Below are 57,083 nucleotides of genomic sequence, written 5' to 3'. Positions count from 1 at the left end.
GGCGATGCGGCCGGTCAGGCCCATCAGCATGACGGCTGCAGCGCCGATGAGGGCGCCGCCTGCGAGCGCCGTAACCGCCGTATACTCCGTGATCATATCGTCCCTTGATTCCCTCGTTGGGCGCATGTTGCAATCGGCTATCATGTGCATTATTGCATATATACGAACTTGAAGAAGTAACAATGATGACAACACAGGCCAGGCGCAAAACCCGCGAGACCATGGTGGCGGCGCTCGACGACAAGGCGGAGGAGGCGGCCGGCCTGCTCGCTGCCATGGCGAATTCGAAGCGCCTCATGGTGCTCTGCAACCTCATCGACGGCGAGCGCGCAGTCGGCGATCTCGCCGAGCAGGTCGGGTTGCGACAGGCGGCGCTGTCGCAGCATCTCGCCAAGATGCGCGCGCTCGATCTCGTCGCCACCCGGCGCGATGGCCAGACCATCTACTATCGGCTGGCGAGCCGCGAGGTCCGCGAGATCCTGCAGACGCTGTATCGGCTGTATTGCGCCTGATCAGCGCGCCTGCTGCCACAGGCGCGTGAGTGGGCCACCCGCGCCGAGCACGGGATCGGTCGCGGGCATCGGCACCTCCGGGATCGTCTTCAATGCGCGCGCGCGGTTTTCCGGCGTCGGCCGCGTGACCTGCATCTTCGGTCCGGGCGGATAGGCGCCGACGATGCAGAAATCGCTGCTGGCAGCGATGCATTGATGCCCAGTGCCGGCCGGCAGGATGGCGACGTCGCCGGGCCTGAGCTCCAGCTCCTGGCCCTGATCGCCGCCGAAGCGGACCCGCGCCGTTCCGCCGGCGACACCCAGCGCCTCATGCACGGTCGCATGATAGTGCACATAGTCGTAGACGCCGTTGCGCCACATGTCGCCCCAGCCATTGGCGGCGAACACGCCCTCGATGTCGGCCGCCGGATCGGCGCCGTCCAGATCGATGACGGCCTTGTAGACCAGGAACGGCATCGGATTATTGGGCACCAGGCCGTCATCCGCGAACACGATGCTGAGCGGTTCGATCGACTTGACGCGGGGCGAGGGGGCGGCAGGCATGGCGACCTCGGAACAAACGGATGGGGCCTCGCCCTATCAACCGGCCCGCGCGGCCGCCGTTCCAGCTCACACCTTGGGCAGTTCGAACACCAGGCAAGTCGTGGTGGCATGCGCCAGCAGGCGTTCTTGCGAATCGACGATGCGTGCCTCGGCGGTCGCGGCGCGGCGTCCGAACGATAGCGTCCTGCCCTCCGTTCTCACGATGCCGGTGGCCTCGGTCATTGCCTTGATGAAGGAGACCTTGAATTCCAGCGTGGTGTAACCGCTGCCCTGCGGGCACATCGTGTGGACGGCGAGCCCCATCGCGGAATCCAGCAGGATCGCGGCGTAGCCGCCATGCACCGAACCGATCGGATTATAATGCCGCAAGGCCGGCACGCTGTGCATGACGACCTGGCCGGGCTCGGCGCTGCAGTCGAACGGCGCGACCGTCTGCATGATCGGCGGCTGCGGCAAAGTCCCGGCAAAGATGCCGCGCACGAAATCGAGCCCGGGCATCGAGGCCAGCGCCGCCAGGGGCACCACGCCGAATTCAGCGCGCGAATCCGTCTCGCTCATATCGTCGATCTCCAATGTATGATGATCATCATATGAATGTGGTGCGAAAAGATCGAGGGCAAAACAGATGCCGGCGATCACAAGATTGCGGACAGAAAAATGCCCGGGACCAGCCCGGGCATTTCGAATCGTGTCCAGCTGCCGACCTCAGGCCGCGCTGCGCTTCTTCTCGCGCATCAGCTCGGCGAAGCGCTGAAACAGATAGTGCGAGTCGCGCGGGCCGGGCGACGCTTCCGGGTGGTACTGCACGGAGAACACCGGCTTGCCCTCGAGCTGGATGCCGCAATTCGAGCCGTCGAACAGCGAGATGTGGGTCTGCGTCGCGCCCGATGGCAGCGTGTCCTGGTCGACCGCGAAGCCATGGTTCATCGAGGTGATCTCGACCTTGCCGGTGGTCTCGTCCTTGACCGGATGATTGGCGCCGTGATGGCCCTGATGCATCTTCTTGGTCTTGGCGCCAACCGCAAGCCCGAGCATCTGATGGCCGAGGCAGATGCCGAAGGTCGGCGTGCCCGACGAAATCACCTGCTGAATGACCGGCACGGCATATTTGCCGGTCGCCGCGGGATCACCCGGTCCGTTCGACAGGAACACGCCGTCCGGCTTCATCGCGAGGATGTCCTCGGCGGGCGTCGTCGCCGGCACTACGGTCACCTTGCAGCCGACGCCGGCGAGCAGGCGCAGGATGTTGCGCTTGATGCCGTAGTCGATCGCGACGACGTTGAATTCCGGATTGGTCTGTTGGCCGAAACCCACGTTCCATACCCAGGGGGTCTCGTCCCAGGTGAAGCGCTGGGCGGAGGTCACCATCGGCACCAGGTCCATGCCCTCCAGGCCCGGCCATTCCCGCGCTTCCTTCTTCAGGGCGTCGAGGTCGAAATTGCCGTCCCTGGCATGCGCGATCACAGCGTTCGGCATGCCCTTGGAGCGGATCAGCGCGGTCAGCGCCCTTGTGTCGATGCCGGACAGCCCGATGATCCCGCGCGCGCGCAGCCACTGGTCGAGATGGCGCGTCGCGCGATAATTTGAGGGGTCGGTGATCGCGGTGCGCAGGATCACCCCGCGCGCGCCCGGCGTCGCCGCCATGTTCACCGTCTCGATATCCTCGTCGTTGGTGCCGACATTGCCGATATGCGGGAAAGTGAAGGTGATGAGCTGGCCGGCATAGGAAGGATCGGTGAGGATCTCCTCGTAGCCGGTCATTGCGGTGTTGAAGCAGACCTCACCCACGGCGTGGCCCTCGGCGCCGAGGCCGTAGCCTTCCAGCACCGTTCCATCGGCGAGCACGAGGAGCGCGGTCGGTTTATGGTCCGGCCAGGCGGCGTCAGTATCGATGTGTGTCATGAGGCCTCTACATAGTGCCCCTGGCGCGCGGCGTCAAAGCGGGAAGCGGCCGATTCACACGCGATATCGGTCAATTTGGCTGGAGTTTCGAGTCATCCGACCGGAACGGATGCGGAACTGTGTTGTTTCGGGTGGGCGAACCGCCTAGACCAGCGCCAATGGATTTGAGAGGGCGAGATCATGCTGCGCGACGACATCAACAATGCGGTCAAGGAGGCGATGAAGGCCAAGGACGAGCGCAAGCTGTCCACCCTTCGCATGGTGAACTCGACCTTGAAGAATGCCGACATCGCGGCGCGCGGCGAAGGCAAGCCGCCCTTGACCGACGCCGACGTGCTCGCCGTGCTGCAGAAGATGATCAAGCAGCGTCAGGAGTCGGTCGAGCTGTATGAAAAGGGCGGCCGCGCCGAACTCGCCGCGGGTGAGCGCGAGGAGATCGCGGTCATCTCGGCCTATCTGCCGAAGCAGATGAGCGACGATGAGGTGAAGTCGGCCATCTCCTCCGCCGTTGCTGAGACCGGCGCCGCCGGCATGAAGGACATGGGCAAGGTGATCGCCGTGCTGAAGGCGAAGTACACGGGACAGATGGATTTTGCCAAGGCGAGCGCACTGGTGAAGGCGGCGCTGTCGGGCTAGGCCGCGCGAAGCGCCGAGCCATCCCCAAATCGTCATGCCCGGGCTTGTCCCGGGCATCCACGTCTTTAAGACTATCATCAAGAGTAAAGACGTGGATGGCCGGGCCGTCGCCGCGCCGGAGGGGCTTCGGCCCCGCAGGCGGGTCTTCGCCCGGCCATGACGGAGAGAACAATGCTCAAGGAAACGTCCGACTACGACCAGCTCACTCGCGACTTCCGCTGGGACATTCCGGCGCAGTTCAACATCGCGGTCGCGACCTGCGATCGCCACGCCGACGGCTCCGCCCGCCTCGCGCTGGTCGTCGTCGAGGAGGACGGCGCCGCCCGGCGCGTCTCATTCGATGAGCTGCGCGATTACTCCTGTCGCTTCGCCAACGTATTGAAGGCCGATGGTCTCGCGCAGGGCGACCGCGTCGCGGTGTTCCTGTCGCAGTCGCTGGAGCTGCCGATCGTCCATCTGGCGGCGTTCCGCGCCGGTCTCGTCTCCGTGCCGCTGTTCACGCTGTTCGGCGAGGACGCGCTGCAATTCCGGCTGCAGAATTCCGGCGCCAAGGTCGTCGTCACCGACGCCACGGGCCTTGCGAAGCTTGCGCGCATTCGCGACCACCTGCCGGAGCTCAAGACGATCTATGTCACTGACGGCGACGGCCTCGGCGCCCGAGCCTTCTGGCCGACGCTGGAGCGCGCCTCGGATCAATTCCCGACTGTCGCCACGTCGAGCGACGACCCTGCCATCATCATCTACACCTCGGGTACGACCGGAAATCCCAAGGGCGCGCTGCACGCCCATCGCGTACTGCTCGGCCACCTGCCCAATGTCGAGATGGTGCACGGCTTCCTGCCGAAGCCCGGCGACGTCATGTGGACGCCGGCGGATTGGGCGTGGATCGGCGGCCTGTTCGACGCGCTGTTTCCCGCATGGTATCACGCGATCCCGGTGATCGGTTATCGCGCCAGGAAATTCGAGCCGCAGGCCGCAATGCAACTGATGGCGGACTACGCCGTCCGCAACGTGTTCCTGCCCCCGACCGCGCTGAAGTTGATGCGCCAGGCCAATGTCAAGCACGAGGGCGTCAAGCTGCGCAGCATCCTCACCGGCGGCGAGTCGCTCGGCGCCGAGCTGCTCGACTGGGTGCGCGCGACCTTCGGCATCGATGCGCACGAGATCTACGGCCAGACCGAATGCAATCTCGTCGTCGGCAACAATGCGAGGCTGTTTCCGATCCGGCCGGGCTCGATGGGCAAGGCGACGCCGGGCTTCCAGGTTCTGATCGTGAACGACAAGGGCGAGGAGCTGCCGCGCGGAGAGAGGGGCATCATCGGCGTGCGCCAGCCCAATCCCTGTACCATGATCGAATACTGGCGCAATCCGGAGGCGACGCAGAAGAAGTTCGCTCGTGACGTGCTGCTGACCGGCGATCTCGGCACCCAGGATGACGACGGCTATTTCTGGTATGCGAGCCGCGAGGACGACGTCATCACGTCGGCCGGCTATCGCATCGGCCCGGCGGAGATCGAGGACACGCTGCTCAAGCACCCGGCAGTCGCGTTGGCGGCCGTCGTCGGCATTCCCGACCCGGTGCGCACCGAGGCCATCAAGGCGTGGATCGTGCTGCGGCCCGGCTTCGTTGCAAATGACACTCTGTCGCGAGACATCCAGGACTTCGTCAAGGTCAAGCTCGCTGCGCATGAATACCCGCGCCACGTTGAATTCACCGACACCCTGCCGATGACGGCGACCGGCAAGGTGCTGAGGCGCGAGTTGCGGGCGCGGGGGTAGGGCGAGCTTGCTGCCGTGCGAGCCCGATGGCGCGGCTTGCGAGGCTCCCCCCGCTCGGTGACGAGCACGAGTCCAACAACATGCGTCGGATGTGGCCGCGCCTGATCCCAGCTCTCGCCCGGTAAGGACGGGGGAGAGGACCTGCGGCGCCGCGCGGCTTCGCATCTCGCCTCACGGGACGCCACGGCTTAGACCCTGTCCGCTGCCTACAAGTTGAAATTGAAATCCTCGCCCTACCGCTGTTAGCATCATCGCCAACAAGAACAGTCAGGAGGGTACGCCGATGACCGCATCCGTCTCGGGACGATCCGATCCCGTGGTGCGCCGCATCACGACGGCCGATATCGCCGAAGCCTTGACGCAAGGCCTCCGTGATTTTCAGGCTCAGCCCATGTTCGGCCTTGCTTTCGGGCTGATCTACGTGCTCGGCGGCATCAGCATCGTGCTGTGCGTCACCGCGTTCGGCATGGTCTACCTGGCCTATCCGCTGGCCGCGGGCTTTGCGCTGATCGGCCCGTTCGTCGCGATCGGTCTCTACGAGGTCAGTCGCCGCCGCGAGCTCGGCCAGCCGATCACCTATGGCGCGATCTGGCGCACGATCACGTCACGCGGCGAGATTGCCTGGATGGCGTTCGTGACGCTATTTTTCTTCATTATCTGGATGTACCAGGTGCGCCTCCTGATCGCGCTGCTGCTCGGGCTCAATGCCTCGTTCTCCAGCATCAAGGAGTTCATGACGGTGGTGCTGACGACCAACGAGGGTCTGCTCTTCCTGGCGATCGGCAATCTCGACGGCGCCGCCCTGTCGCTGGTGCTGTTCTCGCTCACGGTCGTATCGTTTCCGCTGCTGCTGGAGCGCGACGTCGATTTCGTGACGGCGATGATCACCAGCGTGCGCGCGGTCGTGACCAGTCCCGGCCCGATGATCGGCTGGGCCGCCGTCATCACCGTGCTGCTGATCATCTCGGCATTGCCGTACTTCCTGGGGCTGCTGGTCACTGTGCCGGTGCTGGGCCATGCGAGCTGGCATCTGTACCGCCGGATCGTAGCTCCGGCGTAAGGCCAGGACTGCCGCGACGATCGCACGGGTTTGGTTCGAACCGCGGCTCGCCAATGGTCGGCCGGTCCCAATGTCGGAGAAGGATGATGCCGGATAACGTCGCCTTGTTTGCCGCGATCGTCCTATTGCTGCCGATGTTCTATCTGCTGCTGGCCGCGCCGGCGTTCCTGCTGGTGCGGCTCGACATCGTGCCGGTCACCCGGCTCCTGCGCGGCATGTTCGACTCCTACTTCGTGGCGCTTTCGATCGCCGGCGGCATCGGCACACTCGCCGTGCTGGCCGACGGCCGTCCCGTTCTGGGGCTGGGCATTGGCTTGATCGCGGCGTTCGCGCTGGTCTCGCGCCGCTGGTTTCTGCAGCAGATGGACGCGCGCATCCGCGACAGGGATTCCGGCGATACGACGGCCGTGCGCCGGCTGCGGTGGCTGCATTGGGGGGGCATGCTGGGCAATGCGGTCCAGGTCGGCGCCGTCCTCGCCAGCATCCCACAGATCGCCGCGGTGTCGTAGCAGGCCTTGTCGTTTAAGGCACTGCAATCCCCATCGCCTTCAGGGCCGCCAGCATGCGCGTCGGCGGTGTCATCTTCACCGCGAGCGGCTTGCCCGTCTCGAGCACGCTCTTGAGGCTCGACAGGATGGCCGGCCAGCCCTGGCGTCCGCCGGACAGGATGTCGTCGGAGAGCGGCCGCTCGTGCGCTTCAGTCATCGTGAGACGGACGGCGTCGCCGGCCGGTTCGATCTCATAGGTCACGAGCGTGCGGCCCAGTGCCTCGACGAGGCCGGGCCAGTTGACGTCCCACGTGACGATCAGCCGGTGCGGCGGCTCGCAGACGATCACCTGGCTGCTGATGTGTTCGGAGCCGTCCGGCGCGCGCACGATGAAGGCGCCACCCGCCCTCAGCTCGGCTTCAACCGCGAAGCCGAAGAAATATTGCCGGCTGAACTCGGCCGAGGTCAGCGCCTGCCACACCTTCTCAGGGCTGGCGGCGATGTAGATCGTGTAGACGGTGGCGGGCCTGAACTTTGCAAGATCCATCGCTCAGACTCCTTTGCCGAGCGCTGACATCGGGATCGCCAGCGCCGTTCCGGTCTCCAGCAGACTTTTTAGGCCGGACAGGATCGCGGGCCAGCCGTTGGAAACCGCATCGAGCAATCTCCCCGCTCCTTCGAAGCCTTCATGCGTCAGGGTCAGCTTGACGGAGTTGCCGTGCTGTTCGATCGCGAACACGACCTTGGTCGGCTGCTCGTTGCGAAACTCGTCTTTCAGGACGTGCTGGAAAGTGTAGGAGAGCCGGCGTGGCGGATCGAACTCCAGAATCTGGCCGACATCCGTTGTCATCCCGTCGGTCACCAGCGCGAACGGCGAGCCGACGCGCCAGTCGGAATGCAGTTCGGTGCCGAACCAGTAGCGCTTCGCGAATTCGTTTGATGTCAGCGCTTCCCACAATTTCTCGGGCGTCGTCGCGATATACGTGACGTAGACGAATTCGGGCTTACTCATCGCGCTCCTCCAATTGCCGCTTCAACTCGCTGAGCGCGGCGAGCTTGCCGCGCTCGAATTTCTTGATCCAGCGCTCCCCGATGTGATGGATCGGCACCGGATTGAGATAGTGCAGCTTCTCGCGGCCATGCCGGATCGTCGCGACCAGATTGGCCGCTTCCAGAATGGCAAGGTGCTTGGTCACGGCCTGTCGCGTCATCGCGAGGCCGTCGCAGAGCTCGGTCAGGGTTTGCCCGTTCCGCGCGTGGAGCCTGTCGAGCAGGGCGCGTCGTGAGCCGTCCGCAAGCGCCTTGAAGACATCATCCATGTGAGAAAGAATAGGCAACCAATCGGTTGCATGTCAAGAGCGCTGCGGTGTGGATCGCGCGAGGACAAGCGGGCTTCCCTCTGCAGACATGTCGTGCATTAGTGAGCGCCTCATTCGCATCGAGGCGCCTCATGTCCCTGCAAGTCTATCTCGCCTTCGTCGCCGCCTGCATCGGGCTCGCGCTGCTGCCGGGTCCCGTCGTGACGCTGCTGATCGCCAACGGTCTGCGCCACGGGACCCGCGCTGCGCTCATCAATATCGCCGGCGTGCAGACCGGGCTGGCGATCGCGATCGGCATCGTCGCTGTCGGCCTGACGTCGCTGATGGCCACGATGGGCTATTGGTTCGAATGGGTGCGGCTGATCGGTGCGGCCTATCTGGTGTGGCTCGGCATTCAGCTCATCCGCTCGCCGATCGAGGGGATCTCTGCGGGCGAGGCGCCGCCACCGCCGCCGCGCGGCGGCTTTTTCCTGCAGGGGCTGCTGGTGCTGCTCTCGAACCCGAAGGTGATGGTGTTCTTCGGCGCGTTCCTGCCGCAGTTCATGGACATGAGCCGGGATCACGTACCGCAGGTCGGTTTGCTCGGCGTCACCTTCATGTTGATTGCGGGTCTCACCGACGCGATCTATGCGCTGCTCGCGGGCCGTGCGCGAAAACTGTTCTCGGCCAGGCGGACCCGGCTGGTGTCGCGCATCTCCGGCGGTTTCATGATCGGCGGCGGCGTGTGGCTGGCGCTGACGCGAGCGCGGTGAGCACGTGTTTGGCCCCGCGGCCGCATCGCCGTCTGCTGACGCGCCTTACAGGCTGATCGTTCCCTTCACCACCGGCGCGACGTCACCGCCGATCCAGATCGTCTCGCCGTCCTGCGCGACATGGACGCGGCCGGCGCGGCCGAGAACCGTGCCCTGGGAGGCGACATATTGCTTCGGAGCAATTCCGGCTCCGATCAGCCATTGCGCCAGACTTGCATTGAGGCTGCCCGTCACCGGGTCCTCGCCGCCGCCCCACATGAAGCCGCGGACCTCGTAGTCGGCCTCCGGGCCATCCTGCGCCCGATCCCATGGCGCAACCACGCCGATCGGCTGTTGCGGCAGCGCCGCCGGATTGAAGCGGATGTCGAGCAGCGCGCGGCGCGAGTCGATCAGCACGCCGATCCAGCCCGGGCCGTTGTCGACCCACTGCACGGCGCGCACTGTGCTCGATTGGATGCCGAGCGCTGCTGCGATCTTGCTCGTCAGCTCGGCATCGACGGCGCCGGAGCGCCTGAGCGGCGGGGCTGCGAAGGCGAGCCGATCTCCGTCACGCTTGATGCGCACGAGACCCGCGCCGCATTCCTGCACCACATGCTCGCCCTTCGGCCGGCCACCGAGCGCGAGCCATACGTGGCACGAGCCGAGCGTCGGATGGCCCGCAAAAGGCAGCTCGCGCTGCGGGGTGAAGATGCGCACGCGATAATCAGCGCCCGGATTCTGAGCGCGTGACAGGAAGGTCGTCTCGGACAGATTGGTCCAGTTGGCGATCGCCCGCATCGCCGCGTCGTCGAGGCCGTCGGCCTCGGCGATCACGGCAAGCGGGTTGCCCTTGAAGGCGACCTTGGAGAACACGTCGACTTGATGGAACGGAAGCATCGGCATGGCTGTGTCCTCCCAGGTCTCGTTTTCAGTCGCGCCAGAACGGCTTGTTGGCCTCTTCCTGGACGATCGCCGGATCAAGGCCGCAATCACGCATCTGTTCGCGATCGAGCATCGCCAGTTCGGACCGCCAGAACAGGCGCTGCAGCCAGAGTTGCGGCACCCCGAGCAAATTGCTCTTTCCGTGGGCAACTTGCGGAGTTGCCCAACGCTGCGCCAGGGAATATGCCATGAGTCACCTATTGCTCTTCAATTGCGTTGTTCGAAGAGCAATCGCGCAGTACATATCTCGGTGCAATCGAAACATTGCTCTCGGTGCAATATAGCATGAATGCTTCGTATACGGTCCTGGTGGACAACATCGCCGAGGACATCGCCAACGGCAGGCTGAAGGCCGGCGACCGGCTGCCGCCGCAGCGCCAGTTTGCCTACGAGCGCGGAATTGCCGCCTCCACGGCAGCCCGTGTCTATGCCGAATTGTTGCGCAGGGGCCTGGTCGTGGGCGAGGTCGGGCGCGGCACTTTCGTCGCAGGAGAGGCGGTGCCGGTGCCGTCCTCGCTGCGGCTGGAGCCGTTCGACGGCCGCATCGATCTCGAGTTCAATTTTCCGACACTGCCCGACCAGGCGGCCATGATCGCGAAATCGATGGCGGTCTGGCAGCGGCCGGAGAAGCTCGCGCCGGTGCTGGCGCCGATCACGCAGCGCCGGCTGGCCGAGGCCGGGCGCACCGCCGCGGCCTTCTTCGCGAGCGAGCGCTGGCGCCCGCGCGCGGAGAACTTTGTCTTCGCCGGCAGCGGACGGCAGTCGCTGGCTGCGGCGATCTCGGCGCTGGTGCCGGTCGGTGGCCGGCTCGGCGTCGAGGCCGTGACCTATCCGATGATCAAGGGCATCGCGGCGCGGCTCGGCGTGACCCTGGTGCCGCTCGCGATGGACGGCGAGGGCGTCCGCCCGGACGCGCTGACCAAGGCGCATCGCAGCAGTGCGCTCAACGCGATCTACATCCAGCCGGTGATGCAGAATCCGCTCGGCCTGACGATGAGCGAGGCGAGGCGCGAGGAGATCGTGCGTCTGGTGCGCAAGCACGAGCTGATGATCATCGAGGATCTGGTCTACGGCTTCCTCAGCGATCAGGTCTCGCTGGCGACGCAGGCCGAGGAGCGCGTCGTCGTGGTCGACAGCCTTGCCAAGCGGCTGGCGCCGGGCATCGCCGTCGGCTTCCTGTACGTCCCCTCGACCATGCGCGAAAAATTCGCCGCCACGGTGCGCACCGGGGCGTGGTCGGTGACGTCGCTGGCCCTGGCCGCCGGCATGGGGCTGCTCGCCGACGGCACGGCGGCCGAGATCACCAGGCGCAAGCGTGCCGATGCGCTGGTGCGCCAGGCGATCGTCGCCGAGTGCCTCGCCGGTCATCACATCGAGGCTGATCCGCGCTCCTATCATGTCTGGCTGCATCTGCCGGAGGGCTGGCGCGCCGAAGCCTTGACGGCCGCTGCGGCCCGCGCCGGCATCGCGATCACGCCGGCGAGCGCGTTTGCGGTGGCGCATGGCCATTCACCGAATGCGGTGCGGCTCGCGCTCGGCCTGCCGAGCCATGACGATCTGCGCACGGCGCTGTGGCGGCTCGCGGGCCTGCTCGCGCATCACGACGCCTCCGACATGACGGAGTAGCGGACTACGCGAGACCCTTGCTGCGCAGTTCGACCTCGATCTCGCCGAGAATGCGGATCAGCCGCTCGGCCCAGCGCTGCTGGCCCTCGGGCTCGGCGATTTCGTTCTGACGAATCTCGATGCCGGAATTGATCAGCCCGCGCGCCTCGCCATGCACGGGGATGGTGTAGTCGGTGCCGTCGCCGACCGCATAGGGCTGGTTGTCGCCCACCACGAGATCGGGCTCGGCCCGCAGCGCCTTCAACAGCAGCGGCGGCAGCACCCGGTCGTGCTGGTACAGCGTGCCGATGTGCCAGGGCCGCGCGATGCCGGCATAGACAGGCGTGAAGCTGTGCAGCGAGACGAGGATGGTCGGCCGGCCGGCGGCCTTGCGCGCATCGAGCACGTCAGTGATCCGGTCGTGATAGGGATCGAAGACGACGCGCCGCCGCAGCTCGGCGTCCTCATGCGTCAGGCCCTCATTGCCGGGGATCGTGGTGCGCTCGCTGATCATCGGAATCGAGTTCGGCGCCTTCGGCGATCGGTTGCAGTCGATCACCAGGCGTGAGTAGCGCTGCGCCACCAGATGCGCATCGAGTGCCCGCGATACTTGCTCCGCGACCTCGGCAATGCCGATGTCCCAGGCGATATGCCGCTCGAGTTCGCTTTCGGGCAGGCCGAGATCGCCGAGTGCGCGCGGCAGCAGGCGGCCGTAGTGATCGCACGTGAAGAGCAATGCCGACGCGCCACCGGCGTTGCGCTCGAGCACAGGCGGAACTTCGTCTGGCTGAAGGAGTAGATGAGTGTTGCTCGTGCCGGACACGGTCATGCTGCCTCTCGTTGCTTCATGAAGCGGCAGACCGATCTCGGATTGGGCAGACAGATGAGGATTTGGCCGGCGGACATCATGATGGTCGCCCAAACGATGCTGATTCTGGCGATCATTCACAAGACAGAAGTTCGCAATGGGCCTACGGTCCGGGCTGGATGAGGCTGGCGCATCGTGCCGCCCGAACGAGGCAGGGAGGCTTCATGCTGATCAAGGTTGGATTCGAGATCGCCTATGCGGCCCCGGCGGCGACGCCGATGGTGATCATGCTGTCGATCCATCCGTCGCGCTTTCCGGACATCGTCGGCACCGAGACGATCACGACAGAGCCGAAGGTGCCGATCAAGTTCTACAACGACAGCTTCGGCAATCTCTGTGGGCGCCTGGTGGCGCCGGCCGGCGGGGTCACCTTCCATGGCAGCGCCATCGTCCGCGACAGTGGGCGGCCGGACGCAATCGATCCCGGCGCGCAGCAACTGCCGATCGAACAATTGCCCGATGAGCTTCTGCTGTATCTGATGCCGAGCCGCTATTGCGAGACCGACAAGCTGGCCGAGGTCGCGTGGTCGTTGTTCGGCCGTGCGCCGGCGGGATGGGCGCGCGTGCAGGCGATCTGCGACTTCGTGCACAGCCACGTCACCTTCGGCTATGAGCATGCCCACGCCATGAAGTCGGCGCACGACGTCTATCAGCAGCGCGCCGGCGTCTGCCGCGACTTCGCCCACCTCGCGCTGACCTTCTGCCGCTGCATGGGCATTCCGGCGCGCTATTGCACCGGCTATCTCGGCGACATCGGCGTGCCGCCGGATCCGGTCCCGATGGATTTCTCGGGCTGGTTCGAGGTCTATCTCTCGGGCCGGTGGTACACGTTCGATGCCCGCCACAACGTCCCGCGCATTGGTCGCATCCTGATGGCGACCGGACGGGACGCCGCCGACGTCGCGCTGTCGACCTCGTTTGGCCTGATGACCCTGACCAAATTTCACGTCGTCAGCGACGAGATCATGGCTGCCTGAGCGGAGCAGGGCGCGGCCGGGCGCTTCGCATCACCGGCGATCGCCGCTATAGACGGGCCATGACCACCGATCTGCTCTTCGTCTACGGCACCCTGATGCGTGGCTTCGACCATCCGATGGCGCGGCTGCTGTCGGCCAATGCCGATTTCGTCGCCGAGGCCAGCTGCCGCGGCCGGCTCTACCGCATCCAGCACTATCCCGGCCTAGTGCTGTCGGACAATGCCGCCGATATCGTGCACGGCGAGCTGTTCCGGCTGCGCCAGCCCGAGCCCATGCTGCGCGAGTTCGACATGTACGAGGCCTGCGGCGAGGGTTTTGAGCAGCCGACCGAATATCTGCGCCGGTGCCTCGCCGTGACGCTGGCCGACGGCAGCGTCAGCCAAGCCTGGACCTATGTCTACAACTGGCCGGTGGACGAAGCCGGCCGCATCGTCTCGGGGCGCTTCCTGGCGCCGTGACCCGGTCTCTCCACGCGGTCATTCCGGGCTCGCCCTGCGGGCGCCCCGGAATGACCGGAGGATCGAGCTGGCCTGTGAATAGCCCGGACAAGCCGGAGGAAGTTCACATTTCGTACACGGCTGCCTATATGCCTAGGCCATCACCACAGGACCTCCGCCCCGCTCATGGCCCGCTTCACGCCGGAATTTCTCGATGAGCTGCGCGCCCGGCTTCCGGTCTCGGACGTCGTCGGCAAGCGCGTGAAGCTCAAGAAGGCCGGGCGCGAGTGGAAGGGGCTGTCGCCGTTCCAGCAGGAGAAGACGCCGTCCTTCTACGTCAACGACCAGAAGGGTTTTTATCACGACTTCTCGTCCGGCAAGCACGGCAACATCTTCGACTTCGTGATGGAGACCGAGGGCTGCAGCTTCCCCGAAGCCGTCGAGCGGCTGGCGGGGATCGCCGGCCTGGCGCTGCCGGCGGTGACGCCCGACGCGGCGCGCCAGGAGCGCCAGCGCAAGACGCTGTATGACGTGATGGAGCTGGCGACGAAGTTCTTTTCTGACACGCTGGCGTCCCGTCATGGCGCGCGCGCCCGCGGCTATCTTGCCGATCGCGCGATCCTGCCGCAGACGCAGCTCCAATTCCGGCTTGGCTACGCGCCGCCGGATCGGTTCGGCTTGAAGGAATATCTCGGCGCCCAGGGCGTGCCGGTGGCCGACATGGTCGAGGCGGGATTGCTGGTCGGTGGCGACGACATTCCGGTGCCCTACGACCGCTTCCGCGACCGCGTGATGTTCCCGATCACCGACCTCCGCGGCCGCGTCATCGCCTTCGGCGGCCGCGCGCTGCAGAAGGACGTGCCGGCGAAATATCTCAACTCGCCGGAGACGCCGCTCTTCCACAAGGGCGACAACCTCTACAATCTCCCCAGCGCCCGCCAGGCCGCGCACAATGGCGCGCCGATGATCGTGGTCGAGGGCTATGTCGACGTCATCGCGCTGGTGGCGGCCGGCTTTGCCGGCGCCGTGGCGCCGCTCGGCACCGCGCTCACCGAGAGCCAGCTTTCGCTGATCTGGAAGATGGTCGACGAGCCGATCCTGTGCTTCGACGGCGACCGCGCCGGCCAGAAGGCGGCCTATCGGGCCGCGGACCTTGCTTTGCCGCATCTCAAGCCCGGCAAGAGCCTCCGCTTCGCGCTGCTGCCGGAAGGACAGGATCCCGACGACCTCGTCCGCTCCGGCGGCCGCGGCGCGGTCGAGGAGGTGCTCAAAGTCGCAAAGCCGCTGGCCGAGGTGATCTGGTCGCGCGAGGTCGAGGGCGGCAGCTTCAACACGCCGGAGCGCCGTGCCGCGCTGGAGGCGCGGATCGGCCAGCTCACCGGCGGCATCGCCGACGAGGTGGTACGGCGCTACTACAAGCAGGACCTCAGCGACCGGCTGTACCGGGCCTTCGCCCCGGACGGCGGCCGGGGCTTTGGCCGCGGCTACGGTGCCGAATCAGGACGGCGGTTTGGCCCCCGCAGTCCCGGTTCCGGACAATCGGGGCGGTTATCCACAGGGGGCGGCCGCCGCGGCGGACCGCCGTCCACAGGCCCGGCGATGGCCCGCGGCCCCTACCAGGCGGCCAGCCCGCAGCTCGCCATGAGCCCGATCATGCGCGGCCAGCGCTCGGCGATCTCGCGCCGGGAGGCCCTGATCCTGCAGTGCCTGATCAACCACCCTTGGCTCCTGCACGATCACCTGGAGGAGGTCGCCGCGCTGGAGCTGGCCCATCCCGAGGCGCACAAGCTCCGCGCTGCCGTCATCGCCGCCTTCGCCCACGACCACCACCATTCGCCGGACCCGGACGAGCAGGCCGAGAAGATGCGGGCCGATCTGGAGAAGTCTGGCTTTTCTGAGCTTCTTCAACGGGTTGAGCGGGCGATCACGACCGCGGCGGTGTGGGCGACCAAGTCGGGGGCGGCGCGCGATGACGTTCTTGCGACCTGGCATCAGCTCGTTGCCTTGCATCGGCAATGGCACTCCTTACTTAGGGAATTGAAGGATGCCGAGCTGGCGCTGGGCGAGGAGCCGAGCGAGCCGAACATGGGCTGGTTGAGGGACGTGAAGGCCAGGATGGCCGAGATGGACGGTACCGAAGCGCTGATCGAAGGCTTCGGGGAACTGTCCGGACGTACCAACCGCAACGTGTAGACTGGACGCCCGGCGCCCAGTCTACAGTTGAGCACATTTCGGCCCGGTCCGCCCGCGCGGTATCAGGTCCGCGCGAAAAGACTCGCCAAATCCATGGTTTGGCTGCAAAAACAGGGTTAATCGAAGTTTAAGAGGTCCGGGGCATTTTCTGCAGCAGATGGGTTGGTTTCGCTGTCGGACGCCGCGCCTGCATGTCGGGCGCCGGATTCGATTGCAAAACCGGTATCGCTTTTGCAAGAAACGCGCGCCGGTCCGAAAACGGGACGACACCAGCGACAGACTTCAGGGGGTGGCGACGTTAAAAGTGCGCCGCCCTTTCCGCGTCGAGAACAGTTTGAGTAGAGCAGGCGGGCGCCGCGATGCCAAGGGCGAAGATGCCATGGGCGGAGCGGGCGCGTTTCGGGAGCAATGAATGGCCACGAAGGCAAAGACGCTGCAGGTGAAGGACAAGGAAAAGGACGACAAGGCGGCCGACGCTCCCGAGAAGGACGCCGCCGATGCGCCTTCGCCGTTGCTCGACCTGTCGGACGCCGCCGTCAAGAAGATGATCAAGCAGGCCAAGAAGCGCGGCTTCGTGACCTTTGATCAGCTCAACGAGGTCCTGCCTTCCGACACCACCTCGCCGGAACAGATCGAAGACATCATGTCGATGCTCTCCGACATGGGCATCAACGTGACCGAGGCCGAGGAGGCCGACGACTCCGACGAGAAGGACGACGGCGAGGACGAGACCGACAACGAGCTCGTCGAGATCACCCAGAAGGCCGTCACCGAGGTCAAGAAGTCGGAGCCCGGCGAGCGCACCGATGATCCCGTGCGCATGTATCTGCGCGAGATGGGCACCGTCGAGCTGCTGTCGCGCGAGGGCGAAATCGCCATCGCCAAGCGTATCGAGGCCGGCCGCGAGGCGATGATCGCGGGCCTCTGCGAAAGCCCGCTGACGTTCCAGGCCATCATCATCTGGCGCGACGAGCTCAACGAAGGCAAGATCTTCCTTCGCGACATCATCGATCTCGAAGCCACCTATGCCGGCCCTGAGGCCAAGGGCGGCATGAATCCGCAGATCGCCGCGCCCGTGAATGGCGAGGGCGCTCCGGCCGAGGGCGGCGACGTCCAGGCCGCGGTCGCGCCGCCGGCCGCCCCGCAGCAGCCGACCCCGTTCCGTGCCGCACCGAACGGCGCGCCCGCCGAGGAGAAGGACCCCGGCGAGGCGGCGGCCGAAGCCGACATGGACGACGACGAGTTCGAGAACCAGATGTCGCTCGCCGCCATCGAGGCCGAGCTGAAGCCGAAGGTCGTCGAGACGTTCGACAAGATCGCATCCGAGTACAAGAAGCTGCGCCGCCTGCAGGAGCAGGACATCGCCAACCAGCTGCAGAGCGAGTCGCTGTCGCCGTCGCAGGAGCGCAAGTACAAGAAGCTCAAGGACGAGATCATCGTCGAGGTGAAGTCGCTGCGCCTCAACCAGGCCCGCATCGACTCGCTGGTCGAGCAGCTCTACGACATCAACAAGAAGCTGGTCTCGTTCGAGAGCCGGCTGATGCGCCTGGCCGACTCCCACGGCGTCGCGCGCGAGGACTTCCTGCGCAACTACCAGGGCTCGGAGCTCGATCCGCGCTGGCTCAACCGCGTCTCGAAGCTTTCCGCAAAAGGCTGGAAGAACTTCGTCCATTACGAGAAGGACCGCATCAAGGATCTGCGCCAGGAGGTGCAGGCGATGGCCGCGCTCACCGGTCTCGAGATCGGCGAGTTCCGCAAGATCGTGCACTCGGTGCAGAAGGGCGAGCGCGAGGCCCGTCAGGCCAAGAAGGAGATGGTGGAAGCCAACCTCCGTCTGGTGATCTCGATCGCCAAGAAGTACACCAACCGCGGTCTGCAGTTCCTCGACCTGATCCAGGAAGGCAACATCGGCCTGATGAAGGCGGTCGACAAGTTCGAGTATCGCCGCGGCTACAAGTTCTCAACCTACGCCACCTGGTGGATCCGGCAGGCGATCACCCGCTCGATCGCCGATCAGGCCCGCACCATCCGCATCCCCGTGCACATGATCGAGACGATCAACAAGATCGTCCGCACCTCGCGCCAGATGCTGAACGAGATCGGCCGCGAGCCGACCCCGGAGGAGCTCGCCGAAAAGCTCGGCATGCCGCTCGAGAAGGTGCGCAAGGTCCTGAAGATCGCCAAGGAGCCGCTCTCGCTCGAAACCCCCGTGGGTGACGAGGAGGACTCTCATCTCGGCGACTTCATCGAGGACAAGAACGCGATCCTGCCGATCGACGCCGCGATCCAGTCGAACTTGCGCGAAACCACCACCCGCGTGCTGGCCTCGCTCACCCCGCGCGAGGAACGCGTCCTCCGCATGCGCTTCGGCATCGGCATGAACACCGACCACACGCTGGAAGAAGTCGGCCAGCAGTTCTCGGTGACCCGCGAGCGCATCCGTCAGATCGAAGCGAAGGCGCTGCGGAAGCTGAAGCATCCGAGCCGGTCAAGGAAGCTGCGGAGCTTCTTGGATAACTGATTGACGTTCGATCTTTGTCGTCATTGCCGGGCTTGACCCGGCAATCCATCGAGACATCAACGGCGGGCCGATCGGTCCGCTGTTTTCGTTTGCGCTCGGACGAGCGAAAGCAGGCGGGGTTGTGTAATGCGTGGCCATGTTTGGAGTTACTGGCGCGAATGCCGTGCATTCCAACGACGCTCGAAAGCCTCCTGCGAAATCTCTTCGGGTACAAACTCGGGATCTCTCGCGATTTCGGCCAGCGGAGGAACGGGGATCGAGCCGAGTCGCGTGCCGTCGGTTGCTTCGGTGGCGCTTGCGAATCCCACCGTGCCATCGCGAAATATTTCGAGCTTGCGCGTTTCAAAGCGCTCCCGATCGAGCTCGCTCCACAAGTCAACTGGCTCATCCTGAAAGTCGTGAAGCCAGCGCACTCGTATATAGATGTTCTCGCCCATCGTTGGGATCATACACCGCGAACAACCTCTGCGAACCATATCATGTGTAGCAATGGTAGGGTGGGCAAAGGCGAGGCTTGCTGTGTCGACTTGCGCCATCGCTGCGTGCGCCGTGCCCACCGATCACGGGCGCCGCACTTGATGGTGGGCACGCGCCGCCTATCGGCGTCGCTTTGCCCACCCTACGGCACCGGGGCTGAGCCACTTTCATCGTCGCCGCGGAGCCGTGCGTTGGATTGTCGCTGCAGAAAAGTCAGCCTTCGCACGTCCGCACGTGTCCGCGCTGCGGCGGGAAGAGACGGAACTTTACGCTGACGCGGCATGACACGCGGCTGCTAGTCATCGGTGTCCTCACCGATCCGGCCTTCCATGCAGCACGACGAAGTCTCATCATCTGTTTTCCACGCGCCCGCCAGCTCTGCCGCGATCTGGGCGCCACTGCGTCCCTTCATTGTCGCCGAAGCTCGGCTCGCTGCGCGCGCGGCGGAGACGCCCTGGACCGCAGCCCTCTACGAATTCCTCCGCTTCGGCGTGAAGCAGGGCTGGGCCTGCTTGTTCGGCGGCATCGCGGTGGCGCTGATGCTGCTGACGTGGCAGTTCTATCCGGCGACCGCGCCGCTCGCGCGCTATGATTTCCTCTTTCTCTGCATGCTCGGTGTTCAGGCCGCGCTGCTCGCCACAAGGCTCGAGACCTGGGAGGAGGCGAAGATCATCCTGATCTATCACCTCGTCGGCACAGTGATGGAGCTGTTCAAGACCGCGACCGGCTCCTGGATCTATCCCGAGCCGAGCCTCATCCGGCTCGGCGGTGTGCCGCTGTTCTCCGGCTTCATGTATTCCTGCATCGGCAGCTATCTCTGCCGCGTCTGGCGCCTGTTCGACTTCCGCTTCACCGGCCATCCGTCACGGCGTTGGCTGATCGGCTTGAGCGCGGCGATCTACCTCAACTTCTTCACTGACCACTATGGGCTCGATCTGAGATTTGTGCTGTTCGGTTGGGCTACGCTTTTGTTCGCGCCGGCCACGGTCCACTTCAAGGTCTGGCGCGTGCACCGCGCGATGCCGCTGCTGCTCGGGCTTTTCCTGGTGTCGCTGTTCATCTGGCTGTCGGAGAACGTCGGCACCTTCACGCGGGTCTGGCTCTATCCGCAGCAGGCGCATGGCTGGACCATGGTGTCGCCGGCCAAGCTCGGCTCGTGGTTTCTGCTGCTGATCATCAGCTACACGCTGGTCAGCCTGATCAACCGGCCGAGGGAGATGGACGCTGGCGAAAGCGCTCTGTTGCCGGAGCGCCAGAAGCAAGCGGCATAGCGCACTGCCGTAGGGTGGGCAAAGGCGCTGGCACGGTGGTTAGGCTGGGGACGGTGTGGCGCGCCGTGCCCACCGCGTTTCGCGGCAGGCACCTGATGGTGGGCACGCGGCCGCCTGGCGGCGGTCGCTTTGCCCACCCTACGGCAGCGCGGCTGAGCTACTTCTTCTTCGCCCCGACGCGTTCCAGCGACTTGATCTGAAGCGGCGGGCGGCCCGACTTCTCGGCGATGTCGCGGTCCTGCTCCATGATGAAGCCGCGGGCGGGCTCGTCGCCGTCGAGGCCGCCGAGCAGGTCGGCCGGGACGCGGCGGTTGGAGCGCTGCGAGCCGTCCTCGTAGGTCACGTTGAAGAAGGCGAATTCGCCTTTGGGATTGGAGCCGGGTTTTTTCGCCATGGAGGCGCTTTACGGCGGCGGGGCCTGTCCGGTCAATGCAAGAAAATGCTTATCCGCTGCCCGAATTTGACTTTTTTGTCATATGGTTTTCGCCGAATCGGCAGGGCGGCCAGAGCGATCACGGACCGGCCGGCGGGGTCCCGAAACTCCTCGATTTTGCCGGATGAAAGTGCGTTCATCGTGGACGTCTCACCCCCGCCGCGAATGCAGCCCATGTCGATGCCCCAACTCACCATCTGGTACAACACGCGCTGCCCGGTCTGCGACGCCGGCATCGACTGGCAGCGCAACAAGCTCCTGGCGTTGGTGAAGTCGGGGCGGGTTGTGTTCAAGGACATCAACGAGGAGCCGCAGGCGCTGGCTGAGTTCGGTGTCGACGTCGACGACGTCCGCCGCCGCCTGCACGCCACCGACGAGGAGGGGGAGCTGATCACCGGCGCCGACGTGGCGCTGCTGCTGTGGGCGCTGACGCCCGGCGAGGGCTGGCTCGCCACGCTGTTCGGCAACCGCCTGGTGCGCCCGCTGACGCGCTTCGGCTACGACCGGTTTGCGGATGTGCTGTTCGCCTGGAACAAGCGCAGGGGGCATTGGTGAGGCGACGATTGAGAGGATATCGCGCCGAGCTCAGCTTTTCACCTCTCCCCGCAAGCGAGGCGAGGGAGCGCACCGTCTGTGCAGCAACAGTTCGACTCTAACGCCGCCGCACCTTGACCTGGGCATGCACCCGCGTGCCGCCGCTCGGACCGTCCTCATCATCACTGCGGCCGAGCGCCATGATCGCGGTGCCCATCGCGGTCGAGCCGAAGGTGACGAAGAACGAGCCGAGCAAGAGGCCGATGGCGACTCCGGGCGAGTGGTCGGCGAAGATCAGGTGACGCAGGCCCCAGGGATCGAGCAGCAGCAATCCGCCGACCAGCACCACGGCCATGCCGAGGCCGAGCGCGAGGTTGATCGCGAGCAGGCGGAACAGAGGGATCTGGAGCAATCGGCGCTGGCATTGATTGTGCTGCATCGGCGATCTCCCGATGGGATCGTGAACGACAATGATATCGTAGCATCGACGGCGGCAGGCTCAAGGCCCGAGCCGCCCGGGACGGACATGGCTGTGTCGCGGCGAGGGCGCGTCGTTTCGGGACAGGCTGGATCGAACGTGAGGTGCGGAGAGGGGGCTGCTTGCCGTGGTTGCCTGCTGACCTCGTCGGGATACGAGCCGTGATCTCACCTCACGCCGTCAATCCGGGACGCTCGCGCCAGCGAGCGAACCCGGAATCTCGAGCTTGGTATGCAGATGCGTTCCTCAGCTCCAGATTCCGGGCTCGCTCTCTCCGCGGCAAATCAGCTTTGCTGATTTGCTGCTACGCGAGCGCCCCGGAATGACGGAACAAGGCGAAAGCGCCATGCTCAACACCACAGACTCAAAACGACGGCCGCCTCTGTCGCGTAAACCTCGGCGCACCGCAGCCCTCACGCCGCCTCGCCCTCCGCCACGCCATGCTGCCTGGCGATCACGCTCTGCCAGACGCTGGCGATGGCACGTTGCGTCTCCGGCGCGATCAGGCAGTGGCCCTCATTGTCGAAGCCGCAGAAGCGCACCGAGGGATCGTGCCTCACCTCGATCAGCGCCTTGTTGATCATCTCCAGCGACGCCATCACCTGGCCGATGTTCTGCAGCCGCGTGTGATGCAGGATGTCGATCAGGCGGAACATCATGATCGGCGGCTGGCCCATCGCAATGCCCGGCCGGCCGAACTCGAAGAACACGTTCACCGCCGGCAGCGCGCTCTGGATCTGCGCCAGGACCTTCGCCGCATCCTCGACGCTGCAGGCGACGAGATGCGTGCTCTGGGCGGGGAGGGCAGGCGTCGGCGGCGCCTCCGGGCCGAGCCCGAGGCCCGACAGCACCTGATGCTCGATCCAGCGCCGCACCTCCGGTGGCGCCGAGCGGATCTGGTCGGCAGACAGCGTAATCCCGATCATGGCGTCGTCTCCATTTCGGCCGTGGAGCCTAGGGAGTCATGATGGCGCGGTATTGACGAGGATCAAGCGGGGGTGAGTGCACCGCCGTTGCGGCTGCCCCACCTCCAACCCTCCCCCGCAGGCGGGAGAGGGAGCGCACCGGCTCCGTGATCGGCGCTTTGCGGCACGCCGCCGCCGTTTTGACGTCAGCATTTCGCCCGTGCCATGATCGCGCTGCGCCTGGAATCACGAAGCTCTGAACTGACGAAGGATCCCGCATGCTCTTGCGTCGTCTCGCCGTGCTGCTCGCGGCCTCGTTCTCGGCCCTCTCAGCGGCAAGCACCGCGCAGGCGGCGCGCTGCGGTGGCGACTTCAATTCCTTCATCGCGGGCTTCTCGGCGGAGGCGCAGAGCGCCGGCGTCTCGGGCGGCACGATCAGCCAGGCGCTGTCGGGCGTGACGCTCGATCCGGCCGTGCTCGCCTTCGACCGCCGCCAGCGCTACACCTTCAACAAGAGCTTCGAGCAGTACGTCTCGACCCGCGTCGGCGCGGGCCGCATCAATGGCGGCCGCGCCATGCTGCAGCGGCACGCGGCGCTGCTGTCGCGCATCGAGCAGCAATATGGCGTGCCGCGCCAGATACTGGTCGCGATCTGGGGGCTGGAGACCGATTTCGGCAAGGGCGACATGGGCAAGCTGCCGGTGATCCGCACGCTCGCCACCCTGGCGCATGACTGCCGCCGCACCGAACTGTTCCAGGGCGAGCTGCTGGCGGCGCTGAAGATCGTCCAGCGCGGCGATCTCACTCTGCGCGATCTCGTCGGCGCGTTCGCCGGCGAGATCGGGCAGACCCAGTTCCTGCCGTCGTCCTACATCAAATACGGCGTCGATTTCGATGGCGACGGCCGCGTCGATCTGCGCCACTCCACCGCCGACGTGCTGGCCTCGACCGCGAACCTGCTGCACAGCAACGGCTTCAAGATGGGCGCGCCCTATGACGAGGGCTCGGCCAATTTCGAGGCGATGCGCGAGTGGAACAGGGCGGTGATCTATCGCAAGACCATCGGCTACTATGCCGATCAGTTGATCGGGCGGTAGCGCGGGTCGTCGCTCGCTCTGTGCTCTCAGGCCCCGTGCATGCGCGGTGAATGACCAGGATCGCTTCAGAGGAGACGGGTCATGTCGCAGTCGTCGCCGCGACCGTTCGCCGCGTTCGATGCCCAGGTCCAGCGCCAGAACGGGCTGCGCGCTGCGATCACCTCGGCCTATCGCCGCGCCGAGCCGGAGTGCATCGCGCCGCTGCTCGATCTCGCCGCGCTCCCGGAGGCATCGTCGGCACGTGCGGCCGGTCTGGCGCGGGATCTGGTCCTGCGTCTGCGCGGCAAGGCGCAATCCGGCGGCGTCGAGGGACTGATCCACGAATATTCGCTGTCGAGCCAGGAGGGCGTGGCCCTGATGTGCCTGGCCGAGGCGCTGCTGCGGATCCCGGACACGGCGACGCGCGATGCGCTGATCCGGGACAAGATCGCGACCGGCGATTGGCGCGCCCATATCGGGCACAGCCCGTCGTTGCTGGTGAACGCGGCAACCTGGGGCCTGATCGTCACCGGCAGGCTGACGGCCGCGACGAGCGAGGATAGCCTGGCCTCGGCCGTCACGCGGCTCATCGCCCGCGGCGGCGAGCCGATCATCCGCAAGGGCGTGACGCTCGCCATGCGCCTGATGGGCGAGCAGTTCGTTGCCGGGCAGACCATCGACGCCGCGTTGTCCAACGGCCGGCCGTGGGAAGCGCTGGGCTTCCGCTACTCCTATGACATGCTCGGGGAGGCGGCGACGACGGCGGACGACGCCGCGCGCTACTTCGCGGCCTACGAGACGGCGATCCATGCGATCGGGCGCCATTCGGCCGGTGCCGGCATCTACGAAGGGCCGGGCATCTCGATCAAGCTCTCGGCGCTGCATCCGCGCTATGTCAGCATCAAGCGCGGCCGCGTCATGGGCGAGCTGCTGCCGCGACTGAAGCAGCTGGTGCTGCTCGCGCGGCGATACGACATCGGCCTCAACATCGACGCCGAGGAAGCCGACCGTCTCGATTTGTCGCTCGATCTGCTCGAGGCGCTCTGCCGCGATCCGGACCTCGCCGGTTGGAACGGCATCGGCTTCGTCATCCAGGCCTATCAGAAGCGCTGCGCGTTCGTCGTCGATTGGCTCATCGACCTCGCGCGGCGCTCGCAGCGCCGGCTGATGGTGCGCCTCGTCAAGGGTGCCTATTGGGACAGCGAGATCAAGCGCGCGCAGGTCGATGGCTTGGAGGACTTCCCGGTCTTCACGCGCAAGAGCCATACCGACGTGTCCTACCTCGCCTGCGCCCGCAAGCTGTTGCGCGCGCCGGACGCCGTGTTCCCACAGTTCGCGACGCATAATGCGCGAACCCTGGCATCGATCGTCGAGATGGCCGGCCCCACCTACGAGCGCGGCCAGTACGAATTCCAGTGCCTGCACGGCATGGGCGAGCCGCTCTATGAGGAGGTCGTCGGGCCGGCACGGCTCGGCCGCCCGTGCCGCATCTACGCCCCCGTCGGCTCGCATGAGACGCTGCTGGCCTATCTGGTGCGCCGGCTGCTCGAGAACGGCGCGAACACCTCCTTCGTCAACCGCATCGCCGATCCGGCCGTGTCCGTTGACGATCTGATCGCAGATCCGGTCGCCATCGTTCGCGCGTCGGAACGCCCCGGTGCCCCCCACGACAAGATCAGGCGTCCGCCTGACCTGTTCGGCCCGGGCCGCGTGAACTCGGCCGGCTTCGATCTCTCCGACGAGAGCGCGCTGGCGCGTCTCGGCGCAGGGCTGGCAACGAGCGTGAGCCGCGATTGGAAGGCCATCCCGTCCGGGGCGACGGAGTGCGAAGGCGCGCGCCTCATTCGCAATCCGGCCGATCGTCGTGACGTCGTCGGCGCGGTCAGGGATGCGGCGGCGACAGAGATCGAGGTTGCGCTGTCGCGGGCCGTGAATGCCGGGACGGTCTGGGCCGCGACCAGCGCAGGCGTGCGCGCAACATGCCTGCGCGCCGCGGCGGACGCGATGGAGGCGCGCAGCCTCGTCCTGATCGGGTTGATCGTGCGCGAAGCGGGCAAGACCTTTGCCAACGCCGTCGGCGAGGTGCGCGAAGCCGTCGATTTCCTGCGCTACTATGCAAGTGAGATCGAGGGTCTCACAGAGGGCGGCATTCCCGACCCGCTCGGGCCGGTGGTCTGCATCAGCCCCTGGAATTTTCCGCTCGCGATCTTCACCGGCCAGATCGCAGCCGCGCTCGCGGCGGGCAATCCGGTGCTGGCGAAACCTGCCGAGGAAACGCCGCTCATTGCCGCCGAAGCCGTTCGTATCGTCCACGAGGCCGGCGTGCCGACCGACGTCCTGCAACTGCTGCCCGGTGACGGCAGCGTCGGCGCGGCTTTGGTCGTGGACCGCCGCATCCAGGCCGTGATGTTCACGGGATCGACCGCCGTCGCGCGGCTGATCCAGAAGCAGCTCGCCGAACGCCTGACGGTGCATGGACAGCCCGTGCCGCTGATCGCGGAGACCGGGGGCCAGAACGCGCTCGTCGTGGATTCCTCCGCGCTTGCCGAGCAGGTCGTCGGCGACGTCATCGCCTCGGCCTTCGACTCCGCAGGCCAACGTTGCTCGGCGCTGCGGATCCTGTGCCTGCAGGACGACGTCGTCGATCGCATCCTGTCGATGCTGCGTGGCGCCATGGCCGAGCTCGAGCTGGGCAACCCGGCTTTGCTGTCGGTCGACGTCGGACCGGTGATCAGCGAGGAGGCGCGCGACACCCTCTCCGCCCACGTGGCGGCGATGCGCGCCCGCGGTCATGCCGTGGAGCAGCTGCCCCTGCCGCCGCAGGCCGCTCACGGGACCTTCGTTGCTCCGACCATCATCGAGATCGCCAGGATCTCCGATGTCGAACGCGAGGTGTTCGGGCCCGTGCTCCATGTCCTGCGCTACCGGCGGGAGCGACTCACCGAGCTCATCGATGCAATCAATGCAACCGGCTACGGACTGACCTTCGGCGTCCATTCGCGCATCGCGGAGACGATTGCCCGCGCCTCGAGCCGCATTGCGGCCGGCAACATCTACGTCAACCGCAACGTCATCGGGGCGGTGGTCGGCGTGCAGCCGTTCGGCGGCTCCGGCCTGTCCGGGACGGGGCCGAAGGCGGGCGGTCCGCTGTATCTTCGACGACTGTTTGCGTCGCCGCCGCGCCAGACGTCCGGATTGTCCGGTCGCCCCGACGAGGCCGTGCGCGCCTATCTCGGGTGGTTGCGCGCAAGGGGGCATGCGAACGCAGCGCGTGATTGCGAGGCCCATCTGTCACGCACGCTCGCCGGCGTCGAAATCGAGCTGGCGGGTCCGGTCGGCGAGCAGAACATCTACTGCATCAGGCCGCGCGGCGCAGTGGCCGCACTGGCGCGCACGGAGGATGCGCTGCTGATCCAGCTCGGCGCCATTCTGGCCACAGGCAACCAGGCAATCATCGAGGCGTCGAACCCCGCGCGCGCCGCTCTGGATGGTCTCGCCGATCAGGCGCGCGGCCGCATCGCAGTCGTGGAGAGCTGGCGGGCGGTCGAGGCTCTCGACGCAGTTCTCTCCGACGGCGATGCGCCGGAGCTCATCGCGCTCGGCAGGGAGCTGGCGGCGCGCGCCGGGCCGATCATCCCGCTCGTCGCCAGGCGCGCCGCGGACGGCGGCTACGACATCGACCGGCTGGTGACGGAGAGCAGCCTCTCGACCAACACGGCGGCGGCCGGCGGCAATGCCAGCCTGATGTCGATCGGATGAGCGGACGCAGCTATTCCGTCTTGAGCTGGCTCAGGGCCGCGGGACAGGATAGGGGATGAAGAGCTCAGCTCTGCTGATGCCCTGTTCGTTCTGATCGAGGACACCTTGATGTCGACCATCCTGTTCAAGAATGCCGCGCTGCTCGACCCGCTGCAGCCCGACTTGCGCGAGGGCCATGACGTGCTGGTCGAGGACAATCTGATCAAGGAGGTGTCCGACCGGCCGCTGCAGACCAGCGCCGATCAGACGATCGATCTTGACGGCAAGACGCTGATGCCCGGCCTGATCGATCTGCACGTGCATGCGATCGCGGTCGAGCTCAATCTCGCACAACAGGTGCAGATGCCGAACGTGCTGGTCACCCTGCGCTCGGCGCTGCTGCTGAAGGGCATGCTGCGGCGGGGTTTTACCACGGTGCGTGATGCCGGCGGCGCGGGCTATCCGCTGAAGCAGGCGGTCGACACCGGCCTCACCGAAGGTCCGCGGCTGTTCGTCTCCGGCCGGGCGCTCAGCCAGACCGGCGGCCATGGCGACATGCGGGCGCGGACGGATTTCCTGTCCGACAACGCTCCTTGTCCCTGCTGCGTGCGCGTCGGCGCGCTGGCCCGGGTGGCAGATGGCGTCGATGCGGTGCGCAAGGCGGTGCGCGAGGAGCTGCAGATGGGCGCCGACCAGATCAAGATCATGGCGTCCGGCGGCGTGGCCTCGCCGACCGATCCCGTCGGTGCGTTCGGCTACTCGGAGGACGAGATCCGCGCCATCGTCGCCGAGGCCCGCGCGCGGCAGACCTACGTCCTGGCGCATGCCTACACGGCGGAAGCCATCGCCCGCGCCGTCCATTGCGGCGTGCGCACCATCGAGCATGGCAATCTGGTCGACCTTCCGACCGCGCGCCTGATGGCCGAGAAGGGCGTCTATGTCATCCCGACGCTCGTCACCTATGAGGCGCTCGCCAATGAGGGCGCGCAGTATGGCCTGCCGCCGGAGAGCGTCGCCAAGATCGCCGATGTGCGCGATGCCGGCCTGCGCTCGCTCGGCATCTACCGCGACGCCGGCGTCAAGATGGGCTTCGGCAGCGACCTGCTCGGTCCATCGCAGCGCCTGCAGAGCGATGAATTCCGGATCCGCGCAGAGATCCTTGGTCCCCGCGAGGTCATCGCCAGCGCGACCGTGATCGGCGCCGAGGTGCTGGGCATGGAGGGCAAGCTCGGCCGGATCGTGCCCGGCGCCTTCGCCGATCTGCTCGTGGTCGCAGGCAATCCGCTGCGCGACGTCTCATGTCTGCTCGGCCAGGGCGAGCACATTCCGCTGGTGATGAAGGCGGGCAAGGTGCACATCGACAGGCTGAACGCCTGAGGCAACTCGGCGCCGAAATCCACCGGGCCAATGGTCGACAGCCGTGGCGTTTGTGCGCGCTGTCATGCGGGACGTCCATCGTCTCTCCACCGCCTCGACGCTGCGGGCGCCGACATCTGCGATGAGTGCTTCTTAGAACGCAGTCATTCGGCCTCGCGGCGCTCCGTGCGTCCGAGTTGTGCGGGTCGTTTCGCCCTCATCGACGAAGAGGGCGCAGGGAATGCCGGGAGCTGGCCGCCCCCATGGCCCGCCTGCGAAAAAAATGCAGGCGGCAGGTACCACAGGTTCAGCCGAGACATCCCGGCATTCCCCGCGCGATGGTTGGGCGGCTTATACGTCCTCTCCCCGGGGACCGGCTGTCTTGCCCCCGTCACGAACGGATCATCGTCACCGTCCGCTTGGCCTCAGCACCGGGAGGCCAGGACCCTACGATTTCGCCGGCGCATCGGGCTCGTTCGTCCGCACGACTGCTCGCGCTGCGATCCAATGCACCCACCGCATCCCGCACCCACGTCTCGTGACGATCGCGAAGCGCCCCTCATGGCGGGACGGGATGCGCATAGTCAATCATGTTTTTCTGAAAAACGAAAGTAGAATATTTTCGTGGAAGGACTGGACAAGGGTGATGTGCTTGTGGCGGTGAGTGAAATCAGCTTCTGGGCGCATCGCATCAGAGGTCTACTTGTCAGTCATACGCGCCTGGCTCCGGGCCCGCACGAGTCTCGAGAAGCATATCCGTTCAAGCCCAGCCGGCCGACGTCTTTGGCGGCGGCCGGAAGGTCCGAGAAGGGCGAGTTGCGGACGTGACTGGGCCGCCCGACCGTGCCCTGAATGGCCCCGGAGGCTGCCGACTTGCGGCGCTGCATCAAGTCGGCAACTATCGCAGGTACACCGGCCGTGACGCTAGCTCGTTCGGGAAAGCAGCTCGTGACCCTGAACGGACCTCGCGCTTCTCGGATCTAGGTTTGCATAAAAACTTGTGCTCAGATGAGCACGCCCGATCAAGGGATGCCTCGGCAACTCATATCGTGCATTTGCTGGTCTATCAGCGCAATCGAAGCCTGCTGGTCAGGTGGCAGTGAGGTTTCGTGTCCCGACATCGGCCTCCAGTACGTCAGAAGAATTGTGCCCGTTTCACCTTGAGCATTGCGATATTTCATCGTGATTTCGATACTCTTGTCCTCGCCTGAGGACTTATCGCCGGGCTCTGGCCCGGAAAGCCAAGTAGGGATGACGGTGATGGGGCGCGAGGTGTCAAAGGTGCCTGCTTGTCCTTTCTCCGTGAGGGCACTCAGCGCCGCGTAATCCTCTTTCGTCGGATAAAGAACAAGCGACATACCCACTCGCCACTGCGCGACTGGACCGGTCGCCACGACCTCTCCATGAAGCGCTCTATCGGGTGTCATAACCCCAAACCAGCAATCATTTGGGATTGATGACGCACCGTGCGCGTACAGGGGAAACAAGGTCAGGGCGGATGCAAGGATCAGGTGCTTGCGCTTTTGTGACATAATTCAAGTCTCACCTTTCCGCCTCCACAACGAGACCGCAAGTCTTTGCGGTCGCCGCTCCTGGTTCGTAGGGGGTAATGTTTTCTAGGCTGACGCGATAGCCGGTCAACTGGCAGTTCACCCTAGCCAAAACCAAGGCCACGCGACACAGGCGACGAAGTGCGAAATGCCTATGCCTGTGTGGCAGTACACATAGATAATACCGTTCGTCGCAGCGATGCAATCTGATCGGCTGATGAAGAATTGAAAGTAGATGGAGTGCAGAACTCCAATGCAGATGTAGCCGACGGCTATGCAATATAAAACGGCACCGCTTACCTTGAGCGCAAGCATTACCGAGTCCCCTCACCTGTTGCGCGGCTTATCCTCAACCTTAGCCATCATCGAAACCGTATCTATGTAGAGCCTTCGCTCTTTCCGCATGCCGTCACGCTGGGTTTCAAACTTAGCAATGGCCATAGACCATTGATTGGCGTCTTTGCCAAAGCAACCGGCATCCAAGACAGAATGTAAATAATCAATCATGTCGTCCAAAGCGGCGATCATCTTCGACGTCTCCACGACGCCCTCCGCTATGGCAACAAGAGGCGGTTGGTCTTTGTTGCTTTTCATGTCGCGAAGATGCGAGACGACGCTGTTTTTGTATTCGTCGGCGGCGGCCTGCAACGCCGCCTTCTTCGGGAGGGCCTGACTATTGAGATCGGCGCAGTCGGCCCAAGCCGATGGGGCGCATAATAGCAAGAGAGCGGTCGCAGCGAATGCTTTCATGGTCTAAGCCACCTCCCCGCCTTTGATCATCGAGCAAAACCTTGGGTTGTCAACTAGCCAGAGGTATCAAATCGGAAAAGAAACGAGTACAATCGCGGTATGGTCAGGTAACGGGGGATGTCGCATGAGGCGAGCATTTGCAGTCTTCGGGATAGCTGGAGGACTAGCAATTGGTACGAGCCCCGCGAGCCTTGCGCAGTATCTCACCGGCTCCGTCCGAGAGAATTTCGTTAAGAGCACGGCCGCCGGATGTATACGGGCCAAGGCCACGGCGAATGATCCAGACGCGAACCTCATTCCTAATTCGCTCTATGAAGGCTACTGCCGCTGCTATGCAAGCGTGCTAGCCGACAAATTGAAAGTCTCAGACATAGAGGCGGACAACAGGACGGTGACGGACCCGATAGTTAAGGCCGCCGGGACCAGCTGTTATCACGCGATGAAGGCTGAGGCGTTAAGATTGTACAACGCAGGCCAGTATCCAAAGCGATGAGCATTCTGCGTCATCTAACGAACTGCCTCAGAAGCTAAAATGCGTGCGCGCAATCTTCCTGCGCCTCGCACAACGCAGCCCCTTGGTGATGTCGCCTGTTGGCCCTTACCGACGAAATCCGATGTTCGCCTACACGTCTGCTGTGAGGGGGAGATCGGAACCGGCGGGCGTGCCAAATCGACGCTCATGACCCGGAGCGGAAGTTGACGGTCAGTCTTTCATGCCATCGAGACCGGGATGATCTTTGTAAATGTTGTCCTGAAGCACAGTGTCTATCCGAGCTATGATATCGCCGACCGATGTCCTCAATCTCAGAAACTCATCTTCTGGAGAGGCTTCTTTGGCGAGCGTGAGCGCCAAGGATAGCTCCTCAATGACTCGCTCTACGTGCTGTTTAAATCGTGCGGCTGATTTTACGTCCATACAACCATCTCGCGGGAACAGGGCCTGCCATTACAAATGGTAGCATACCTGCCTTTTGACCAAGAAGCCTTCCAAATAGTGGAGCGCTACCGTTCCGCTAATGGCCCATGGCTGCCGCCCCAAGATGTCCGCGCGAACGGTCAGGACCGGAGGTAACCCGGACATAGTGATCCAGCCCGGTTCGATCGTGAATACCAGCAGCCCTCCACGTCCGTAATGGGCTGAGAGCGTACGTGATCTGCCTGCCTCGGTGGCGTCCGTAATGGGCTGAATGCGGACGCCGGGAATTCGGTCGCGAAGGTCTGCAGTTGACCAGTGGCAAGCTCGTCAACACGGGTCGGAAGTCAATCGTCTTCATCCGGCCCGCATGGTGACGCGTCGAGCAGCCACGTGCGGCGAACGTCGCGGACGTCTAACGCCCAAGATCAGCTCGCCGCGACATCTCCGCGGGCGTGCACGCCGCGCGCAAACCGGCCGAAGCGCAGCGCCAGCGTCGGCAGCACCAGCAGGTTGAGCGCCATCGAGGTCAGGAGTCCGCCGAGGATGACCACGGCCATCGGCCCCTCGATCTCGCGGCCCGGCTCGCCGGCGCCGAGGGCGAGCGGCAGCAGGCCGAGGCCGGTCACCAGCGAGGTCATCAGGATCGGCACCAGGCGGTCGGCGGCCCCAGTGATCGCGGTCTCCAGAGTCCAGGCGCGGCCTTCGACGACGACCAGATGCTCGTAATGTGAGATCATCAGGATCGAGTTGCGCAGCGCGATCCCGAACAGCGTCACGAAGCCCACCATCGAGCCCAGCGACAGCACGCCGCCGGTCAATGCGACGGCGATGACGCCGCCGACGAAGGCGAAAGGCAGGTTGATCAGCACCAGCACCAGGTTGCGCCAGTGCCCGGTGACGAAGGACAGCAGCAGCACGATGCCGATCGTCGCCAGCAGCGAATTCACCAGCAGGTCGCGCCGCGACTTGGCCTGCGCCTCGGCCGCGCCGGTGAACTCGACATGCGCGCCCGGCGGCAGTTTGACCTCCTTGGCGATCTTCCGTTTGGCCGCGGCCACGAAGGATTCGAGATCGCGCTCGGCGACATTGGCGGTCACGGTCTGAACGCGCTGCCCATTGCGATGAAGCACGACGTAGCGCCCCGCGGTGCCGTAGATGTCCGCGACCTGCTTCAGGAGAATGTAGGCGCCGCTCGGCGCGCGGATCGGCATGTTGCCGATCTCGGTCGGGCGGGCGCTCGCATCGGGGTCGAGCTTGACGATGACGTTGAAGACCACGTTGCCTTCATAGGCCTGTCCGACGACGTCGCCCTGATAGGCGGTGCGGATCAATTCCAGCACCTCCACCGCATCCAGGCCCCAGGATTGCAGGTCGGTCGGGCGCAGGGTCACGTTGACCTGCGGCATGCCCGGCGGCGACTGCTGCTGAATGTCGATCGCGCCCCAGACCTCGCCGAGCTCGCGCGCGATGTCGCGCGCCGCGCGCTCGAGATCGTCGAGATCGGGGCCGAACACGTTGATGACCACGGCGGCGTTGAAGCCGGACAGGGTCTCCTCGATGCGCTCGGTCAGGTAGGTCTTGATCGACAGGTTGATACCGGCGAAGTTGGCGAGCGCGGCGCGGATGCGCTGTTGCGCCAGCTCCTGCTGTTCGCCGGACAGGCCCGGCTTCAGGTCGACCTCGATCTCGCTCGAATGCGTGCCCGCGGTATCGACGCCGGCTTCGGCGCGGCCGGCATGCTGCGCCACGCTGCGGACCTCCGGCACGCCCTGCAGGGCCTCGGCGATCAGCGTGCCCAGCCGCAGCGATTCGTCGAGTGAGGTTCCTGGCAGCGTCGAGACATGGAGGATCAGATGACCCTCCTTCAGGTCGGGCAGGAAGGTGCCGCCGAAGAACGGCACCAGGCTTGCGCCGGCGGCGGTCACCAGCACGGCCGTCGCCATGACCGATTTGGGAAAGCGGCCGAGCCGCCGCAACAGCGTCTCGTAGGAGCCGCGCGACCAGCGCACCAGTTGCGGCTCGCGTTCCTCGCGCGGCTTCCGGCCGGCCAGCAGCAGCATCGACAGCGCCGGTGTGACCGTCAGCGCGACGATCAGCGAGGCCACCACGGCGAGGATGTAGGCGATGCCGAGCGGCCCGAACAGCCGGCCGGCGAGGCCCGGCAGCGCAAGGATCGGCACGAACACCAGGAGCACGGCGAAAGTCGCATAGGCGACCGCGCTGCGCACCTCGAGCATGGCATCGTAGACCACACGCGCTTCGCTGCGCGGCGACGGCAGGCCGCGGTTCTCGCGCAGCCGGCGCACCACGTTCTCGACGCCGATCACGGCATCATCGACCACCTCGCCGATCGCGATGGCGAGGCCGCCGAGGGTCATCGTGTCCAGGCTCTGTCCCATCCACTGCAGCGCCAGCACGGCCGATAACAGCGACAGCGGGATTGCGGTGCAACTGATGACGGAGGTGCGCCAGTCATAGAGGAACAGCAGCAGCACGATGATGACCAGGGCGCCGCCGATCAGCAGCGCGTACAGCACGTTCTGCGTCGCTGCGTCGATGAAGGTCGCCGGACGAAACAGATCGGCGTGCAGCCTGACCTTCTCGCTGTCGAGCGCCGGGCGCAGCTCCCGCAGCGCGGCCTCGACGCGCGCCGCGACGTTGCGGGTGTTGGCGCCGAACTGCTGGCTGATCATCATCATGATGCCGGGCTGGCCGTTGATCAGCGCGCCCCCGATCGGCGGCTCCGGCGCGTTCACGACCGTCGCGACGTCGCCGAGCACCACGCTGGCGCCGCCCTGGTGCAGCAGGACCGTCCGGGCCAGCTGCTCGGGTGTGAGCGACTGGCCCTGTGTCTGCAGGATGACCCGTTGATTGGCGGTGTCGACGAAGCCGGCACCGCGCACGCCGGTAGCCTTGCGCGCGGCGGCGACGACGTCGTTCATGCCGACGCCGAAGCGGACAAGGTCGTCGGACCGCACCTGCACCTGCAGCGACCGGATGTCCCGGCCATAGGTCGTGACCTGCGCCACGCCCGCGACGGCCAGCAGCCGCCGGCTCACGGTCCAATCGGCGATCGTGCGCAGATCCATCAGCGAGCGCTGCTCGGAGGTCAGCCCGATCGCCAGCACGGTGCCGGCCGCCGGCACCAGCGGCGTCATCGATGGCGCCCGCACGCCCTGTGGCAGGCTGCCGGCAACGACCGCGAGTCGCTCGGTTACCAGTTGCCGCGCCCGGAACACCTCGGTGCCGGGCTGGAAAATGACCGAGATGACCGACAGGCCCTGGATCGACGACGACCTCATGCTCTCGACGCCCGCGAGACCGTTGATCGCGGTTTCGATCGGCTGCGTGACCAGCACCTCGACCTGTTCCGGACTGAGCCCGGGAGCCTCGGTCTGGATCGAGACCTGCGGCGGCGCGAATTCGGGAAACACCGCATAATTCGCGCCGCCCAGCGAGAAGATGCCATACGCCAGAACAGTGCAGGCCAGCGCCAGCACGATGCCGCGGAAGCGGATGGCAAACGAGATCAGCGCCGCCTGGGGACCGGCTGCGGCGCCGCGAACGCCGTCAATCATCGTCGCCGCCGCCGCGAAGCTCGCTCTTGGCCTCCTCCGACAACAGCACCTGCGCGCCGCGCAGCACGATCTCGGAGCCCGACGGAATGTCCTGCACGACATAGTCGTCGTCGGACACCGGCTGGTCGGTGCGGATCGGGTGGCGCTTGAAGAGCTCGGGACCGGCGCGCAGATAGACCCACGAGCGGCCCTGCCATTGCACGATCGCCGTGTCCTCGACGAAGACGCCGTCGAACGACTTGCCCGAGGGCACGTAGGCGGTGGTGTTCATCCCCGGCAGCAGCCCGCTGTCACCGGCGGCGACGAAGTAATAGCTCACGCCCTGGATGCGCGGATCCGTTCGCGGCGCAGCCGACAAATAGCGCAGATCGATGTTGGCGCTGCGGGTGGGCGCCTGCGCCAGCGCGCCGCGCGGCGGCCCGGCCAAGGTCACGCCGGGCGGCAGCGTGACCTGCACCAGCAGCTGCTCGCGTTCGATCAGTTGCACGACCTGCGGCGAACGCTCGATGATGCCCTTTCCGATGACGGCGCCCCACTCCTGCCGCGCCGTCGCCGTCAAGGTTTTCACTTGGGATTCCGCCGCGGCCAGGGAGGCTTGATCAGTCCGGAACGTGCCCTCCGCCGCTTCGGCGTCCTTCCGCGGCATCGCCGCCGACTGCACGAGGTCGCGGGCGCGCTCGAATGCGAGCCTCGCGACGTCGAGTTTCGCTTGCGCCGTCTGCAGCTGCGCCTGGGCATTGGCGTAGTTGTTGGTCAGGTCGGTCAGCCTGGCGACGTCCAGCACCGTGCCGTAGGCGCGAAACTGCTCGGGATGGGATTCCGCCGCCAGGACGGCGGTCTGGAGTCCGATCTGCTTCTGCTGCGTTGCGGAAAGCTTGACCGTTGCCGGCTCCCGGCCTGCTGCGCCGCCAGATTGCGCCTGCGCGCTCGACGACAGGGAAACCAGCGTGAACAGCATGGCACCGCATGCGGCCGCAGCTCTCGTCCGTTGCCTCACCATGCAGTCCCGGCCCATCGATCGGGGAAACGTCTGGACGACGTCGATGTCATTGCGACAACAGCTACTTCAGCTTCGAGGGTGTTTCAAGCAGCGCCGGCCGGGAGCCGCCGCATAGGACCCGGCGACATCCCCGGACTTCGTCGGGCCATCGCGCGCGTCCTGTCCGCGCCGCTTCCGTCGATGCGATCACGGTACCTGCGGAGGGAGCGACGCAGTGCAATGCACGCCGGCACCGATGCTTGTGGCGCCTGTCTCGCAAGCGAGCCGCATGCGCGGCAGGTAAGTGGCCGAACCTGGACTGTAGCCGCGCTGCGGCGGGGAGATCGGGCGTTCGGCATGCGTCCCGATATTTCTTCTTGAGCGTTAGAAGTATTCTTAGACACATTCCAGCGTATTCGTCCGCAACCCAAGCTTGTTGCCGGCCACACGCGCCGCGCTACACGAAAAGCCAAGACCAACAAACTTCTTACGCACGATTTTCCTCATCGAATGACCCGGGATTTTTTCCCGATTCTCCTACGGGAGCGAGAATCGTCACATTCATCTACCTGTCGGGTCATTGATGTGACCTCACTTCGCCATACGCCTCCGCAACGAGTCGGGAGTTCCGTCGACGTTGCAGCGAGGCAAGCTTGTCCACTCTGAACCCACTCTCCGATCGCCCGGCGCACCGTGATCACGCGCAGGGCCATCCTTGTCGGTCAGCCTCTCGCCGCGCTCGTGCCGACGTCGCGGCCGACTTCAGAGAAGGATCTGCGCGATGAGCCAGCTGGTGAATGTGCGGCCCAACGAGGCCGGCGCGGGCGATCGCAAGGCGCAGAACAGTGCAGCCGATCACGGCATGCGGCTGCTTGGTGCTATCGGCGCCGCGGCCCTGGAGCCGCAGTCGCCGACCGACGCCTGGGCGTTCTCGACGAGCGAAGCGCTCGGCACGGGATCGGCCGTCGAGCCGTTGCAGGACGTGCTCGGCAGTCTGACCGAGATCATTCGTGCCGAGGGCTCCCCGGCGGAGCGGCAGCCGGATCATCCATTCGCCGACGATCACGGCTTCACGCTCGACCAGGAGGAGCTGGCGGGTTTGCCGGGCGTGGTGCTCAATACCTTCGATGTCGACGGCCCGGTGTGGCTCGCCGTCGAGGCGCTCGCCGCGACGGAGTCGCCCGCCATCGACGACGATCTCAAAACCTGGGTCGAGCCGTCGTCCGACCCCGACCGTCGTCCATCGCAGCACGAGAGCATCCTGGTCACGGTCGACGAGATCGAGAAGAACCGCCTCACCTTTGCCCGCCACGCACGGCCCGAGGATTTTTCGCCGGCCCCGGCGCTGGGCGCCTGGACTGGACGGCTGCGCCTGGAGCAGCGCCCTGACCTCGTGCAGCGGATCGAGCGCTATATCAGCGGGCCATGGACCGTCTGGGCCGACACCGAGCGCATGCGCCGCCGTACCATGGCGATCCACCAGCAGCTGCGCGACATGGCCGCCGCGATCCGCGCCGATCAGGCGATGGAGGTCCTGTGGGGCATCGCGCTGTCATCGTGGCGGCAGGGCGGGCGCGAATTCGAGTTGCCGCTGTTCGAGCGCGCGGTCGAGATCGAGATCATCGCGCGTCCGGATGCCGAGGTCAGGGTCCGGCCGCGCTTCGTCGGCGCAACCGTCAATTTGAGGGCGCTCGATGCCGTGGCACCGGACGCGGCGCTTGCCGTGCGCGACAGGTCGGACCGCCTGGTCGAGGTGCTGGAGCAGCGCGCAGAGCTGTCGCCATTCACGCCGATCGGCCTCGATCAGATCCTGAGCGCCGCAGGCGTGCAATCCGGTCACAAGCCGTCGCGCAATCCTGTGCCTTCGGACGGCGCGCCGGCGATGGAGGCCGCGGAGGCCACGCTCACGTCGGGACGCTGGGCCATCTCCGCGCGGCGTCGGCCGGAGAGCCTCGCCCTGCGCGACATCGACTGCCTCAAGAACGCGATCGTGCATGCGCCGCAAAGCGAGTGCTGTCTGTCGGAAGCCGTGAGCGCGCTGCTGTCGCAGCCGGATGGACGAGGGCACGCCAATTTGCGCCGGCATCTGTCCAGTGTCGTCGGTGGCCCGATCGACCTTGCGCCTGCGCCCAAGCCTGCCGCCATCGAGCAGGGAGATCTGTTCTTCCCGTTGCCGGCGGTCGTGGAGGATGTCGAAATCGTGCGCGAGCTGTCCCGGTCGGATGGCCTGATGGTCCAGTCCGTCGCACGGGACGATCGGATCACGGCGCTCGCCAACGTCGTCTGCCATCACCTCGCGCTCGGCTCGCGCGTCCTCGTCGTGTCCAGGGACGAGGCTGCACTTTCCCTGCTGCATCAGAAGCTGCCGCCGGCCATTCGCGAGCTGACCGTCAGCTCGACGGGCTCCGACAAGGACGTGCTCAGGAAGGCCGAAGCCCTGGCCGGCCGGCTGCAATCGATCCTGGACGCGACCAATCTGCGCGACCATGTCGGTCAGATCGGCCGGCTCGAGCGCGACATCATCTCGAAGCGCACGCAGATCGCATCGCTGGACGACGAGATCGCCGAGATCGTCGGGCGCAATCTGCGGCTCGGCGGCGGCTTGCCGGAGCTGCCGTTCGATCTGTTCGATGCGCTGATCGGCGAGCAGGCCATTCATGCCTGGTTCACCGACCGGCCGAAGCGCCTGCTCGCGGCTACGGACCCGCTCGTCACGGCGGTCGACAAGGCGCGCGAAGCGCGGCTGCGGCTTGCCACTGATCTCAAGCATATCGATGACGAGTTGCCGGAGCTCGCGGCGCTTCCCGATACCGCCGCGATCCTGCGTCTGCACGCGGAGCTGCAGCACCAGGCAGGGCTGACGTCGGACGCAGGCCGCGACGAGGATCTCGCGCTCGACGCCATCGCGACCTTCGGGCTTGACGCAACCACCCGCCTGGCGGCCGACCTCGATGCGCTGGTAGCCGGCCATCGCGCCATCGCCGAGGAGACCTGGCTCGCGCGGCTGTCGCCGCTCGGTGCCGCAAAGGCTGACGCTCCCGCAGGTCTCGACAAGGTCGTGGGTTGGGCGCGTGATGCCTCGTTCCAACTGTCGCGGAGCGCCGAATTCGCAAGGCGCCAGGTGCAGGCGCCGGTCGAGGCGTTCACCAGGAAGGACGCGATCCGAGTGGTCGAGCGGCTTGCGGCCGGCGAGAAGCCGTTCGCGCGCTTCTCGCCCTCGCGCCGCGCGCTGAAGGCCGCCGTCGAAGCGATCACGGTGGACGGTGCCGCGCCGTCGAAGCCGGCGGACTGGCAATATGTCGGGCGCTTCCTGCTGTGGCGCCACGACCTGCATGCGTTGCGCGCGCGCTGGACGTCGATCGCGGCGCAGATCGATGCACCCGCGCTTCAATTGGAATCGGCGCGGACGTTCGATGACCTCGAGCACATCGTCAAGAGCGTCGAGGCCGCCATCGTGACGGCCGCGCTCGCCGTCCGCAACGTGGCCGATGCCTGCTGCAAGCTGTCGATGCCGGACGGCGAGGTCAGGGCGATGCTGGCGGATGCGCAGCGGCTGGCCGCGTTCGGCGCGGCGATCCGGACCGTCATGACGCGCGTATCGGGACCGCTGGTCGAGCTTGCGCGGCTGGGCGAATTGTTCGCCCGGGCGGGAGAGCTTGCCGTCTCCGTTCAGGATGACGTGCTGTCGCGGGTCGGTGACGCCGAGACGGAGCCCGAGGAGCTCGAGACGCGGTGGACAGGCATTCTCGCGACCATGGAGAAGATCCGCGAGGCCAGCGCGGACTACGAACTCGTCAGGACCGCCTGCCGGATGGCGACTGCAGCGGGCGCGCCGAGTCTGGCGCAGCGGCTGCGGTCCGCGCCGGCCGCGGGCGAGGCGAAGGATGCGGCGACGCTCGCGGAATGGGTGGCGGCCTGGAATTGGGCCGTGCTGATGCGGATCGAAAGTGCGGAGGAGCGGCAGCTGCTGCATGACCTCGCGGCTCAGCGCGCGCGGCTGGAGACGCGGTCGCTGGCCCTGTTCGAAGCGGTGATCGGCGCCCGCATGTCGCTGGGCATCGCGCAGAATGCGGGCGGCGCCGTCAGGCAAGCGGTGAAGCGGTTCAGGGACTCGATGCAGAAGATGGCGTCGGCCTGCTCCGGCCCGACCGCGCGCCGACTTCGGTTTGCCGCGCGCAGGTCTCTGGACGGCTGGCTCGAGGAGATTCCCTGTCACGTGATGCCGGCCTGGCGTGTCGCCGAGTTGCTGCCGGCCCGGATCGGCACCTTCGATCTTCTGGTCATCGACCACGCCTCCCGCTCCGATCTGCGCGAACTGACGGCGATGCTGCGGGCCCGCAAGGTTCTGATCAGCGACGAGCTTCACGACGACGGGGCCGTGGTCGAAGCCGGCCGCAACGATACTGTTGTCAAACGCACCGAGACGAACACGCAGCGCCGCGTTCCGCCGGCGCTGCGGCGGCTGCTGATGCCGGGTGCCTCGCTGCGCGATCTCGCCGAGATCCTCTTTCCCGATCGCAGGATCGAGCTGCGTGCGCGCCCTGCCGGCGTCGGGGCAGCCTCGGTCCCAGCTCCGCTGCTGCCCGCTGATACGTCCAGGCCGGCCGATGTACCGGCCGCCGAGCTGCCGCGGCCGGCCCGCGCGCCGGCGCCGAAGCAGCGGCCGCAGCCACGGCAGGTCATCACGACGCACTCGCTCGAAGAGGAGATCGCCACCGTCGCGAAATATCTGTCGATGGCCCGCCGCTCGGGGACGGACATCGTCACGGCTGCCGCGGCCAAGCCCAGCGCGCCCGCGATACCGCAGCGGGCCGAGAGCCGCGCGGCTGCGCCCAAGCCCTCGCCGGAGGTTCGCGTTCTGCGCCGGCGTCCGCCGCGCGAGCCGGCCGCGGACATGGTGACGCCGGTTGTGACTCCGGCTCCGCCCGAGCTTCCGGCCGTCGCGCAGCCGGCCACGGCCGAGCAGACCCAACCGCGCGCGGCCGCCGTCACTGAAGCGCCGGTCATTGTCGCCGATCGGTTTGCGGTGCCGCAGCGCCCTGCCGAAAAGAAGGTGGTCACGGCGGAGATCGAGGCGGAGTCCACGAGCGCCGCGCCGGCAGAGCCCGTGAAGCCTGGCGTCGTTGCGACACCCGCTGCGGCAGCGGCTTCTGCCACCACTGAGTCCGCCGCCGCTGCTGCGGCTCCAGCCGCTGCTGCGACTTCTGCAGCGCCGGCGACAGAGATCAAGATTCATCCCTCCCTCGTCGAGATGGCGTTCAAGTCGACGGAGAACGCCGCGGCACCACGCCGCCGTCGGCCGAGCCGGCGGGTGATGGCATTTGCCGCGGCCGGACTGCTGGCAGTCGTCGGTGCGGCGGTGTCCTGGGAGCGCGCGTCGGAATGGATCCAGCTGTCCCTGAGCGGTGCGACGGCAGCGTCGGATCTGCCGAGCGAACCGGGCGCCCATAAGGTCAATGCAGAGCGGATCACGCCGGAGGCCAAGCCGGTGGTTGTCGCCGCGGCCGAGGAGCATGCCACGGTCGGCATGAGCGTGCCGGTTAGCACACCGGCGCAGGCGTTCCTCTACCATGAGGATCCGCAGGATCCGAAGGGCAAGCGTTATCCGGGCAAGGTCACCTGGTCGATCGAGCAGAGCAAGGGGCCGCGACTCGATGCGGCGCCGGCGATCAAGGGTGAGATCGAGATCGAGAACGGCACCAAGGCCACGATCTCGCTGCGGCGGAACGCCGACATGGAGATGCCGGCGAGCCACGTCATGGAGCTCAAGTTCGACTGGCCGGATCAGTCGGTGAGCGGCCTCAACAGCCTGAGGGGCATCGGCCTGAAGGGCGAGGAGGCCGAGCGCGGGACGGCGCTGGTGACCCAGACCGCCAGGGTGACACCGAAATACTTCATGGTCGCGCTGTCCGCCAACGAGGTCGATACCAAGCGCAACCTGATGCTTCTCAAGGGCAAGCAGTGGTTCGACATTCCGATCGTCTACGAGGGCGGCAACCGGGCGCTGCTGTCGATCGAGAAGGGATCCGACGGCGACCGCGTGTTCAAGGACGTGTTCGCCAGCTGGGGTCAGTGACGGGGTTGGCGGGCATCACGAGCGAGGACAGCATGAGCGAGAGTTCAGCGTTGCAATGGCTGCGGGCTCCCAAGCTTGCCGAGGATGCGCTGCCGGAGGATTCCCGCGCGGTGGCCTGCCGGCGCTGCGGCCGTACGGTGCAGGTCTCGCTCAGCCCGATGCGTCCGCCGAGCTTCCTGCGCGTCGAGGATCAGGTCGAGTGTCCCGAGGTGCAGGAGCGCTGGACCGGCAAGAGCGAAGGCGGGCTGCTGCTGATGATGTGCGGCGCGCTCGAGCAGTCGCTCGACGCCGAATGGGAGATCGCAGAGCCGGAGAGTGCGGCTCGACGAGAACCTGCAGCTATCTCTCCGGTGCGTCCGCGCCCGTCGCTCGCGCCGGCGGCGTCCCTTCCGGACAGATGGGACGACGGCGGCGACGATGATCAGGAGGAGACGGGTGAGGGCGGCCGGCTGAAGGCCCTGTTCGCACCGGCTGCAGGAGCTCGCAAGAAGCTGATCCGTGGAGCGCTCGGCGTCGTGGTCCTCGGCATCGTCTTCCTCGGCGGCGTGCTGCTGCCGCTACGCGAGATCGGGCTGCTGATTCAGGCGCCGCCTGGGTCGGCCGGATCGTCGAGCTCGCAGCGGGAGGCGCAGTCTGCCGCGCCGCTGCCTTCGCCGCGCCGGATCCTGTTGGAACCCGCCAGCACGCCCCAGGACGCCTCGCGATCGCCGTCCAGCGCCTTCATCGCGCCGCGCCAGGCGGCTCCGCCCCTCGAGGCGACGCTGGCGCGATCATCCGACACCGCAGCCATCTCGCGGCCCGCGCCGGCGCCGGAAGCCGAGTCGAAGCTGCGCGTGCCTGAGCTGGTCGCGATCGCCGGCGGCAGTTTTGCGATGGGTGGCGACGACGAGTCCGAGCAGCCGGCGCATCAGGTCAGCGTGCGGCCGTTCTCGCTCGGCAAGTATCCCGTCACGATAGGCGAGTGGAGGCAGTGTGTCGCGGCGGCAAGCTGCGCCGACATCGCGATCGGTGCGGATGATCGTCCGGTCACCAACCTGAGCTACGACGACACCCAGGCCTATCTCGGCTGGCTGTCGAAGGCGACCGGCAAGTCGTACCGGCTGCCGACCGAGGCCGAGTGGGAATACGCCGCGCGCGGCGGCCAGCGCACCCGCTATTGGTGGGGCGATCGCATGCGCCCGGGCATGGCCAGTTGCAGGGGGTGCAACGGCGCCGGCGAGGCCGAGACGGATCAGCCGCCGAAAATCGGCAGCGTCCAGGCCAATCCTTACGGCCTGTTCGACATGGGCGGCGGCATCGGCCAGTGGGTCGCCGACAATTGGCACAAGAACTACAAGGGCGCGCCGGCGGACGGATCGGCCTGGCTCGAGGAGAGCAGCTATGCCCGCGTCATCCGCTCGGGATCGTGGAAGAACGGCGCCGCCGATGCGCGGGCCGGCAGCCGCGACCGCTATGACGGCCGCATCCGGCATCCGACCCTGGGTTTCCGCGTCGCGCTCTCACCATAGGGGATTTGCATGCTGCCGAGGTCTGCGCGACTCTGCCTCATCCTGACTGCATCGCTCGTGCTCGCGCCGTCATTGGCGCCGGCCAAGGGAACGAAGGCTGCGAAGGATGCCCGCGTCTATTTCATCTCCCCTGCGGACGGGGAGACGGTGACCGGGCCCGTCATCGCTCGCTTCGGACTTCGCAACATGGGCGTTACCCATGCGGGTGACGATTTCGCCGGCAGTGGCCATCATCATCTTCTGGTCGACGTCGACGAGACGATGCAGGCCGGCGAGGAGATTCCGCGTGACAAGAAACACGTTCATTACGCAGCGGGGGAGACGGAGGCGCGGATCGAATTGTCGCCCGGCAAGCACACGCTGCAGCTCGTGCTGGGCGACACCAGGCATCTCAACTTCGATCCGCCGGTGATCTCCGAGAAGATCATGATCACGGTGAGCAAGCCGAACGGAGGCGAGCAGGAGGCGCGCGCGACGCGTGGCGTCAGCGCCCGAAACAGACCGCAGATCCGATCCGTACCAGCCGAACCGCCGGCCCAGCCCGAGCCGTCGCCGGAGACGACGAAGTCGCCCGAGAGCTCCGACTTCATCAGCCGCGTCTTCTCCGGGACGAAGTGACGACCTCTCCATTCCCGGTGGCCGGGCGCGTTGATGTGCGTCTGCTTACGCGCGACCGTGGGACGCAAGCTCGGTCGCTCCTTGTGGAACCATCGCCGAGGGCGGCGCTTGTCGCTCCATAGCGGCAAGGGCGATCCATCATCATCCTGTCTGCCGCAGCGATGGAATGAAGCATGTCGAAATTCGCGCCAAGGCTCGCGAGGCGCGCCGACGTCGCGCTCCGCAGCGGCGGCGAGAGCAAGGGCAGCTCACCCGGCCGTGGCCGCTCGTCCGGGCGCGATTCCATGGCAGATCCCGACGCGAGCTGGGACGTCGTTGCCGAGGCATCCGACAAGTCGTTTCCCTGCAGCGATCCGCCATCCTGGCCGGTGGTCGGTGTCGGCAAGGGCAGCGCCCGGCCCTGAGATCAGGATCGCTTCTTCGGTATACCGCGGTTCGCACGCATGTGCGCTTGACGGTTGGTAGATGCGTGCGCACAGCCGCATTGTCATTTTCCGGTACCGATATCGCTCCGGTCGTGTGAACGATCGCAGCGCTCAGAATATTTTTTTCTGAGGCTTAAGGTCGCAGCCGTGTAGCTGTCGGTTCCTTTCTCGCCTCACCCTGGTCACAGCCGCAATCGGGCAGGAGTGTGGTCCCGCGCGCATCGCCAGTGACGCCTTATGCGCGAGGAAGGCGCGTGCGCCTCGCGCCAGTGCTGCTACATCCTTGCGAATCAATATCAGTTGCAACGTACGGGGAACTACGCACGTTGCCGATTCCGGAAAAAGATCAGCAGCCTGCCGACACGGTTCGATCCTGACTGGAACGTATATGAGTTCGCATCTCAGCGACATTGCGGCCGGATGCGGATTGTTTCGAGCCGCGCATGCGTGTTCGAGGCCGTCCGCCGCGGAATGCGATGTCCAAGTTTCGTTGAAATCTCCCTCCCCTTTGTAGCCCGCGCATCGAGCGCTGTTGGCGCCGATGGCGCAGTCTTCGAGGAGGGATTTGATAATGAAGGTCATCAAGATAATGGTTGTGGCATTGGCGGCGGGTCTTGCGTCGGGCTCCGCTGCGCTCGCCGACGGCTACAAGGATTGCACCAAGCTCGACAAGGCGTCGTGGAAGACAACGGCCGAGGCCGAAGCGAAGGCGAAGGCTGCCGGCTACGAGGTCCGCCAGACCAAGATCGAGGGCACCTGCTACGAGGTCTACGGCGTCAAGGGCGGCAAGCTCTATGAGCTGTTCTACAGCCCCGAGGACCTCGCACTGAAGCATACGAAGGCGAAGTGATCTGATGGTCATGCGTGACGCAGGCCGGGCGCAGCGGAGCGTCTCCTCCGAGATGCCGGCGAACTCAAGTTCGGGGACCGTGGCGGTCTGGGATTTTCCGCTGCGCGTCTGGCACTGGTCGCTCGCGGCCTTCGTGCTCGTCGCCTGCGTCACGCCCAACACGTTCGACCGCCTGCATCGGCTGGCGGGCTACGCCGTCATCGGTCTGCTCGCCTTCAGGCTGATCTGGGGATTGATCGGCAGCCGCCATTCGCTGTTCGCGCGGATCAGCCTCAAGCTGCGGGCGGCGCCTCAATACATCGTGGGCATGCTGCGCGGAGAGACGGGACGCTATCTCGGGCTGAACCCGGCAGGCGCCGCGATGCTGGTCGTGATGCTCGCGCTTCTGATCGTCTCGACCATCAGCGGCGTCATGCAGGTCTCGGTCCGGTTCTTCGGCGTCGGCTGGATCGAACAGGCGCATGCGCTGTCGTCCAATGCCATCATCGCCCTGATCGCCGTGCATGTGCTCGGCACGGTGTGGATGAGCGTGCTGCAGCGGGAGAACCTGATGCGCGCGATGGTCACGGGACGCAAGCGCGTGCCCGGAATCGTGCGTGCGGCGGCGGCGCGCAGCGTCGCACGGCAGAACCCGGAGCCCGAGCCGATGGCGAACGAGGAGCACGTATCCGTCGTGCCCGATCTGCCGCCCCTGCGCGTGAATCCGACGTCGGGCGCCGCGAAGCCCGCACGCATGCCGCGGTCCCTCAGCATTCACGACAAGCGGCTGGGGGTCGGCAGGTGAGGCGGCGGGCATCGGTCGTGTGCGCTCGCCGCCGATATGGGCGGGCGGGCTCGCGTCTGATTTCATTTCTGGTGCGCGCAAGGCTTGTCCGCGCACGGCTCGAGCTGGATGGAGGCACACGCACATTTCGGTCCATGCCGCGCGGGACCAGCGCGAGCGCGTTCCTATGCGTGTATCTCGCTCGCAGTCGCCTCGACGAGCCGGCGCATGAGGATCATGCATGTGCTGCGCGCAGCGCGCGCGGTCGAACGTGAGTCTCGTGTGGTTCGCGGGGTGTGCGACGACGCTGCATGACCTGTCGTGTCTCATATCAGCACAGCCGCGATGCGAACCAAGGCGATCATGCTGCTCTCGACCGCAGAAACCGCTGATTTTCGTCGCTGTCATTCGGTGCCGCGCGTCGGCGATGCTCAAGCCGATGCATCTGCGCGGCGCCGCGACGCTACGCAACTAATAAAGTCGCGCGCTTTGTCGCACACAACGATGTTGTCAAATTTGGACACGGCAAATTGCCGCATTCGGGACTTTATAGTCGTTCTATGAAGTGTCGGAGACTCGTCGAAACAGGCGAGCGTCTGGAAGCCGTCCGGCACATTCGGGTGAATTCGGGACAGGGACATACACCATGAATCTCTTTGGGAAGGTACAGGCAGCAGGAGCCGCCGCGCTGTTGATCGCGGCGCTCGCGCTTCCGGCGGGCGCGGCGGAGACCACGATCGAGATATCGGTCAAGGACAACAAGTTTCAGCCGACGGAGATGAAGGCGCCGGCCGACACGCCGATCGTGTTCAAGGTCAAGAATCTGGATGGCGCGCCGGTCGAGTTCGAGAGCGAGCCCCTGGAGTTCGAGACGGTGATCAAGCCGAACATGGAAGGCGTCGTGAAGGTCAAGGCGCAGAAGCCGGGACGCTACGAATTCTTCGACGACTTCCATCAGGGAAACAAGGGCACGCTGATCATCGAGTGATCCGGCCTTCGGCCCCCGCGGCGCCGTGATGCCGGAACGTGTCACGCCGCGGGGGGCGCTTCGCAGGTTGCCGAACTCGACGGAGACGAGGCTTTTTGGAACGGGCAGCACGAGAGACGGTCGCTTCCAGACGTGGCATCGGTCGCGACGTCTCATGGTGCCAGGAGGAGTCGGTTGCGATCACCGTGCTGCTCGTGACGCTGTTTGGAGCCGCGCCGTCCTACGGTCAGACCGTCGTTCCGGGGAGCCAGGTCAGAGCCTATGCAGATCCCGGGGCCGCCGAGGGTGGGCCGGTGGTGGTCGTGCCGAACCGCCGCCGCCAGCCGGCGCGGCCCGCGAATGGCAATGGACCGCTGGTCATTCCGCAGGTGATCGTTTCGCCTGGCGGCGTCGAGCCGGAGCCCAAGGCGGCAACGCAGGTGGATGGGGCTGCACCGCCGCGGCCGCGGTCTCCGATCGATGCCGGCGCGGGCGCGCTCCCTCAGGCTGCGCGCCGCGAACCGGCGCCGCGTCTGGCTCCGGTTCGAAACGGCTTTTTCGGTGCTCCGTCCGCCGGCCTCCTGGTTGGCGGCTGCCTGTCGACGCCGGGCCGGCTGTCGACGACGAACGTCCCCAATCGCTGTCTGGATGCGCTGGCCTTCGCCGTCAGTCCGCCGCCGGCCACCCGTGGCGTGCTGCCGCGCAACCTGCCGCCGATTCCGCGACAGGATGCGCAGCCGATTCCGCCCGTTCTGGCCGATAAGCCGAAGATGCGGCTGCCGCCGGTGAACAAGGGGCAGAAGCCGCAGGAGCCGCCGGCGCAGCCGCCGATGATGGAGGAGGACCCCTATGAGCCCAAGGGCATCACGGTGGGAAACTTCATCCTGAAGCCTGCGTTCGAAATGTCGTCAGGCTTCGACAGCAATCCCGGCCGTGTACCACAAGGCAAGGGCTCGGCGTTCGTCAGCGTTGCGCCGGTCCTGCTCGTGCGCTCTCAGTTCGAGCGGCATCTGCTCAACGCCGATGTGCGCGTCGGCTACATCGACTATGCGAAGCTCCGGCAGCTCAGCAGGCCTACCGTCGACGCCAAGGTGAATGGACGCTACGACATCACCGATACGTTTGCGCTCAACGGCGAGGGGCACGTTGCCGTCGATGCCGATGATCCCGGCACGCCGCGCTTCGCCGGCCGGTTCGCCAAGATTCCGCTGGCCTCCACCGTCGGCGGCTCGGCCGGCGTCACCAAGCGGTTCGAGGAGGTCGAAATCTCGACCAAGGCCGCCATCGACCGTGTCGCGTTCCAGAACGCGCCGCTGATGGACGGCCAGATCGTCAGCAACGCCGATCGCAACTTCGTCCAATACGGCTCGCAGAGCCGCGTGACCTACAACCTGACCCCGGAGATCCGGCCCTTCGTCGACGTCGCCGTCGACCGCCGCGTTCACGACATCGCGGTCGATGCCGAGGGCTTCCGCCGCGACTCCACCGGCACCGCGGTCGAGGCGGGCGTGACCTTCAACTATGCCGACAAGCTGACCGGCGACGTTGCGGTGGGTTATCTCACGCGCCGCTATCAGGATCCGATGTTGAAACCGGTCAACGGCTTCATCGCCGACGCCAACCTGACCTGGCAGTATGCCAAGGAGACGGCGGTGATGTTCGGCGCCAAGTCGCAGGTCGTGGAGATCACCGAGCCCGGAATCTCCGGCGTGCTCAAGCGCGACGTCACGGTCGGCGTCGAGCACCAGTTCGAGCCGTGGCTGATCGGCACCTTCCTCGCCGGCTTTGGTCAGGACGCCTTCACGGGCACGACGCGGGTCGACGACCGCTACCTGGTCGAGCTCGGCATGCTCTACAAGTTCTCACGCCTGCTGCAGCTCAGGGCCAGCGTCCGGCGCGAGGAGACGCGCTCCAACTTCCGCGAAAACAATCTGTCGGCGACCGTGGTGCAGGTCGGCGCGCGGGTACAGTACTGATCGGCTGCCCGGCAGGCGCCCGCGCGCGGCATCTGCGGTCTTCTGAGCGCGTGCCTGGAGATCACGCCTGCTGTCGTGACGCGGCCACAGTCATTCCGGGGCAGGGCCGCAAGCCTGGAAGCTGGAGTTTCGCGCCGGCTTCGCCATGTAGTATAGCCACCCAGCGACGGGTGGACGCGCGGCGGGAGTGGCTGGCTCCAGTCTCCAAAACGAAATGCAGCGTCCACGAGGTGAGCGCTGCCAACTCCGGATCTGCGCGTCAGTTCGGCCACGACTACTTCTTCTGGTTGAAGTTCACGTCGAGGCTGAAGCTGAACTGATCGTCCGTCAGTCCGGACGGCGGCGCGGGCACCGGGTCGGAGCGACGGATCATCGCAAGCGCGGCATCGTCGAACATCGAGTCGCCGCACGACTGCATGACGGACGCAGACATCACCTTGCCGGCCCGGCTCAGCACCAGCGCGACCTTGACCGTGCCATTGTGCTTCTTGCCTTCCGGATAGCGCTTGTGCAGCTCGAAATAGGCGCTGATCTTGCGACCCCAATCGTTGGTCAGCTTCTGCTTGTCCTTGCCCATTCCCGGATTGGGGGCCTTGGCCGTCTCCGCCGGCGGCGCGGCCTCGTCCAGCGCCTTGCGGGCCGATTCTTCCTGCGCGGCAGACGCGACCGACGCCTCGGCCTGCTGGGTCGCCTGCTGCTGTTCCTCCTTCTCCGGCTTCTTGGGGTCGTTCTGCGTGACGACCCGATCGGCCTCTTCCTCGGTCTCGGTCGGCTTGTCCTTGACGGCGTCGGACTCCTGGACTTCGGCGGTCTGCTGCATCTGCTCCGGCGCAGCTTCGGCCGCGTCGCTGTCGGGACCCGGCGGAAGATCGTTGTCCTCGACCTGGGGCGAGGCCATCTCGAGCGCGAACTCGGCGCCGGCGGCGCCGAGGCCACCTTCCGCATCATTGCCGCTGAGATGGACGACCGCGAGTGCGGCGCCGCCACCGTGCAACATCACGGCGCCAATCGCGGCTGAGATCCACAAGCGGCGCGACGCTCCTTGATACTTGTGTTCGACCATTCTTCGTTTCCGTCGTTTCACTGGTTTCAATGTGCAGCCTGGGTGGCGGCCTGTGAGACGCCTTCGACAGTCACGAGCTTGATCTTCGGATAGCCGCCGGTCCGCAGCAGCTCCATCACGTCCATCAGCTCGCCATAGGCCACGCCCCGGTCGGCGCGCAGGAAGATGAACTTGTCCTTGGCGGCCTCGGGAATGTGCTCGAGCGTGCTGACCAGGCTCGCGCGCTTCACCTGCTCCTCGCCGACGAACAGCGTCAGATCCGGCTTGATGCTGACATAGATCGGCTTGTCCGGCTTCTTCTGCGGCGTGGCGGTCGAGGTTGGAAGATCGACCGGCACGTCGACCGTGGAGAGCGGTGCCGCGACCATGAAGATGATCAGCAGCACCAGGATCACGTCGATGAACGGGGTGACGTTGATGTCGCTGGTCTCGCCGAGATCGTCGTCACCATCACCTTCAGACAGAGAAACGGCCATGACCTACTCCGCTGCGAGCGCCATCGGAGGCGCGGAGTGGACGTGGATCGGCTCGAAGCGCTCGCCGTGATGGCTGTGGTGGCTCTGGCCGCGGTCGAGATCGCGCGACAGCATGCGGGCGGTGGCGCCGGAGGACCGGTTGACGAGCTCCATGTAGCCCTTTGTCACCCGCGTGAAGTGATTATAGATGATCACGGCCGGGATCGCGGCGACGAGGCCGATGGCGGTCGCGAGCAGCGCCTCGGCGATGCCGGGCGCGACCACCGCGAGGTTCGTGGTCTGCGACTTCGAGATGCCGATGAAGCTGTTCATGATGCCCCAGACCGTGCCGAACAGGCCGACGAAGGGCGAGATCGAGCCGATCGTGGCGAGCAGGCCCATGCCGGTCCGGCAACGCCGGCCTTCGGCACGCACGATCTCGGAGAAACTCGACGCCGCGCGCTCGTTGACGCCGTGAGACGGCAGTTCGGACGACATCCTGATCTCGTGCATGGCGGCATCGATCAGTGCTGTCAGCACGTTCTGGCGTGATCCCAGCGCGAGCTTGGCTTCCGACAGCCAGCGTACGTCGTCGACCTTGCGCAGCGCGCTGCTCAGCTTCCGGCGCAGGATGGAGAACTCGATGGTCTTGGCGATGAAGACGGTCCAGGTCGCAAGCGAGGCGAGCGCCAGCCCCATCATCACCGACTTCACGAGAATGTCGGCGGCCAGGAACATCGACCATGGCGACAGATCGTGCGGCACGTGTGATGCCGCCTGCGCACCGCCTTGCGTCGGCTTCTCTGCCTGATCCTTCGCCTTGTCGCCCACCGACGCGTCAGTAACGGTTTCGGCAGCGGTCGACGGCTGGGCGTCGTTCGTTGCGGCTGCCGGCGCCTGGCTCGTTGCGGCGGCCTGCGGCGTGGTGACAGCCGGTGCCGGTGCGGCCGTCGTGGCGGCGCCGCCGGTGGCCGGAGCCGCTACCGTGGGAGCAGGCGCGGCCGTCTGCGGCGCGGGCTGGGCAACAGCGGGGGCCGTCTGCGCCTGTCCGATGGTCACTGGCTTCGGCGCCGCGCTCTGAGCTGCGTGCGCAACGGGAGCCGGCCCACTGGCCGCGGCGGCGTTGACGGGCGCAACGGCAGGCGCCTGCGTGGCGGCCGCTGTCGCCGGAGGCTGAACGGATTTCGCTCCGGTCGCATTCGCCGGATTTGGTGCTGTGGTCTGTGGGGCGGTTGCAGCCTGGCCAGGTCTCGGCGATGTGGCCGGCTGCTCGGCATGCGCCATGGCGCCGGCCGAAACGGCTGCGATCACCGCTCCTATATGAAGAACGATCCTGAACATGTTGCTGCATACCCCTTGGTAGTTATCTTCTCTGTAATGTTTCTAGTCGTAACCCGGCTGTTTTGAGACGGCGCGTTGACTCAAAGCGGGAACATCAAGGTCGGCAGTCACTCCGGTGAGTGCGATGCCAAATGAAAAATCGAATCGTGCGGCCTGTTCATCGGCCATCGATGCCGCACATGACGTCCTAACTCCCTGAAAGTCCTGATGCGAGACGGAGCTAGCCGTGCATGACGCCGCCGATGCGGCCGCGCGTCACGCAATTGCCTCCGTTCGGTCTTCCATCGATTCTAATTAGTCGGCACCGCCGTGATAATCCTGTTCGGTTGGTACGAGGGCATGCCGCGCGGCTTTCGGGACGGGATGCCGTCCGAAAGGAGCTTGAGGGCGTCGATGTCCGAATCAGAATGCCGATGAGATCGGCGTCGTTCAAGAAGCACGCGCCGCACGCCCCTGATCACGTCGTGATCAACGGCCATCGCGGTCGCGATGGGGGCTCGCGAAGCGCACGCGCTCACCGCCACGGAAAATCGCAGAGCTCGCCAACGACGATCCGCCAGCGGTCAAAGACATGGATCGACAGCTCCGAGAAACGGACCAGCCGACCGCATGTGAGCTCGGATGGCGGTCTGTCGCGAGCGCTGGGGAAAGCGCCTGAACGATGGGGTCATCACCAAAACGAATGAGCCGGGCTGCGTCGCGTGCAACCCGGCTCGTAAACGATCGAACTCAACCAGATCGTTGCGACCGAAGGAGAACCTCTAGTTCTCGGCCCAGTAGCGGATCAGGTTGTGATAGAGGCCGGTCAGCCGCACCATTTCCGGATCGTCGCGCCCCATCCGCTGCGACAATCCCTGGATCGTCGTATCGAGATCGAAGATCATGCTGCGCGCGAGGGGATCGCGGATCATGCTCTGCAGCCAGAAGAACGAGGCGACGCGGACGCCGCGCGTCACCGGGGTGACCATGTGCAGGCTCGAGGAGGGATACAGCACGAGGTCGCCGGCCGGCAGCTTCACCTCGTGCGAGCCGTAGAGATCCTCGATCACCAGCTCGCCGCCGTCGTAATCCTCCGGCTCGGACAGAAACAGCGTGACCGAGAGGTCGGTGCGGATGCGCAGGCCCGTGAGCTTGTCGCCGCGCACGGCGTTGTCGACGTGGATGCCGAAATGATGACCCGACTCCGCGCTGTAGCGGTTGAACAGCGGCGGGAAGATCTGCTGCGGGATGGCGGCGGCGAGAAAGCGCGGATTGGCGGTCATCGCCGAAATGATGCGGTGGCCGAGCTTGCGCGCCACCTCGCTGTCGGGCGGCAGCTGCTCGTTGCGCTTGACCATGGCGGACTGGGCGCCGGCCGTCGAGCGGCCGTCCTCCCAGTCGCTGGAGTCCATGATGCGGCGAAACTCCGCCACATCGTCTTTGCTCAGAATTCCGGGGACACAGATCAGCATGAACTCATCACTTGATGTGTGCCCCCGGCTGGGTGGTCTGCGATCAGAATCGTCCGGACAGGACGATCGATGCGCTTCGTCCCGGACCGACGAGCACGAACGGCGTGGCGCTCTGATAGAGAGCGTCGTAGTAGAGCTTGTCGAAGATGTTGGCAACAAACACCTTCGCCGTCCAGTTCTTGTCGAGCTTGGCTTCCGCGAACGCATCGAAACGCCAGTAGCTCGGCAACTCCGTGCCCTGGTTCGCCGCCAGCCAAGTGCCGCCGAAGATCTTCGAGCGGTACACGGCCTGGCCGCCGATCTCCCAGGTGTCGTTGATCTGGTACTTCGTCAGCAGGCTGAACGACTGGTGCGCGGTGTTGGCGAGCTGCAGGCCGACATTGCTGGTGAACAGCGCGGTGTTCGCCGGCGGGATGTTCGACTTCGTCACCTCCGACTGCATCAGCACGATGCCGCCGAAGATGCTCCATTTGTCGGTCAGCTTGCCGCCGGCCTGCAGGTCGATGCCGCGGATGCGGTAGGCGGCACCGGCCGAGAGACACGGCACGGAGCCGATGGTGCCTGCCGGATACGGGCAGTCCGCGGTGGCCTGCGCGGCGCTGGTGATGTTGCGCGACTCGCGGGCGTTCTCCTTCTCGGTCTGGAACAGGGCTCCCGTGACCAGCAGGCGACCGTCGAGCAGCTCCCATTTGGTGCCGATCTCGATCGAGGTGTTCTTCTCGGGCCCGAAGATCTGGTTTGCGCCGCCATTGGTGACCGCGGAGAGGCCGCCATATTGCGGGCTGAGACCGTCGAACTCGGCGCCGACCGGATTCGATGACGTGGCGTAGGCCGCATAGAAGCTGGCGTAGGGCACCGGCTTCAATGTCATGCCGACGTTGAAGTTCGGCATGCCGCTGGAGGCCGCCGTCGAGCCCGGCGTGTTGGCGACGCCGTTGACGGTGCCGAAGCCGTCGACCCGGACGTCGTATTTGTCATAGCGCACGCCGCCGTTGAGGATGACGAGATCGCGGTAGTTGACGCTGTCGAGAGCGTAGACGCTCGCCGAGTCGATCTTCACGTTGGTCGGGAATTGCCCCAGCGACGGAATGCCGAACGGCAGGTTCGTGAACTGCGGGTTGAACACGCTGACGCCCGAGAGCGAACCGCTGCCCGCGAACGCCAGGCCCTGCTGCTCGGAGGTCAGGCCGGTGTAGCTGTTGATGCGCGCCTTTTCCTGCGAGACCTCGAGGCCGGCGAGCACGGTGTGCCTGAAGTTGCCGGTGTTGAACTTGTAGGTCGCCTCGAGCTGGTTGGCGAGCACGTCCGTCTGCTGGAAGCGGCTTTGCGGATTCGCCCTGATGAGCGCGCCGGACGGCGGATTGATGTTGGTCGGGCCTTCCGGCAGCGTGCCGATGTAGTTCAAGGTCGAGCGCGACACCCGGACCTTGTCGGAGATCGTCAGGTCGGGCGTGACCTTCACCTCGGCATTGAACGAGCCGATGTCCTGTCCGACACGCGAGAAGTCGCGGTTGACGAAGCCGTACCAGGCGTTGCGCGGCGAGCCGACCTCAGGGAACGGCGCGCCGGCGGTGAGCGTGCTCGGCCGATAATACGGCACGCCGAAGTCCGGACGGCCGGTCACCTCGTTGTGGATGTAGTTGGCGGACAGGGTGACGGTGTCGAGCGGCGTCCACTTGGTGGCGATGAAGCCGCCGTTGCGGTTGTCGGTGACGTAGTCGCGGCCGGCAACGCCGGCATCCTGGAACAGGCCGCCGACGCGGGCAGCGAAGGTCGGCGTGATCTTCTGGTTGACGTCGATCACCACGCGCTTGGTCCTGTCGGTGCCGAGCGTGGTGTCCATGTTGTAGAAGCTGTTCTCGGTCGTGGCCTGCTTGGTCACGATGTTGATCGCGCCGCCGGTGGTGCCGCGGCCGGCGAACGACGACGCCGGGCCGCGCAGGATCTCGACCTGCTCGGTGAAGAAATTTTCGCGCACGGAGACGCCGGCGTCACGCACGCCGTCGATGAAGACGTCGTTGCGGGCGTCGAAGCCGCGGATGAAGAAGCGGTCGCCGAACGCGTTGCCGCCTTCGCCGGTGCCGAGCGTCACGCCGGCGGTGGAGAGCACGGCGGATTTGAGGCTGGTGGAGTTCTTGTCCGCCAGGATCTCCTTGCTCAGGACGGTGACGGTCTTTGGCGTGTTGAGCAGCTTCTCCGGAAACTTGCCGGAGGCCTGCAGCCGCTCGCCCTTGTAGTCGGAAGCGGGGCTGGAATAGGGGTTGCGGTCGGGCGGCAGATTGCTCTTCGGCGCCGCGGCCTGCTGCTGCTGTTGCTGGCGGGCGGCGCGGCGCATTGCGTCGCGCGCGCGGACCTGGTCCGCGGTCGGGCGCGAGGCGGCCGGCTTGGGGCGCGCCACCGGGGCTTCGACGTTGACGGACGGCAGCGGCGCCTGCTGGGCTTCGGCACTGGAGAACGAGGCAACCGCGATCAGGCTCGCGACCGCCGAGACTTTCACACCGGAAATCTCGGGAGATGGATCCCACTCGTGCCCGCTTGCCCCTCGCAAGCTCCTTGGAAAGATTGCCTTACCCATACTCGACCACCCCATTCGTTACGCAAAACTTTGACTTGGGTTCGTTTGAACGCCCGCAACGGGCGCGGGCCTGTTGCGAATGCAAGTCAAGAAGCGAGGGAAAGCGGTCCAAAGCTGGTTCCGCTGGTGGCCGGAATACGAAAAGTTTCCATCCATTTCTGAAAATGAGACTTGTTCGCAAAATGTCGCCTCACGGCAACAGTTGAAACCTCCTGGGTTGAGCTGATCTCCATCATTCAATTGCTGATGGGAGAGTTGGTGGTCTTTCACGTCGTCTCGCGAGGTGAATCGTGCGCTTGACGATCACTTCGGTCGATCTTCGGTTCGAGCTGCTCCCCGCCGCGTCGCGAGATGCGGCGGGAATCTGGCGAATCTGTTTCCCGATCGGGACGCGTATGCGGCTCAGAACTTCGCCGTGGTGATCAGGTAGAACGCGTGGCCCGGGATTTCGACCGTGAGAT

General features: G+C 65.8%; 50 protein-coding genes (2 of these 50 cut by a window edge). 24 read left to right on the top strand and 26 right to left on the bottom strand.

Annotated features, from left to right (window positions below):
* Positions 1-144, bottom strand: the 5' portion of a protein-coding gene (locus tag QX051_RS23125) for a YeeE/YedE family protein (RefSeq protein WP_315777720.1). It extends 327 nt beyond the left edge of the window; only the first 144 of its 471 coding nucleotides appear in the window; it begins with the start codon at positions 142-144; its stop codon lies beyond the left edge, outside the window.
* A 41-nt stretch (positions 145-185) separates the two neighbouring features.
* On the opposite strand from QX051_RS23125, the gene QX051_RS23120 reads away from it, so the two are divergent.
* A complete protein-coding gene (locus QX051_RS23120) occupies positions 186-512 on the top strand; it encodes a metalloregulator ArsR/SmtB family transcription factor (protein WP_315758820.1) in 327 nt (108 codons plus the stop codon).
* Here QX051_RS23120 and QX051_RS23115 read toward each other — a convergent pair whose 3' ends face one another.
* From QX051_RS23115 to carA, 3 genes are all read right to left on the bottom strand, one after another.
* Complete coding sequence (locus tag QX051_RS23115; RefSeq protein ID WP_315777719.1) at positions 513-1,055, bottom strand: cupin domain-containing protein; 543 nt, start codon at positions 1,053-1,055, stop codon at positions 513-515. It lies immediately after the preceding gene.
* 66 nt (positions 1,056-1,121) lie between these two features.
* A complete protein-coding gene (locus QX051_RS23110; RefSeq protein ID WP_315777718.1) occupies positions 1,122-1,613 on the bottom strand; it encodes a PaaI family thioesterase in 492 nt (163 codons plus the stop codon).
* Between the two features lie 147 nt (positions 1,614-1,760).
* Entirely contained in the window at positions 1,761-2,957 is a 1,197-nt protein-coding gene (gene carA, locus QX051_RS23105) for a glutamine-hydrolyzing carbamoyl-phosphate synthase small subunit (RefSeq protein ID WP_315777717.1), read from the bottom strand.
* A gap of 180 nt (positions 2,958-3,137) precedes the next feature.
* Here carA and QX051_RS23100 point away from each other — a divergent pair, with 180 nt between their 5' ends.
* The 4 genes from QX051_RS23100 to QX051_RS23085 all read left to right on the top strand — a co-directional run bounded on the left by QX051_RS23100 (position 3,138) and on the right by QX051_RS23085 (position 6,941).
* Positions 3,138-3,593 carry a GatB/YqeY domain-containing protein gene (locus QX051_RS23100; protein ID WP_315777716.1) on the top strand — a complete coding sequence of 152 codons (456 nt, stop codon included), beginning with the start codon at positions 3,138-3,140 and terminating at the stop codon, positions 3,591-3,593.
* 171 nt (positions 3,594-3,764) lie between these two features.
* On the top strand, positions 3,765-5,372 hold the full coding sequence (locus QX051_RS23095) for an acyl-CoA synthetase (RefSeq protein ID WP_315777715.1): 1,608 nt from the start codon (positions 3,765-3,767) through the stop codon (positions 5,370-5,372).
* A gap of 283 nt (positions 5,373-5,655) precedes the next feature.
* Positions 5,656-6,432: a DUF2189 domain-containing protein gene (locus QX051_RS23090; protein WP_315736385.1), complete on the top strand. Its 777-nt coding sequence runs from the start codon at positions 5,656-5,658 to the stop codon at positions 6,430-6,432.
* 86 nt (positions 6,433-6,518) lie between these two features.
* On the top strand, positions 6,519-6,941 hold the full coding sequence (locus QX051_RS23085; protein WP_315736386.1) for a hypothetical protein: 423 nt from the start codon (positions 6,519-6,521) through the stop codon (positions 6,939-6,941).
* 13 nt (positions 6,942-6,954) lie between these two features.
* Here the strand turns inward: QX051_RS23085 and QX051_RS23080 are convergent, their stop codons facing one another.
* Genes QX051_RS23080 through QX051_RS23070 form a run of 3 tightly spaced genes read right to left on the bottom strand, consistent with a single transcriptional unit; the run spans position 6,955 to position 8,239 of the window.
* Complete coding sequence (locus QX051_RS23080) at positions 6,955-7,467, bottom strand: SRPBCC family protein (protein WP_315777714.1); 513 nt, start codon at positions 7,465-7,467, stop codon at positions 6,955-6,957.
* Positions 7,468-7,470: 3 nt separating this feature from the next.
* Positions 7,471-7,932 carry an SRPBCC family protein gene (locus tag QX051_RS23075; protein WP_315777713.1) on the bottom strand — a complete coding sequence of 154 codons (462 nt, stop codon included), beginning with the start codon at positions 7,930-7,932 and terminating at the stop codon, positions 7,471-7,473.
* Positions 7,925-8,239, bottom strand: coding sequence for a helix-turn-helix domain-containing protein (locus tag QX051_RS23070; RefSeq protein WP_315717502.1), 315 nt, complete (start codon positions 8,237-8,239; stop codon positions 7,925-7,927). Before QX051_RS23070 ends, QX051_RS23075 begins: the two co-directional genes overlap by 8 nt.
* A 131-nt stretch (positions 8,240-8,370) precedes the next feature.
* Here QX051_RS23070 and QX051_RS23065 point away from each other — a divergent pair, with 131 nt between their 5' ends.
* Positions 8,371-8,991 (top strand): LysE family translocator, encoded by a 621-nt coding sequence (locus tag QX051_RS23065; RefSeq protein ID WP_315736389.1) that lies wholly within the window; start codon positions 8,371-8,373, stop codon positions 8,989-8,991.
* Positions 8,992-9,036: 45 nt separating this feature from the next.
* Here QX051_RS23065 and QX051_RS23060 read toward each other — a convergent pair whose 3' ends face one another.
* Positions 9,037-9,873 carry a PhzF family phenazine biosynthesis protein gene (locus tag QX051_RS23060; protein ID WP_315777712.1) on the bottom strand — a complete coding sequence of 279 codons (837 nt, stop codon included), beginning with the start codon at positions 9,871-9,873 and terminating at the stop codon, positions 9,037-9,039.
* Between the two features lie 25 nt (positions 9,874-9,898).
* Positions 9,899-10,042 carry a hypothetical protein gene (locus QX051_RS23055; RefSeq protein ID WP_315737087.1) on the bottom strand — a complete coding sequence of 48 codons (144 nt, stop codon included), beginning with the start codon at positions 10,040-10,042 and terminating at the stop codon, positions 9,899-9,901.
* Positions 10,043-10,128: 86 nt separating this feature from the next.
* On the opposite strand from QX051_RS23055, the gene QX051_RS23050 reads away from it, so the two are divergent.
* Complete coding sequence (locus QX051_RS23050) at positions 10,129-11,538, top strand: PLP-dependent aminotransferase family protein (protein ID WP_315777711.1); 1,410 nt, start codon at positions 10,129-10,131, stop codon at positions 11,536-11,538.
* Between the two features lie 4 nt (positions 11,539-11,542).
* Here the strand turns inward: QX051_RS23050 and QX051_RS23045 are convergent, their stop codons facing one another.
* Positions 11,543-12,346 (bottom strand): N-formylglutamate amidohydrolase, encoded by an 804-nt coding sequence (locus QX051_RS23045; RefSeq protein WP_315777710.1) that lies wholly within the window; start codon positions 12,344-12,346, stop codon positions 11,543-11,545.
* A 203-nt stretch (positions 12,347-12,549) separates the two neighbouring features.
* Here QX051_RS23045 and QX051_RS23040 point away from each other — a divergent pair, with 203 nt between their 5' ends.
* The 4 genes from QX051_RS23040 to rpoD all read left to right on the top strand — a co-directional run bounded on the left by QX051_RS23040 (position 12,550) and on the right by rpoD (position 18,513).
* The gene (locus QX051_RS23040) at positions 12,550-13,362 is read left to right on the top strand and encodes a transglutaminase family protein (RefSeq protein WP_315736393.1); all 813 of its coding nucleotides are present in this window, start codon (positions 12,550-12,552) and stop codon (positions 13,360-13,362) included.
* Positions 13,363-13,421: 59 nt separating this feature from the next.
* Entirely contained in the window at positions 13,422-13,820 is a 399-nt protein-coding gene (locus QX051_RS23035) for a gamma-glutamylcyclotransferase family protein (RefSeq protein ID WP_315777709.1), read from the top strand.
* Between the two features lie 165 nt (positions 13,821-13,985).
* The gene (gene dnaG, locus QX051_RS23030; RefSeq protein WP_315777708.1) at positions 13,986-15,992 is read left to right on the top strand and encodes a DNA primase; all 2,007 of its coding nucleotides are present in this window, start codon (positions 13,986-13,988) and stop codon (positions 15,990-15,992) included.
* Positions 15,993-16,404: 412 nt separating this feature from the next.
* Entirely contained in the window at positions 16,405-18,513 is a 2,109-nt protein-coding gene (gene rpoD / locus QX051_RS23025) for an RNA polymerase sigma factor RpoD (protein ID WP_315736396.1), read from the top strand.
* A gap of 146 nt (positions 18,514-18,659) precedes the next feature.
* Here the strand turns inward: rpoD and QX051_RS23020 are convergent, their stop codons facing one another.
* On the bottom strand, positions 18,660-18,950 hold the full coding sequence (locus QX051_RS23020; protein WP_315758776.1) for a DUF6881 domain-containing protein: 291 nt from the start codon (positions 18,948-18,950) through the stop codon (positions 18,660-18,662).
* A gap of 369 nt (positions 18,951-19,319) precedes the next feature.
* Here QX051_RS23020 and QX051_RS23015 point away from each other — a divergent pair, with 369 nt between their 5' ends.
* Positions 19,320-20,261, top strand: coding sequence for a DUF817 domain-containing protein (locus QX051_RS23015; protein ID WP_315777707.1), 942 nt, complete (start codon positions 19,320-19,322; stop codon positions 20,259-20,261).
* Positions 20,262-20,418: 157 nt separating this feature from the next.
* Here QX051_RS23015 and QX051_RS23010 read toward each other — a convergent pair whose 3' ends face one another.
* Complete coding sequence (locus QX051_RS23010) at positions 20,419-20,655, bottom strand: hypothetical protein (protein ID WP_315777706.1); 237 nt, start codon at positions 20,653-20,655, stop codon at positions 20,419-20,421.
* Positions 20,656-20,874: 219 nt separating this feature from the next.
* Between QX051_RS23010 and QX051_RS23005 the strand changes: the two genes are divergently transcribed.
* Positions 20,875-21,249 carry a thiol-disulfide oxidoreductase DCC family protein gene (locus QX051_RS23005; RefSeq protein ID WP_315737048.1) on the top strand — a complete coding sequence of 125 codons (375 nt, stop codon included), beginning with the start codon at positions 20,875-20,877 and terminating at the stop codon, positions 21,247-21,249.
* 97 nt (positions 21,250-21,346) lie between these two features.
* Here the strand turns inward: QX051_RS23005 and QX051_RS23000 are convergent, their stop codons facing one another.
* Together QX051_RS23000 and QX051_RS22995 are read right to left on the bottom strand one after the other, a co-directional pair.
* Positions 21,347-21,667, bottom strand: coding sequence for a hypothetical protein (locus tag QX051_RS23000; protein ID WP_315777705.1), 321 nt, complete (start codon positions 21,665-21,667; stop codon positions 21,347-21,349).
* Positions 21,668-22,119: 452 nt separating this feature from the next.
* Positions 22,120-22,632 (bottom strand): hypothetical protein, encoded by a 513-nt coding sequence (locus tag QX051_RS22995; RefSeq protein ID WP_315777704.1) that lies wholly within the window; start codon positions 22,630-22,632, stop codon positions 22,120-22,122.
* A 257-nt stretch (positions 22,633-22,889) separates the two neighbouring features.
* On the opposite strand from QX051_RS22995, the gene QX051_RS22990 reads away from it, so the two are divergent.
* The 3 genes from QX051_RS22990 (at position 22,890) to QX051_RS22980 (ending at position 28,802) form a co-directional block, all read left to right on the top strand.
* Entirely contained in the window at positions 22,890-23,708 is an 819-nt protein-coding gene (locus QX051_RS22990; protein ID WP_315777703.1) for a lytic murein transglycosylase, read from the top strand.
* An 81-nt stretch (positions 23,709-23,789) separates the two neighbouring features.
* Positions 23,790-27,446, top strand: a complete 3,657-nt coding sequence (gene putA / locus QX051_RS22985) for a trifunctional transcriptional regulator/proline dehydrogenase/L-glutamate gamma-semialdehyde dehydrogenase (RefSeq protein WP_315777702.1) — start codon at positions 23,790-23,792, stop codon at positions 27,444-27,446.
* Positions 27,447-27,554: 108 nt separating this feature from the next.
* Positions 27,555-28,802 carry a metal-dependent hydrolase family protein gene (locus tag QX051_RS22980; protein WP_315777701.1) on the top strand — a complete coding sequence of 416 codons (1,248 nt, stop codon included), beginning with the start codon at positions 27,555-27,557 and terminating at the stop codon, positions 28,800-28,802.
* 1,001 nt (positions 28,803-29,803) lie between these two features.
* On the opposite strand, the gene QX051_RS22975 is transcribed toward QX051_RS22980, so the two are convergent.
* From QX051_RS22975 to QX051_RS22955, 5 genes are all read right to left on the bottom strand, one after another.
* On the bottom strand, positions 29,804-30,139 hold the full coding sequence (locus tag QX051_RS22975; RefSeq protein WP_315777700.1) for a hypothetical protein: 336 nt from the start codon (positions 30,137-30,139) through the stop codon (positions 29,804-29,806).
* A 519-nt stretch (positions 30,140-30,658) separates the two neighbouring features.
* Positions 30,659-31,081 (bottom strand): hypothetical protein, encoded by a 423-nt coding sequence (locus tag QX051_RS22970; RefSeq protein ID WP_315777699.1) that lies wholly within the window; start codon positions 31,079-31,081, stop codon positions 30,659-30,661.
* 703 nt (positions 31,082-31,784) lie between these two features.
* Entirely contained in the window at positions 31,785-31,934 is a 150-nt protein-coding gene (locus QX051_RS22965) for a hypothetical protein (RefSeq protein WP_315777698.1), read from the bottom strand.
* A gap of 488 nt (positions 31,935-32,422) precedes the next feature.
* Complete coding sequence (locus QX051_RS22960) at positions 32,423-35,575, bottom strand: efflux RND transporter permease subunit (protein ID WP_315777697.1); 3,153 nt, start codon at positions 35,573-35,575, stop codon at positions 32,423-32,425.
* Positions 35,568-36,575 (bottom strand): efflux RND transporter periplasmic adaptor subunit, encoded by a 1,008-nt coding sequence (locus QX051_RS22955; protein ID WP_409998130.1) that lies wholly within the window; start codon positions 36,573-36,575, stop codon positions 35,568-35,570. The genes QX051_RS22960 and QX051_RS22955 overlap by 8 nt, the downstream gene beginning before the upstream one ends.
* A 760-nt stretch (positions 36,576-37,335) precedes the next feature.
* On the opposite strand from QX051_RS22955, the gene QX051_RS22950 reads away from it, so the two are divergent.
* From QX051_RS22950 to QX051_RS22915, 8 genes are all read left to right on the top strand, one after another.
* Positions 37,336-42,630: an AAA family ATPase gene (locus tag QX051_RS22950; RefSeq protein WP_315777695.1), complete on the top strand. Its 5,295-nt coding sequence runs from the start codon at positions 37,336-37,338 to the stop codon at positions 42,628-42,630.
* 32 nt (positions 42,631-42,662) lie between these two features.
* Entirely contained in the window at positions 42,663-44,138 is a 1,476-nt protein-coding gene (locus QX051_RS22945) for a formylglycine-generating enzyme family protein (protein ID WP_315777694.1), read from the top strand.
* Between the two features lie 9 nt (positions 44,139-44,147).
* Entirely contained in the window at positions 44,148-44,756 is a 609-nt protein-coding gene (locus QX051_RS22940) for a DUF4399 domain-containing protein (RefSeq protein WP_315736408.1), read from the top strand.
* Between the two features lie 173 nt (positions 44,757-44,929).
* Positions 44,930-45,160 carry a hypothetical protein gene (locus tag QX051_RS22935; RefSeq protein WP_315777693.1) on the top strand — a complete coding sequence of 77 codons (231 nt, stop codon included), beginning with the start codon at positions 44,930-44,932 and terminating at the stop codon, positions 45,158-45,160.
* A 592-nt stretch (positions 45,161-45,752) separates the two neighbouring features.
* Positions 45,753-46,031, top strand: a complete 279-nt coding sequence (locus tag QX051_RS22930) for a PepSY domain-containing protein (RefSeq protein WP_315736410.1) — start codon at positions 45,753-45,755, stop codon at positions 46,029-46,031.
* Between the two features lie 10 nt (positions 46,032-46,041).
* Positions 46,042-46,815 carry a cytochrome b/b6 domain-containing protein gene (locus QX051_RS22925; protein ID WP_315777692.1) on the top strand — a complete coding sequence of 258 codons (774 nt, stop codon included), beginning with the start codon at positions 46,042-46,044 and terminating at the stop codon, positions 46,813-46,815.
* Positions 46,816-47,440: 625 nt separating this feature from the next.
* On the top strand, positions 47,441-47,782 hold the full coding sequence (locus tag QX051_RS22920) for a cupredoxin domain-containing protein (RefSeq protein ID WP_315736411.1): 342 nt from the start codon (positions 47,441-47,443) through the stop codon (positions 47,780-47,782).
* A gap of 95 nt (positions 47,783-47,877) precedes the next feature.
* The gene (locus tag QX051_RS22915) at positions 47,878-49,737 is read left to right on the top strand and encodes an outer membrane beta-barrel protein (RefSeq protein WP_315736412.1); all 1,860 of its coding nucleotides are present in this window, start codon (positions 47,878-47,880) and stop codon (positions 49,735-49,737) included.
* A 274-nt stretch (positions 49,738-50,011) separates the two neighbouring features.
* Here QX051_RS22915 and QX051_RS22910 read toward each other — a convergent pair whose 3' ends face one another.
* The 7 genes from QX051_RS22910 to QX051_RS22880 form a co-directional block, all read right to left on the bottom strand.
* Positions 50,012-50,800 (bottom strand): TonB family protein, encoded by a 789-nt coding sequence (locus QX051_RS22910; RefSeq protein ID WP_315777691.1) that lies wholly within the window; start codon positions 50,798-50,800, stop codon positions 50,012-50,014.
* A gap of 26 nt (positions 50,801-50,826) precedes the next feature.
* Positions 50,827-51,276 (bottom strand): TonB system transport protein ExbD, encoded by a 450-nt coding sequence (gene exbD, locus QX051_RS22905; protein ID WP_315777690.1) that lies wholly within the window; start codon positions 51,274-51,276, stop codon positions 50,827-50,829.
* A 3-nt stretch (positions 51,277-51,279) separates the two neighbouring features.
* Positions 51,280-52,314 carry a tonB-system energizer ExbB gene (exbB, locus tag QX051_RS22900; RefSeq protein ID WP_409998129.1) on the bottom strand — a complete coding sequence of 345 codons (1,035 nt, stop codon included), beginning with the start codon at positions 52,312-52,314 and terminating at the stop codon, positions 51,280-51,282.
* Between the two features lie 324 nt (positions 52,315-52,638).
* Positions 52,639-52,764 (bottom strand): hypothetical protein, encoded by a 126-nt coding sequence (locus QX051_RS22895; protein ID WP_315777688.1) that lies wholly within the window; start codon positions 52,762-52,764, stop codon positions 52,639-52,641.
* Between the two features lie 593 nt (positions 52,765-53,357).
* The gene (locus QX051_RS22890) at positions 53,358-54,047 is read right to left on the bottom strand and encodes a Fe2+-dependent dioxygenase (protein ID WP_315758759.1); all 690 of its coding nucleotides are present in this window, start codon (positions 54,045-54,047) and stop codon (positions 53,358-53,360) included.
* A gap of 43 nt (positions 54,048-54,090) precedes the next feature.
* Positions 54,091-56,622, bottom strand: a complete 2,532-nt coding sequence (locus QX051_RS22885; protein WP_315777687.1) for a TonB-dependent receptor — start codon at positions 56,620-56,622, stop codon at positions 54,091-54,093.
* Between the two features lie 460 nt (positions 56,623-57,082).
* Position 57,083 carries a 1-nt sliver of a ring-opening amidohydrolase gene (locus tag QX051_RS22880; protein WP_315777686.1) on the bottom strand. The gene runs 1,118 nt beyond the window's last position, so a 1-nt sliver of its 1,119-nt coding sequence is all that appears in the window; the start codon falls outside the window, past its right edge; the stop codon is cut by the window's right edge — 1 of its three bases falls inside, at position 57,083.

Source organism: Bradyrhizobium sp. SZCCHNR1053 (assembly GCF_032381235.1).
Lineage (GTDB): Bacteria > Pseudomonadota > Alphaproteobacteria > Rhizobiales > Xanthobacteraceae > Bradyrhizobium.
Note: the sequence above shows the minus strand (reverse complement) of the source record. Positions and strands in the feature narration are given on the sequence as shown.

Coding starts and splice junctions, on each gene's coding strand:
- QX051_RS23120 (WP_315758820.1), top strand. CDS start 186: ATGACAACACAGGCCAGGCGCAAAACCCGCGAGACCATGGTGGCGGCG.
- QX051_RS23115 (WP_315777719.1), bottom strand. CDS start 1,055: ATGCCTGCCGCCCCCTCGCCCCGCGTCAAGTCGATCGAACCGCTCAGC.
- QX051_RS23110 (WP_315777718.1), bottom strand. CDS start 1,613: ATGAGCGAGACGGATTCGCGCGCTGAATTCGGCGTGGTGCCCCTGGCG.
- carA (WP_315777717.1), bottom strand. CDS start 2,957: ATGACACACATCGATACTGACGCCGCCTGGCCGGACCATAAACCGACC.
- QX051_RS23100 (WP_315777716.1), top strand. CDS start 3,138: ATGCTGCGCGACGACATCAACAATGCGGTCAAGGAGGCGATGAAGGCC.
- QX051_RS23095 (WP_315777715.1), top strand. CDS start 3,765: ATGCTCAAGGAAACGTCCGACTACGACCAGCTCACTCGCGACTTCCGC.
- QX051_RS23090 (WP_315736385.1), top strand. CDS start 5,656: ATGACCGCATCCGTCTCGGGACGATCCGATCCCGTGGTGCGCCGCATC.
- QX051_RS23085 (WP_315736386.1), top strand. CDS start 6,519: ATGCCGGATAACGTCGCCTTGTTTGCCGCGATCGTCCTATTGCTGCCG.
- QX051_RS23080 (WP_315777714.1), bottom strand. CDS start 7,467: ATGGATCTTGCAAAGTTCAGGCCCGCCACCGTCTACACGATCTACATC.
- QX051_RS23075 (WP_315777713.1), bottom strand. CDS start 7,932: ATGAGTAAGCCCGAATTCGTCTACGTCACGTATATCGCGACGACGCCC.
- QX051_RS23070 (WP_315717502.1), bottom strand. CDS start 8,239: ATGGATGATGTCTTCAAGGCGCTTGCGGACGGCTCACGACGCGCCCTG.
- QX051_RS23065 (WP_315736389.1), top strand. CDS start 8,371: ATGTCCCTGCAAGTCTATCTCGCCTTCGTCGCCGCCTGCATCGGGCTC.
- QX051_RS23060 (WP_315777712.1), bottom strand. CDS start 9,873: ATGCCGATGCTTCCGTTCCATCAAGTCGACGTGTTCTCCAAGGTCGCC.
- QX051_RS23045 (WP_315777710.1), bottom strand. CDS start 12,346: ATGACCGTGTCCGGCACGAGCAACACTCATCTACTCCTTCAGCCAGAC.
- QX051_RS23040 (WP_315736393.1), top strand. CDS start 12,550: ATGCTGATCAAGGTTGGATTCGAGATCGCCTATGCGGCCCCGGCGGCG.
- QX051_RS23035 (WP_315777709.1), top strand. CDS start 13,422: ATGACCACCGATCTGCTCTTCGTCTACGGCACCCTGATGCGTGGCTTC.
- dnaG (WP_315777708.1), top strand. CDS start 13,986: ATGGCCCGCTTCACGCCGGAATTTCTCGATGAGCTGCGCGCCCGGCTT.
- rpoD (WP_315736396.1), top strand. CDS start 16,405: ATGGCCACGAAGGCAAAGACGCTGCAGGTGAAGGACAAGGAAAAGGAC.
- QX051_RS23020 (WP_315758776.1), bottom strand. CDS start 18,950: ATGGGCGAGAACATCTATATACGAGTGCGCTGGCTTCACGACTTTCAG.
- QX051_RS23015 (WP_315777707.1), top strand. CDS start 19,320: ATGCAGCACGACGAAGTCTCATCATCTGTTTTCCACGCGCCCGCCAGC.
- QX051_RS23010 (WP_315777706.1), bottom strand. CDS start 20,655: ATGGCGAAAAAACCCGGCTCCAATCCCAAAGGCGAATTCGCCTTCTTC.
- QX051_RS23005 (WP_315737048.1), top strand. CDS start 20,875: ATGCCCCAACTCACCATCTGGTACAACACGCGCTGCCCGGTCTGCGAC.
- QX051_RS23000 (WP_315777705.1), bottom strand. CDS start 21,667: ATGCAGCACAATCAATGCCAGCGCCGATTGCTCCAGATCCCTCTGTTC.
- QX051_RS22995 (WP_315777704.1), bottom strand. CDS start 22,632: ATGATCGGGATTACGCTGTCTGCCGACCAGATCCGCTCGGCGCCACCG.
- QX051_RS22990 (WP_315777703.1), top strand. CDS start 22,890: ATGCTCTTGCGTCGTCTCGCCGTGCTGCTCGCGGCCTCGTTCTCGGCC.
- putA (WP_315777702.1), top strand. CDS start 23,790: ATGTCGCAGTCGTCGCCGCGACCGTTCGCCGCGTTCGATGCCCAGGTC.
- QX051_RS22980 (WP_315777701.1), top strand. CDS start 27,555: ATGTCGACCATCCTGTTCAAGAATGCCGCGCTGCTCGACCCGCTGCAG.
- QX051_RS22975 (WP_315777700.1), bottom strand. CDS start 30,139: ATGTCGCTTGTTCTTTATCCGACGAAAGAGGATTACGCGGCGCTGAGT.
- QX051_RS22970 (WP_315777699.1), bottom strand. CDS start 31,081: ATGAAAGCATTCGCTGCGACCGCTCTCTTGCTATTATGCGCCCCATCG.
- QX051_RS22960 (WP_315777697.1), bottom strand. CDS start 35,575: ATGATTGACGGCGTTCGCGGCGCCGCAGCCGGTCCCCAGGCGGCGCTG.
- QX051_RS22955 (WP_409998130.1), bottom strand. CDS start 36,575: ATGGTGAGGCAACGGACGAGAGCTGCGGCCGCATGCGGTGCCATGCTG.
- QX051_RS22950 (WP_315777695.1), top strand. CDS start 37,336: ATGAGCCAGCTGGTGAATGTGCGGCCCAACGAGGCCGGCGCGGGCGAT.
- QX051_RS22945 (WP_315777694.1), top strand. CDS start 42,663: ATGAGCGAGAGTTCAGCGTTGCAATGGCTGCGGGCTCCCAAGCTTGCC.
- QX051_RS22940 (WP_315736408.1), top strand. CDS start 44,148: ATGCTGCCGAGGTCTGCGCGACTCTGCCTCATCCTGACTGCATCGCTC.
- QX051_RS22935 (WP_315777693.1), top strand. CDS start 44,930: ATGTCGAAATTCGCGCCAAGGCTCGCGAGGCGCGCCGACGTCGCGCTC.
- QX051_RS22930 (WP_315736410.1), top strand. CDS start 45,753: ATGAAGGTCATCAAGATAATGGTTGTGGCATTGGCGGCGGGTCTTGCG.
- QX051_RS22925 (WP_315777692.1), top strand. CDS start 46,042: ATGCGTGACGCAGGCCGGGCGCAGCGGAGCGTCTCCTCCGAGATGCCG.
- QX051_RS22920 (WP_315736411.1), top strand. CDS start 47,441: ATGAATCTCTTTGGGAAGGTACAGGCAGCAGGAGCCGCCGCGCTGTTG.
- QX051_RS22910 (WP_315777691.1), bottom strand. CDS start 50,800: ATGGTCGAACACAAGTATCAAGGAGCGTCGCGCCGCTTGTGGATCTCA.
- exbD (WP_315777690.1), bottom strand. CDS start 51,276: ATGGCCGTTTCTCTGTCTGAAGGTGATGGTGACGACGATCTCGGCGAG.
- QX051_RS22895 (WP_315777688.1), bottom strand. CDS start 52,764: ATGGCCGATGAACAGGCCGCACGATTCGATTTTTCATTTGGCATCGCA.
- QX051_RS22890 (WP_315758759.1), bottom strand. CDS start 54,047: ATGCTGATCTGTGTCCCCGGAATTCTGAGCAAAGACGATGTGGCGGAG.
- QX051_RS22885 (WP_315777687.1), bottom strand. CDS start 56,622: ATGGGTAAGGCAATCTTTCCAAGGAGCTTGCGAGGGGCAAGCGGGCAC.